This window comes from Bradyrhizobium sp. F1.4.3 (assembly GCF_040548375.1).
Classification (GTDB): Bacteria; Pseudomonadota; Alphaproteobacteria; order Rhizobiales; family Xanthobacteraceae; genus Bradyrhizobium.
Genome location: NZ_JBEPRN010000029.1, coordinates 1 through 40,439 on the forward strand (window position 1 = coordinate 1; position 40,439 = coordinate 40,439).

Annotated in this window: 39 protein-coding genes; 20 read left to right on the top strand and 19 right to left on the bottom strand. The window is 64.6% G+C overall.

Features of this window, described 5'->3' with window-relative positions; genetic code table 11:
- Nucleotides 1-299: 299 nt before the first annotated feature.
- Nucleotides 300-1,199, top strand: a complete 900-nt coding sequence (locus tag ABIB73_RS36205) for an EamA family transporter (protein ID WP_354232104.1) — start codon at nucleotides 300-302, stop codon at nucleotides 1,197-1,199.
- A gap of 13 nt (nucleotides 1,200-1,212) precedes the next feature.
- Here the strand turns inward: ABIB73_RS36205 and ABIB73_RS36210 are convergent, their stop codons facing one another.
- From ABIB73_RS36210 to ABIB73_RS36225, 4 genes are read right to left on the bottom strand one after another with little or no spacing between them, the layout of a single operon-like run.
- Nucleotides 1,213-1,695 carry a DUF1178 family protein gene (locus ABIB73_RS36210; protein WP_354232106.1) on the bottom strand — a complete coding sequence of 161 codons (483 nt, stop codon included), beginning with the start codon at nucleotides 1,693-1,695 and terminating at the stop codon, nucleotides 1,213-1,215.
- Nucleotides 1,692-2,570: a carbon-nitrogen hydrolase family protein gene (locus tag ABIB73_RS36215; RefSeq protein ID WP_354232108.1), complete on the bottom strand. Its 879-nt coding sequence runs from the start codon at nucleotides 2,568-2,570 to the stop codon at nucleotides 1,692-1,694. Before ABIB73_RS36215 ends, ABIB73_RS36210 begins: the two co-directional genes overlap by 4 nt.
- Entirely contained in the window at nucleotides 2,567-2,842 is a 276-nt protein-coding gene (grxC, locus tag ABIB73_RS36220) for a glutaredoxin 3 (protein WP_354232110.1), read from the bottom strand. Before grxC ends, ABIB73_RS36215 begins: the two co-directional genes overlap by 4 nt.
- Before the next feature lie 47 nt (nucleotides 2,843-2,889).
- A complete protein-coding gene (locus ABIB73_RS36225) occupies nucleotides 2,890-3,687 on the bottom strand; it encodes a ComF family protein (protein ID WP_354232112.1) in 798 nt (265 codons plus the stop codon).
- A gap of 230 nt (nucleotides 3,688-3,917) precedes the next feature.
- Here ABIB73_RS36225 and ABIB73_RS36230 point away from each other — a divergent pair, with 230 nt between their 5' ends.
- Nucleotides 3,918-4,766 carry a methyltransferase domain-containing protein gene (locus ABIB73_RS36230; protein ID WP_354232114.1) on the top strand — a complete coding sequence of 283 codons (849 nt, stop codon included), beginning with the start codon at nucleotides 3,918-3,920 and terminating at the stop codon, nucleotides 4,764-4,766.
- A 148-nt stretch (nucleotides 4,767-4,914) separates the two neighbouring features.
- On the opposite strand, the gene ABIB73_RS36235 is transcribed toward ABIB73_RS36230, so the two are convergent.
- The 3 genes from ABIB73_RS36235 to ABIB73_RS36245 all read right to left on the bottom strand — a co-directional run bounded on the left by ABIB73_RS36235 (nucleotide 4,915) and on the right by ABIB73_RS36245 (nucleotide 7,622).
- Nucleotides 4,915-5,325, bottom strand: coding sequence for a (deoxy)nucleoside triphosphate pyrophosphohydrolase (locus ABIB73_RS36235; protein ID WP_354232116.1), 411 nt, complete (start codon nucleotides 5,323-5,325; stop codon nucleotides 4,915-4,917).
- Between the two features lie 10 nt (nucleotides 5,326-5,335).
- Nucleotides 5,336-6,577, bottom strand: coding sequence for a bifunctional glutamate N-acetyltransferase/amino-acid acetyltransferase ArgJ (gene argJ / locus ABIB73_RS36240; protein WP_354232118.1), 1,242 nt, complete (start codon nucleotides 6,575-6,577; stop codon nucleotides 5,336-5,338).
- A gap of 100 nt (nucleotides 6,578-6,677) precedes the next feature.
- Complete coding sequence (locus tag ABIB73_RS36245; RefSeq protein WP_354232120.1) at nucleotides 6,678-7,622, bottom strand: peptidylprolyl isomerase; 945 nt, start codon at nucleotides 7,620-7,622, stop codon at nucleotides 6,678-6,680.
- Nucleotides 7,623-7,974: 352 nt separating this feature from the next.
- On the opposite strand from ABIB73_RS36245, the gene secA reads away from it, so the two are divergent.
- Nucleotides 7,975-10,815 (top strand): preprotein translocase subunit SecA, encoded by a 2,841-nt coding sequence (gene secA, locus ABIB73_RS36250; protein WP_354232122.1) that lies wholly within the window; start codon nucleotides 7,975-7,977, stop codon nucleotides 10,813-10,815.
- A 261-nt stretch (nucleotides 10,816-11,076) separates the two neighbouring features.
- Here secA and ABIB73_RS36255 read toward each other — a convergent pair whose 3' ends face one another.
- Nucleotides 11,077-11,511, bottom strand: a complete 435-nt coding sequence (locus ABIB73_RS36255) for a MarR family winged helix-turn-helix transcriptional regulator (protein WP_014439232.1) — start codon at nucleotides 11,509-11,511, stop codon at nucleotides 11,077-11,079.
- Nucleotides 11,512-11,690: 179 nt separating this feature from the next.
- Here ABIB73_RS36255 and ABIB73_RS36260 point away from each other — a divergent pair, with 179 nt between their 5' ends.
- The 7 genes from ABIB73_RS36260 (at nucleotide 11,691) to ABIB73_RS36290 (ending at nucleotide 19,327) form a co-directional block, all read left to right on the top strand.
- Nucleotides 11,691-12,875 (top strand): substrate-binding domain-containing protein, encoded by a 1,185-nt coding sequence (locus tag ABIB73_RS36260; RefSeq protein WP_354232123.1) that lies wholly within the window; start codon nucleotides 11,691-11,693, stop codon nucleotides 12,873-12,875.
- A gap of 169 nt (nucleotides 12,876-13,044) precedes the next feature.
- Nucleotides 13,045-14,559: an amidase gene (locus ABIB73_RS36265; RefSeq protein WP_354232124.1), complete on the top strand. Its 1,515-nt coding sequence runs from the start codon at nucleotides 13,045-13,047 to the stop codon at nucleotides 14,557-14,559.
- 138 nt (nucleotides 14,560-14,697) lie between these two features.
- Entirely contained in the window at nucleotides 14,698-15,555 is an 858-nt protein-coding gene (locus ABIB73_RS36270; protein ID WP_354232125.1) for a branched-chain amino acid ABC transporter permease, read from the top strand.
- A 4-nt stretch (nucleotides 15,556-15,559) separates the two neighbouring features.
- Nucleotides 15,560-16,780 (top strand): substrate-binding protein, encoded by a 1,221-nt coding sequence (locus ABIB73_RS36275; RefSeq protein ID WP_354232126.1) that lies wholly within the window; start codon nucleotides 15,560-15,562, stop codon nucleotides 16,778-16,780.
- Between the two features lie 19 nt (nucleotides 16,781-16,799).
- Nucleotides 16,800-17,918 carry a branched-chain amino acid ABC transporter permease gene (locus ABIB73_RS36280; RefSeq protein WP_354232127.1) on the top strand — a complete coding sequence of 373 codons (1,119 nt, stop codon included), beginning with the start codon at nucleotides 16,800-16,802 and terminating at the stop codon, nucleotides 17,916-17,918.
- Nucleotides 17,905-18,639 carry an ABC transporter ATP-binding protein gene (locus tag ABIB73_RS36285; protein WP_354232129.1) on the top strand — a complete coding sequence of 245 codons (735 nt, stop codon included), beginning with the start codon at nucleotides 17,905-17,907 and terminating at the stop codon, nucleotides 18,637-18,639. The genes ABIB73_RS36280 and ABIB73_RS36285 overlap by 14 nt, the downstream gene beginning before the upstream one ends.
- Nucleotides 18,632-19,327, top strand: coding sequence for a branched-chain amino acid ABC transporter ATP-binding protein (locus ABIB73_RS36290; RefSeq protein WP_354232131.1), 696 nt, complete (start codon nucleotides 18,632-18,634; stop codon nucleotides 19,325-19,327). Before ABIB73_RS36285 ends, ABIB73_RS36290 begins: the two co-directional genes overlap by 8 nt.
- A gap of 184 nt (nucleotides 19,328-19,511) precedes the next feature.
- On the opposite strand, the gene ABIB73_RS36295 is transcribed toward ABIB73_RS36290, so the two are convergent.
- The 7 genes from ABIB73_RS36295 to ABIB73_RS36325 all read right to left on the bottom strand — a co-directional run bounded on the left by ABIB73_RS36295 (nucleotide 19,512) and on the right by ABIB73_RS36325 (nucleotide 25,567).
- Complete coding sequence (locus ABIB73_RS36295; RefSeq protein ID WP_354232133.1) at nucleotides 19,512-19,925, bottom strand: PIN domain-containing protein; 414 nt, start codon at nucleotides 19,923-19,925, stop codon at nucleotides 19,512-19,514.
- Nucleotides 19,922-20,158, bottom strand: a complete 237-nt coding sequence (locus ABIB73_RS36300) for an AbrB/MazE/SpoVT family DNA-binding domain-containing protein (RefSeq protein ID WP_354232135.1) — start codon at nucleotides 20,156-20,158, stop codon at nucleotides 19,922-19,924. Before ABIB73_RS36300 ends, ABIB73_RS36295 begins: the two co-directional genes overlap by 4 nt.
- 129 nt (nucleotides 20,159-20,287) lie before the next feature.
- On the bottom strand, nucleotides 20,288-21,136 hold the full coding sequence (locus ABIB73_RS36305; protein ID WP_354232137.1) for a protein NO VEIN domain-containing protein: 849 nt from the start codon (nucleotides 21,134-21,136) through the stop codon (nucleotides 20,288-20,290).
- Between the two features lie 105 nt (nucleotides 21,137-21,241).
- Nucleotides 21,242-22,741, bottom strand: a complete 1,500-nt coding sequence (locus ABIB73_RS36310) for a L,D-transpeptidase family protein (RefSeq protein ID WP_354232138.1) — start codon at nucleotides 22,739-22,741, stop codon at nucleotides 21,242-21,244.
- 477 nt (nucleotides 22,742-23,218) lie between these two features.
- Entirely contained in the window at nucleotides 23,219-24,181 is a 963-nt protein-coding gene (locus tag ABIB73_RS36315) for an acetyl-CoA carboxylase carboxyltransferase subunit alpha (RefSeq protein WP_354232140.1), read from the bottom strand.
- Nucleotides 24,182-24,404: 223 nt separating this feature from the next.
- Complete coding sequence (gene xerD, locus ABIB73_RS36320) at nucleotides 24,405-25,403, bottom strand: site-specific tyrosine recombinase XerD (RefSeq protein WP_354232142.1); 999 nt, start codon at nucleotides 25,401-25,403, stop codon at nucleotides 24,405-24,407.
- Nucleotides 25,404-25,420: 17 nt separating this feature from the next.
- Nucleotides 25,421-25,567 (bottom strand): histidine kinase, encoded by a 147-nt coding sequence (locus ABIB73_RS36325; protein WP_158668969.1) that lies wholly within the window; start codon nucleotides 25,565-25,567, stop codon nucleotides 25,421-25,423.
- A gap of 167 nt (nucleotides 25,568-25,734) precedes the next feature.
- Between ABIB73_RS36325 and ABIB73_RS36330 the strand changes: the two genes are divergently transcribed.
- The 3 genes from ABIB73_RS36330 to ABIB73_RS36340 all read left to right on the top strand — a co-directional run bounded on the left by ABIB73_RS36330 (nucleotide 25,735) and on the right by ABIB73_RS36340 (nucleotide 28,903).
- The gene (locus tag ABIB73_RS36330) at nucleotides 25,735-26,361 is read left to right on the top strand and encodes a shikimate kinase (RefSeq protein WP_354232144.1); all 627 of its coding nucleotides are present in this window, start codon (nucleotides 25,735-25,737) and stop codon (nucleotides 26,359-26,361) included.
- Entirely contained in the window at nucleotides 26,358-27,506 is a 1,149-nt protein-coding gene (gene aroB, locus ABIB73_RS36335; RefSeq protein ID WP_354232146.1) for a 3-dehydroquinate synthase, read from the top strand. The genes ABIB73_RS36330 and aroB overlap by 4 nt, the downstream gene beginning before the upstream one ends.
- Before the next feature lie 92 nt (nucleotides 27,507-27,598).
- Nucleotides 27,599-28,903, top strand: a complete 1,305-nt coding sequence (locus tag ABIB73_RS36340; protein WP_354232148.1) for an HlyC/CorC family transporter — start codon at nucleotides 27,599-27,601, stop codon at nucleotides 28,901-28,903.
- 178 nt (nucleotides 28,904-29,081) lie between these two features.
- On the opposite strand, the gene ABIB73_RS36345 is transcribed toward ABIB73_RS36340, so the two are convergent.
- Nucleotides 29,082-29,351 carry a BolA family protein gene (locus ABIB73_RS36345; protein WP_354232170.1) on the bottom strand — a complete coding sequence of 90 codons (270 nt, stop codon included), beginning with the start codon at nucleotides 29,349-29,351 and terminating at the stop codon, nucleotides 29,082-29,084.
- Between the two features lie 157 nt (nucleotides 29,352-29,508).
- Between ABIB73_RS36345 and ABIB73_RS36350 the strand changes: the two genes are divergently transcribed.
- Nucleotides 29,509-30,144: a J domain-containing protein gene (locus ABIB73_RS36350; RefSeq protein WP_354232150.1), complete on the top strand. Its 636-nt coding sequence runs from the start codon at nucleotides 29,509-29,511 to the stop codon at nucleotides 30,142-30,144.
- Between the two features lie 96 nt (nucleotides 30,145-30,240).
- On the opposite strand, the gene ABIB73_RS36355 is transcribed toward ABIB73_RS36350, so the two are convergent.
- The gene (locus ABIB73_RS36355) at nucleotides 30,241-31,335 is read right to left on the bottom strand and encodes a citrate synthase/methylcitrate synthase (RefSeq protein ID WP_354232152.1); all 1,095 of its coding nucleotides are present in this window, start codon (nucleotides 31,333-31,335) and stop codon (nucleotides 30,241-30,243) included.
- 76 nt (nucleotides 31,336-31,411) lie between these two features.
- Between ABIB73_RS36355 and ABIB73_RS36360 the strand changes: the two genes are divergently transcribed.
- The gene (locus tag ABIB73_RS36360) at nucleotides 31,412-32,641 is read left to right on the top strand and encodes a citrate/2-methylcitrate synthase (protein WP_354232154.1); all 1,230 of its coding nucleotides are present in this window, start codon (nucleotides 31,412-31,414) and stop codon (nucleotides 32,639-32,641) included.
- Nucleotides 32,642-32,831: 190 nt separating this feature from the next.
- Here ABIB73_RS36360 and ABIB73_RS36365 read toward each other — a convergent pair whose 3' ends face one another.
- Nucleotides 32,832-33,491 carry a DedA family protein gene (locus tag ABIB73_RS36365; protein ID WP_354232156.1) on the bottom strand — a complete coding sequence of 220 codons (660 nt, stop codon included), beginning with the start codon at nucleotides 33,489-33,491 and terminating at the stop codon, nucleotides 32,832-32,834.
- A gap of 298 nt (nucleotides 33,492-33,789) precedes the next feature.
- Between ABIB73_RS36365 and cobS the strand changes: the two genes are divergently transcribed.
- From cobS to ABIB73_RS36390, 5 genes are all read left to right on the top strand, one after another.
- Nucleotides 33,790-34,788 (top strand): cobaltochelatase subunit CobS, encoded by a 999-nt coding sequence (gene cobS, locus ABIB73_RS36370; protein ID WP_354232158.1) that lies wholly within the window; start codon nucleotides 33,790-33,792, stop codon nucleotides 34,786-34,788.
- 139 nt (nucleotides 34,789-34,927) lie between these two features.
- The gene (gene cobT / locus ABIB73_RS36375; protein WP_354232160.1) at nucleotides 34,928-36,829 is read left to right on the top strand and encodes a cobaltochelatase subunit CobT; all 1,902 of its coding nucleotides are present in this window, start codon (nucleotides 34,928-34,930) and stop codon (nucleotides 36,827-36,829) included.
- The gene (locus tag ABIB73_RS36380) at nucleotides 36,826-37,911 is read left to right on the top strand and encodes an esterase-like activity of phytase family protein (RefSeq protein WP_354232162.1); all 1,086 of its coding nucleotides are present in this window, start codon (nucleotides 36,826-36,828) and stop codon (nucleotides 37,909-37,911) included. Before cobT ends, ABIB73_RS36380 begins: the two co-directional genes overlap by 4 nt.
- A 170-nt stretch (nucleotides 37,912-38,081) precedes the next feature.
- Nucleotides 38,082-39,194 carry an NADH:flavin oxidoreductase/NADH oxidase gene (locus ABIB73_RS36385; RefSeq protein ID WP_354232164.1) on the top strand — a complete coding sequence of 371 codons (1,113 nt, stop codon included), beginning with the start codon at nucleotides 38,082-38,084 and terminating at the stop codon, nucleotides 39,192-39,194.
- Between the two features lie 116 nt (nucleotides 39,195-39,310).
- Nucleotides 39,311-39,718, top strand: coding sequence for a hypothetical protein (locus ABIB73_RS36390; RefSeq protein ID WP_354232166.1), 408 nt, complete (start codon nucleotides 39,311-39,313; stop codon nucleotides 39,716-39,718).
- Nucleotides 39,719-39,770: 52 nt separating this feature from the next.
- Here the strand turns inward: ABIB73_RS36390 and ABIB73_RS36395 are convergent, their stop codons facing one another.
- Nucleotides 39,771-40,016: a PilZ domain-containing protein gene (locus ABIB73_RS36395; protein WP_354232168.1), complete on the bottom strand. Its 246-nt coding sequence runs from the start codon at nucleotides 40,014-40,016 to the stop codon at nucleotides 39,771-39,773.
- Nucleotides 40,017-40,439 lie beyond the last annotated feature (423 nt).

Genomic DNA, 40,439 nt, shown 5'->3' on the forward strand with positions numbered 1-40,439 from the left:
CCAAGTGCAGCCACCAGGGAGGTGTGCTCCCTCGCCCGCTTGCGGGAGACGGTCGGGGTGAGGGTGTCTCCGCGTTGGGATTCCCCAGAGGCGAGGGGGGGGCCCCGCCCGCCCCCCCCCCCCCCCCCCCCCCCCCCCCCCCGGGCCCCCCCCCCCCCCCCCCCCCCCCCCCCCCCCCCCCCCACGACACTGAAACTCTGGCGAGAGCATCGCTCCTATGACATCGCCCGGATTGACCTGTTGCCGTGCGCTCGGCAGTTTGCAGTAACAGACCCCGTAGCGCAGTCACCCACACTCCCATGCTCACCATCACCAGTCTCTGGATTCCCTTCACCGTTGTTGCCGCGCTCGGCCAAGTCGCGCGCAATGCGATGCAGCGATCGCTGACGAAGCCGCTGGGGACGTGGGGTGCGACCAATATCCGCTTCCTGTTCGGCTTCCCGTTCTCGCTGCTGTTTCTGGCCGTGGTGCTGATCGCCTCCGGCGATCATCTGGGCATGCCGCCGTCGGTGTTCTGGCCCTGGCTGCTGCTCGGTGCGCTCAGCCAGATCATTGCCACCGGGTTGATGCTGCTCGCGATGAACGACCGCTCCTTCGTGGTGACGACGGCTTACCTGAAGACCGAGGCGATCCAGACCGCGGTCTTCGGCTTCGTCTTTCTTGGCGATCACCTGACCTGGCTGAAGGTGCTGGCGATCGTGATCGCGACCGTCGGCGTCGTCATCACCGCGCTGCGGCCCGGCGGCGAGAAGAGCTTTGCGGAGCTGAGGCCGACTATCACCGGCCTGGTCGCGGCGGCGGCGTTCGCGCTGTCCGCGGTCGGCTTTCGCGGCGCCATCATCAACGTACCGGGCGTGTCCTTCGTGACGGCAGCGTCGTTCACGCTGGTGCTAGGCCTGTTCGTGCAGACACTGATTCTGACGATCTATCTGCTCTGGCGCGCACCAAAGGTGCTTCAGGCGATTTTAGGGCTGTGGAAGCCGTCGCTGCTTGCGGGCTTCATGGGCGCCTTCGCCTCGCAGTTCTGGTTCCTGGCGTTCGCGCTGACGGCGGCCGCCAATGTCCGCACGCTCGCCTTGATCGAGGTGCTGTTCGCGCAAGCGGTGGCGTATTACTCGTTCAAGCAGCCGGTCGCACCGCGCGAGCTTTTTGGCATCGCGCTGATCGTGGTCGGCGTGGCGGTGCTGGTGGGAGTCTGACGCGCGTTGCGCGTCAGTTCCGGTCTTCCGGCAGCGTCGGCAACGGCGACACCTCGATGCCCTCGTCGATCAGCGACTTGGCCTCGTCGGGCGAAGCCTCGCCATAGATCGGGCGGTGCTCCTTGTCGCCGTAATGCATTGCGCGGGCTTCGTTGGCAAAACGCTCACCGACATTGTCGGCGTTCTTCACGATATGGTCGCGCAGCTCCTTCAGCTTGGTGCGCAGCTCTTTCTCCTGCGCCATCATCAGCGAGGTCGGTCCGGACGGCGCAGCCTCGGGCGCAGTGGTCGTGGGGGGCTCCGGTGGCGGCGTTGCCCGTCCTCGGCCCTTCTTGCCGACGATGCGCGGCGCCATGATCGCCTTGTCGACCTTGGCCGAACCGCAGATCGGACAGGTCACGAGCTTGCGCTTCACCTGCGAATCGTAAGCCGATGAGCTCTGGAACCAGCTTTCGAAGGCGTGGTCGCGGTCGCAGCGGAGCGCGTAACGGATCATGCCGATCCCCGCACCAGATGCAGATGGTCCGGCCCCGCCTTGGGGTCGGCGACGCCGAAGCGGCGGCCGTGCTGGAGCGACGGGATCGCGCGCCGCGCCGTCTCGACCTTGGCCGGGTCGATCTTGGCCATGATGATGCCGGGCTCGACGTCGCCTTCGGCGAGGATCTCGCCCCAGGGATCGATGATCAGCGAATGGCCATAGGTCTCACGCTTGTTCTCGTGCAGGCCGGCCTGTGCGGCGGCGAAGATGAAGCAGCCGGTCTCGATTGCGCGCGAACGCAGCAGCACATGCCAATGCGCCTCGCCGGTCTTGCGCGTGAAGGCCGAGGGCACCGTGATGAAGTAGGCGCCGCTTTCGGCAAGCGCGCGGTAGAGCGCGGGGAAGCGCACGTCGTAGCAGATCGTCAGCCCGACGCGGCCCCAGGGCAGGTCGGAGATCACGGCGGTCTCGCCCGGCTGGTAATTGGCGGATTCGCGATAGCTCTCGCCGTCCGGCAGTTCGATGTCGAACATGTGGATCTTGTCGTAGCTCGCGAGCACGTTGCCCTCGGGCCCGATCAGGAAGGAGCGGTTGACCGCTTTTTCCTCTGAGAAGCGCAGCGCCAGCGAGCCGACATGGATGTGGATCTTCAGCTCGGCTGCGAGCGCGCGGTAGGCCTTCAGCGAGGAGTCGTTCTCTTCGCTCTGGAGATGCTCGAACAGCGCCTTGCGGTTCAGCTGCATCATGTTGCTGACTTCGGGCGTTTGCACATAGTCGGCGCCGTTTGACGCCGCCTGCCGGATCAGCCTGGTGGCCTGCGCGAGGCTCGGCTCGGGCATCAGGCCGGTGCGCATCTGCACCATGGCGGCGGTGAAGGTCCGATTCTCGCTCATGATACCGCCTTCACGCTTTCGAGCATGGTGTCGAGCCGGCCCTCGCGATCAAGCGCGTAGAGCTCATCGCAGCCGCCGATATGGGTGCTGCCGATCCAGATCTGCGGGAAGGTCGAGCCCTCGCCGGCGCGGTCGTTCATCTCCTCGCGCCAAGACGGGTTCTTGGCGACGTCGAATTCCGTGAAGGTCGCCTTCTTGCGGGTCAAAAGCGACCGGGCGGCGGAACAATAGCCGCAGCCCGGCCTGGTGTAGATCTCGACAGCAGCGGTCATGTTGTCTGGCGCTTCCATGTCATGAATTCATTGAATTATATGGGACTTCACCGGCTCTCGACAACCCGGGCAAAGACCAGCACGTCGACCTGGGCCGCTTTGGCCCGGAGCAAGGCCCGCGCGCAGGCGTCCAGCGTCGCGCCTGACGTCAGGACGTCATCGATCAGGACGACGCGGCGGCCCTGAACCTCGGCCTGACGGTCAGGGGATACCTGGAACGCGCCCTGCACATTGGTGGCGCGCTGGGCCCGCGACAGGCCGATCTGCTGCTCGGTGGCGCGCACCCGGCGCAGTACCTCGCCCCGCACCCTCACCCCGCTCTGCCGCTCGATGATTCGCGCCAGCGCCCCGGACTGGTTGTAGCGGCGACGCCAGGCCCGGCGCCAATGCAGGGGAACGGGCACCAGCATGTCGGCGCCGGTCAACAACTCGCCGCCCGCGCGCGCCATCCAGCGGCCCATCGCGGGGGCGAGATCGGTGCGGTCCTGGTACTTCAGCGCATGCACCAGCGTGCGCGCGACGTCGTCATAGCGCACCGCCGCGCGGGCCCGCTGGTAGGCCGGCGGGCTCGCGATCGCCTCCATCGACAGCATGTCGGGGCCGGGGTCGTAGACGAAGGGAATGCCGAGCCGCGGGCAATAAGGCGGGGCGATGAACGACAGCTTTGCCCAGCAGGCCGCGCACACGCCCTCGCCATCCACCGGCTCGCGGCAGGACACGCACAAGGTCGGCAGCGCAATGTCGAGCGCGAGCCTTGCCGCGCGCGACAAGACGTGGCGGCCGGCCGTCCAGGCGGCCCGCAGGGGTGCGGCGATGGGACGGGAGGGGGCGGTGTCGGATGCCATGGGGGGAAGGCTAGCGCTGCACCATAGATTGCTCAAGTCGTCGTCTCGTGCCCCGGACGCAGCGCAGCGCTCCTTCAGCGGTGCGGCTGCTGAGCCGGGCCCATCCCTCCGCGACCTGCCGTGCATCCCCTGGGTCCCCGGCTCAGCGCAGCAGCGCAAGAGCGCTGCAGCGCGTCCGGGACACGTGAGAGGAGATTGCCAGAACGACTTGGATCGGCGTAACCAGCGGCATGGCTCAAGACCCGCAAACCCCGCCCGCTCTGTTCGATCGTGCATTGCTGCACGCGCGGCAGCAGCGCGCGCAGGCGCAAGGTGCCGTGAGCTTCTTGCTCGATCGCGCGGCCGAAGACATGTCCGACCGGCTGGCCGCGGTGATGCGGGAGTTTCACGCTCCGGCCGATCTCTGGACGCCAGGTGAGGGTCTTGCGGCATTGCGCGCTCGGCTGCCGTCACTTCAGCGGATTGCGCTTGGCGCAACCGGCGAGGAGAAGCTGCCCTTCGCACCCGAAAGCCTCGACCTCGTCGTCTCGGCGCTGGCGCTGCAATTCGTCAATGACCTGCCGGGAGTGTTTGCGCAAATCCGTCGCGCGCTGAAGCCGGACGGGCTGCTGCTGGCGGCGATGATCGGCGGCGACAGCCTGACGGAGCTGCGCCAGGCCTTTGCTGCCGCGGAGGCCGAATGCGAGGGCGGCGTTTCACCGCGCGTGGCACCGTTCGCCGACTTGCGCGACATCGGCGCGCTGTTGCAGCGGGCGGGCTTTGCGCTGCCGGTCACCGACGTCGACCGCGTCGTGGTGCGCTACGCCAATGCGTTCGCGCTGATGCAGGATCTCCGCCGCATGGGCGCGACCAATGTGCTGATCGAGCGGCGTCGCACATTGAGCCGGTGCGCGACGCTGCTGCGCATGGCCGAAATCTATGCCGAGCGTTTTGCCGATTCCGACGGCCGCATCCGCGCGACCTTCGATATCATCTGGCTCTCCGGCTGGGCGCCGCATGCGAGCCAGCAGCAGCCGCTGAAGCCCGGCTCGGCCAAGGCGAGCCTGGCGGAGGCGGTGCGGAAGGCGGGGAAAGATTGACGTGTCCCGGACACGCTGCAGCGTTCTTACGCTGCTGCGCAGAGCCGGGATCCAGCTCGTGGCTTCTGGGCCCCGGCTCTGCAGCGCACCGCAAGAGCGCGTCGAAGACGCGCGTAAACGCGCTTATGGCGTCCGGGGCACGCGCAGCTCACATCAACAAATCGATCAAATGCGGGATCAGCGGAATGTCCGCGGGCGGCATCGGGTAGTCGCGCAACTTGTTGGCGCGGACCCAGGCGAGGGTCTGGCCTTCGCGCGGCGTGACCATACCTTCCCAGCGCCGGCAGATGTAGAGCGGCATCAACAGATGGAATGTCTCGTAGCCGTAGCTCGCAAAGGTCAGCGGCGCCAGGCACGGCTCGGCGACGGTGATGCCGAGCTCTTCGTGAAGTTCGCGGATCAGGCTCTGCTCCGGCCGCTCGCCGGGCTCGAGCTTGCCGCCGGGAAATTCCCAGAGGCCGGCCAGCGTCTTGCCTTCGGGGCGCTGCGCGATCAGGACGCGCTTGTCGGCGTCGACAAGCGCGCAGGCCACCACCAGTGTCAGTTTGAGATCGGCCATCGGCTCTCAGCTACGACCTGTAATCCCCGTTGATCGCGATATATTCCTTGGTGAGGTCGCATGTCAGCACGCGGTCGCGGCCCTTGCCGATGCCGAGCGAGACCTTGATCGCGATCTCCGGGGCCTTCATCGCTTCCGAGACCTGCGCCTCGTCATAGGACGGATCGCGCGCGCCGCTCTTGGCGACGCGGATGCCGTTGAAGGCGATCGAGAGCTTGTCGCGGTTGGCCGGCTCGCCGGCCTTGCCGACCGCCATCACCACGCGGCCCCAATTGGCGTCTTCGCCGGCAATCGCGGTTTTCACCAGCGGCGAGTTCGCAATCGACATCGCGATTTTTCGCGCCGAAGCCTTTGAAACGGCGCCCTCGACCGTGATCTCGACCAGCTTGCGCGCGCCTTCGCCATCGCGCGCCACCTGCTCGGCGAGATTGGCGAGCACCTGATGGAACGCCTTGGTGAAAGCCTTCAGCCGCGGATCGCTGGCGCGGCTGATCTTCGGCGCACCGTGTTCGGCCGCGGCCCCCGTCGCGAACGCCAGCAGCGTGTCGGAGGTCGAGGTGTCGCCATCGATCGTCACGGCGTTGAAGGTATCCTCGACGCCGCTCTTGAGCAGGGCTTGCAGCGCTGCGGGCGCGATCGGCGCGTCGGTGAAGATGAATGACAGCATCGTCGCCATGTCGGGCGCGATCATGCCGGCGCCTTTGGCCATGCCGTTGATGGTGACCTTGGCCTTGCCGAGCTTGACGGTGGCGGTCGCGACCTTCGGAAAGGTGTCGGTGGTCATGATCGCCTTGGCCGCGGTGAGATAATCGCCGGGCTCGGCGCTCTCGGCGAGACGACCCAGCACGCCGTCGAACTTGGTCGCGTCCAGCGGCTCGCCGATCACGCCGGTCGAGGCCAGGAAAATCTCACCCTCGCTGCATCCGACCGCCTTGGCCGCGATCTTGGCGGTCAGCGCGGTGGAGCCGCGGCCGGTCTTGCCGGTGAAGGCATTGGCGTTGCCGGAATTGACCACGAGCGCGCGCGCCTTGCCGCCCTTCAGTTTTGCACGGCACCATTCGACCGGCGCGGACGGACATTTCGACTTGGTGAAGACGCCCGCGACCGCGGTGCCCTTGTCCATCACCGCAAGCAGCACGTCGGTGCGGTTCTTGTAACGGATGCCAGCCTCGGCGGTCGCAAGACGGACGCCCGCGATGGCGGGCATGTCGGGAACAGTTTTCGGGGCGAGCGGCGAGACGGAGGAGGACATCGTGGGGCGCCTTGGTGGATCTGAATATGCAGATGGCCGGGCGAAGCCCGGCCATTGCGACGTTAGATACTATTGGCGTCCGTGAAGTGACAGCGAATTCTTACTTCTTCGCAGGCGGTGCCATCTTGCTGTCGGCGGGCTTCGCATCGGACTTGGCCGCGTCGGCCGGCTTGGCATCCGGCTTGGCGTCCTTCGCAGCATCAGCCGCCGGCTGGTCCATGCGCTCGACCTTGGCCTCGGCGCGCAGCTTGGCGACATAATCGGCCTGCGCCTTGCGGGTCACGTACTGCTCGATCTGGGCCTTGACCTGATCGAAGTCCGGCGCCTTGCGGTTGCGCTTTTCCTCAACCTTGATGATGTGCCAGCCGAACTGCGACTTCACGGGGTCGGAGATCTTGCCCGGCTCCAGCGCGAAGGCCACCGCCGAGAATTCCGGCACCATCTGTTCCTTGGTGAAGAAGCCGAGGTCGCCACCGTCAGCCGAGCCCGGATCCTTGGACTTCTTCTTGGCGAGCTCGGCGAAATCGGCGCCCTTGTCCAGCTCGGCCTTCACCGCCTTGGCCTCGTCCTCGGTCTCGACCAGGATGTGGCGGGCGCGCACTTCCTGCTCGCCGGTGATCTGCTTGGAGGCCTCCTCATAGACCTTCTTCATGGCGTCGTCGTTGGTCGCGGCCTTGCCTTCCTGGGCGAGCAGGCTGTCCATCAGCAGGCGGTTGCGGGCGAACGCCATCCGCTTCTTGAATTCCTCGCCGTCAGCGACCTTCTTGTCCTCGGCCGCCTTGGCCACGATCTTCATGTCGATCAGGAAGGACAGGACGTTCTCATCCTTGGTCGCCGGATCCATCTGGGCGAGGCTCGGCCCGAGTTCCTCTTCCGCCATGGCGACGTCGCTCTTCTTGATGTCAGCGCCATTGACCTTCGCCAGCACTGGATCGTCGGCAGCCCGGCCGGGACCCGCGATCAGCGCCAACGCAAGGCAGCCCGCAAGGGCGGTGGCGAGGCCGAAGCGCAGGCCGGTTTTCGTTACCGGGAACGAGGTGGTCATGGAAAATCCTTATGTTGAAGCAGGGGCTGCTCGAGCGGGGCGGACACTCGCCCAATCAGGGGGGCTTGGCAACGCGAAAAGTCTGTCAAAATGATGAATTAGCCGCAATCCGGCCGCCGTTGACAAGGCCCTGACCGGGCCATATCTCTGCCCGGTCGCGTCCATGGCGATGGCGTTTATTTTACTGCGTTTTTGGCCGTTGAACCCTGACTTGCTCAATTCCCACCCATATGGCGGATGACCCCCCGCAGTCCGGGCTCTGGCGCCATCAGGCGTCACGGTGAGTTGATAGGCAAGCGGGCGACAACCTTTCGGCTGCAACGCGGTTAAATCGCGAACACAGGAACTAGTCATGATCGGCGCGCTCGCCCGCAAGTTTTTCGGCTCCTCCAACGACCGGCGGGTGAAGGGATATCAGGCCCGCGTCAACGCGATCAACGCGCTGGAGCCCGAGCTCATCAATCTCTCCGACGAGGAGCTCAAGGCCCGCACTGCGGACTTCAGGAAGCAGCTCGCCGAAGGCAAGACGCTGGACGATTTGCTGGTGCCGGCTTTCGCCACCGTGCGCGAGGCCGCCAAGCGCACGCTCGGTCAGCGCCATTTCGACGTCCAGCTGATCGGCGGCATGGTGCTGCATGAGGGCGATATCGCGGAGATGAAGACCGGCGAAGGCAAGACGCTTGTGGCAACGCTTGCGGTCTACCTCAATGCGCTCGCCGGCAAGGGCATCCACGTCGTCACCGTCAACGACTACCTCGCCCGCCGCGACTCCAGCTGGATGGGCCAGATCTACAGCTTCCTCGGCATGACCACCGGCGTGATCGTCCACGGGCTGGACGATTCCGAGCGCAAGGCGGCCTATGCCTGCGACATCACTTACGGCACCAACAACGAATACGGCTTCGACTACTTGCGCGACAACATGAAGTACCGGCTCGAGGACATGGTCCAGCGGCCGCACTTCTACGCGATCGTCGACGAAGTCGACTCGATCCTGATCGACGAGGCGCGGACGCCGCTGATCATTTCCGGTCCGCTCGACGACCGCTCGGACTTCTACAACACCATCGACGGCTTCCTGCCCAAGCTCGACAAGACCGACTATGAGGTCGACGAGAAGCAGCGCACCGTGACGCTGACCGAAGCCGGCATGGAGAAGATCGAGACGTTGCTGCGCGACGCCGGCCAGCTCAAGGGCGAGTCGCTCTACGACGTCGAGAACGTCTCCGTCGTGCACCACATCAACCAGGCGCTGCGCGCGCATACGCTGTTCACCCGCGACAAGGACTACATCGTCCGCGACGACGAGGTCATCATCATCGACGAGTTCACCGGACGCATGATGCAGGGCCGGCGCTATTCCGAAGGCCTGCACCAGGCGCTGGAAGCCAAGGAGCATGTGCAGGTTCAGCCGGAAAACCAGACGCTGGCCTCGATCACGTTCCAGAACTATTTCCGGATGTATGAAAAGCTCGCCGGCATGACCGGCACGGCGTTGACCGAAGCCGACGAACTCTTTGACATCTACAAGCTCGAAGTCGTGGAGATCCCGACCAACGTGCCGGTCGGCCGCCTGGACGAGGACGACGAGGTCTACCGCACCCAGAAGGAAAAATACTCAGCCATCCTCGCCGAGATCGAACGCGCCAATTCGCGGCTGCAGCCCGTGCTGGTCGGCACCGCGTCGATCGAGAAGTCGGAAGTGCTCGCCGAATTCCTCAAAGCGCACGGCTACAAGCAGATCGACTTCGGCAAGGACAACGCGCTGGACAAGCTCTATGCCGCGGCGCGTGCCGGCAAGCAGGCCAAGCTGTTCGCGGTGCTGAACGCGCGCTTCCACGAGCAGGAAGCCTATATCGTCGCCGAAGCCGGCGTTCCCGGCGCGATCACGATCGCGACCAACATGGCCGGCCGCGGTACCGACATCAAGCTCGGCGGTTCGCTCGAGATGCGCATCCCGAAGGAGACCGCGGGCATCGAGGACGAGGCCGAGAAGGCCAGGAAGATCGAGCAGATCAAGGCCGACGTCGAGCGTTTCCGCGACATCGTGCTGAACGCGGAGGAGACCGTCGAGATCGAGCCGGCGAAGGGCAACAAGCCCGCCAAGACCGTGAAGAAGCCGGGCGGCCTCTACATCATGGGCTCCGAGCGTCACGAATCCCGCCGCATCGACAACCAGCTTCGCGGCCGTTCCGGCCGTCAGGGCGACCCCGGCCGCTCAAAATTCTTCCTGTCGCTGGAAGACGATCTGATGCGCATCTTCGGCTCGGATCGTCTCGACAGCATGCTCCAGCGTCTCGGCCTGCAAGAGGGCGAGGCCATCATCCACCCCTGGATCAACAAGGCGCTGGAAAAGGCGCAGCAGAAGGTCGAGGCCCGCAACTTCGACATCCGCAAGAATTTGCTCAAATTCGACAACGTCCAGAACGACCAGCGCAAGGTGATCTTCGACCAGCGCGTCGAGTTGATGAAGGACGACAGTGTCGCCGAGACCATCTCCGACATGCGCCACGCCTTCATCGACGACCTCGTCGCCAAGCACGTGCCCGAGCATGCCTATGCCGAGCAGTGGGATGTTGCCGGCCTGAAGGAAGAGCTGAAGCGCGTGCTCGATCTCGACCTGCCGGTCGAGGACTGGGCCAAGGAGGAGGGCATCGCCGACGAGGAGCTGCTCTCGCGCATCGAGACCCGCGCCGACGAGCACATGGCGGCCAAGGTCGCGCAATGGGGCCCCGACGTGATGCGTTACGTCGAGAAGACCATCCTGCTCCAGACGCTCGACCATCTCTGGCGCGAGCATCTGATCATGCTCGACCATCTGCGCCAGGTCATTGGCCTCCGCGGTTATGGCCAGCGCGATCCGTTGCAGGAGTACAAGACCGAGGCGTTCAACCTCTTCCAGGAGATGAGCGCCCATCTGCGCGAGGCCGTAACCGCGCAGCTGATGCGGGTCGAGATCATTCCGCCGGAGCAGGAAGCGCCTATCCTGCCGCCGATGGAGGCGCACAAGTTCGACCCGAACACCGGCGAGGACGAGATGGCACTCGCCAGCGTCACGCTGGCGCCGCAGGCCACCGACGCCGCCCTTCGCGACCCGAAGAACCCCGCCAGCTGGGGCAAGATCGGCCGCAACGAGGACTGCCCATGCGGTAGCGGCAAGAAGTACAAGCACTGCCACGGACGGTACGGCTAGCGGCTAACTGTCATGCCCCGCGAAAGCGGGGCATCCGGTACGCCGCGGCGCTAGTTAAGCGCGACACCGCTCTGCAACACATTCCGTCGTCATCCCGGCGAAGGCCGGGATCCATACCGCGGAATCTGTCGAGAACATGCGGTCGTTGTACCACGCGAGGAAGCACAACTAGCAGTCTTCGCCTAATCCAACCTGTGGTTATGGGTCCCGGCCTTCGCCGGGACGACGTGCTTTAAGAGATCGCGCCTAGAATGCGCCGCCTCAATTCGAGCTGTCGATCAAGCTCTCCAGCAACCGCTTCAGTTCGCTCGTCGACTTGTCACCGTAGCTTTCGAGGATGTGCTCCTCCTGGTCGACCGCGAGCGAGTTGAGCTTCCTGCACAGCACCTTGCCGCGGTCGGAGATGAACATCAAAACCTTGCGACGGTCGTTCGGATCCTGCACGCGATAGACCAGCGTGTCGGAGACCATGCGGTCGATCATCTTGGTCAGCGTCGGATGGTTGAGCAGCACGGCGTCGGCAAGCTCGCCCATCGAATGGCCGTTGCCATCGGAGAGAACCTTGAGGATGCGCCATTGCTCGACGGGGACGCCTTCCTTGCTCAAGCGCAGCTCCAGCTGCCGGTTGATCTCCCGGTTGGCTTGCGCGAGCAAATAAGCGAGGTGTTCGGTGATCGGGGAGTTCGGTTTTGCCACGGCTAAGACTTCGTCTTGACCCAAATGAGTGAATGTCTTGCAATCAATGCTGCATCTATATGCACTTCAATTCTTGAATATTCAATATTTTCAAAATAGGATGATTGCACAACAAAAGGGCGGGTGCCGCGGCCGCCTGTAGAATGAGCTTTCAAGTCTGGTCCCAGACAGGAGTTGGCGTGCGCGCGACGGTAAACTTCCCGGCTCACGGCGGTCCGGCGTTGCCGCCGTCTTTGCTGTTCAGGAATCTGTCGTCGTCGGCGGCCGATGGCGAGCTGTCGCCGAGCGATCATGTCTTCCTCAAGCGGCGCGGCGCCAACAAGCTTCGCATCGGAGGCTTCATCTGCTGCACCGGCTCGCCCGGGGTCTGGGGTCCGTGTGCGACCAACAGTGCGCAGCTCGCGGTCGCCGAGATCAACAGGCGCGGCGGTATCCTCGGACGTGAGATCGAGTTGTCGATCTACGATGCGGGCGGGCCGCTCGATGAGGTCTTGAACCGGGCCGAGCAGGCGATCGCTTTCGATGAGGTCGATCTGATCGTCGGGCTGCATACCAGCGCGGTGCGAATAGCGCTGCGCAAGGTCACCACACGCCATCGCATTCCCTACATCTACACGCCCGTCTACGAGGGCGGCGAGCAGACGCCGGGCGTGATGGCGATCGGCGAGACGCCACGCTGGCAGAGCCGGCCGTCGATCCACTGGCTTGCCGACGTCAAGAAGGCGGCGCGCTGGTACCTGATCGGCAGCGACTATGTCTGGCCCTGGCAGTCGCACCGCGCGGTGAAGCGCTACATCAAGGAAACTGGCGGACACGTCGTCGGCGAGGAGTTCGTTCCCCTCGGCGAAGACAATCACGAGCCGCATCTGGAGCGCATCCGCGCCGCGAGGCCAGATGTCGTGCTGATCTCGCTGATCGGCACCGACAGCATCACCTTCAATCGCGCGTTTGGCGAATGCGGCCTTGCCGCGACGACGCTGCGGCTGGCCGGTGCAATGGACGAGACCGTGCTGCTCGGCATCGGCGCCGACAACAGCGAGAACATGTTCTGCGCCTCCGGTTATTTCCCCGGCATCGGCTCGCGGGCCAATGATGACTTTCAAAGCCGTTATCGCCTGATGTTCGGGCCGAATGCCGCGCCGATCGGCTCGCTCGGCCAATCCAGCTACGAGGGGCTGCGTTTCCTCGAAGCCGTCGCGAACAAGGCCGGCACGTTGGCGACGGGGCCCATGCTCGCAGCGGGACGCAACATCGTTTATGGCGGCGCGCGCGGTCAGGTCACCGTTCGGAACGGTAACACCCGGATGCAGATGTATCTCGCCGAGGCCGACGGGCTCGATTTCAGGCTGATCAAGCCAGTCTGACCCCCGGGCGCGGCAATCCGAAGACGCTCCAAACTCAAAATAATACTTGAAAAGGAAAATATTTCCGTCTGTAGTATCAACGCGACGCCGATTGGTCCGCGCCGTGCAGGCGTGACCCAAGAGGCTGTCCGCTCAAAGCCAGGGATCAAGAAGCCTCAAGGAGAGCGCCGTGACAGTTTCCCTTCCCACGCCAGCCCAATTGCGCAGCGTCGCCGAGCAATGCGGCCTCGCGCTGACCGATGAAGACGTCACCTCATTCCGCGGCCTGATGCAGGGCTCGATCGAGGCCTACAATCTCGTTGGCGCCATGCCGGATGAAGTCCCGGAGGTCAAATATCCGCGCACGCCGGGCTACCGGCCGTCTCCGGAAGAGAACCCGCGCAACGCCTGGTACCGCAAGTCGACCGTGAAGGGCGCCGCGAGCGGCAAGCTCAAGGGCAAGACGGTTGCCTTGAAAGACAACATCATGCTCGCCGGCGTTCCCATGATGAACGGCTCGGCGACGCTGGAAGGCTATGTCCCCGACTTTGACGCCACCGTTGTCACGCGTATCCTGGACGCCGGCGGGGAAATCCTCGGCAAGACCCACTGTGAATCCTTCTGCATGTCCGGCGGCAGTCACACTGGTGCGGTCGGCGCGGTGCATAATCCCCACAAGATGGGTTATTCGGCCGGGGGCTCGTCCTCGGGCAGCGGTGTTGTCGTCGCCCTTGGCGAAGCCGACATGGCGATGGGCGGCGACCAGGGCGGCTCGATCCGCATGCCGTCGTCGTTCTGCGGCACCTATGGCATGAAGCCGACCTGGGGCCTCGTGCCCTACACCGGCATCATGCCGATCGAGATCTTCGTCGATCACACCGGCCCGATGACGGCGACAGTTGCCGACAACGCGCTGCTGCTCGAAGTGCTGGCCGGCGACGACGGCTACGACCCGCGCATCAAGGCTCCGAAGGTTGAAGAGTACACCAAGGCGCTCGGCCAGGGTGTCAAGGGCATGAAGATCGGCATCCTCAAGGAAGGCTTTGAGCAGGCGGCCGCCGAGTCCGCCGTGAACGAAAGCGTGCGCGAGGCGGCAAAACGCCTCAAGGATCTCGGCGCTACCGTCGAGACCGTTTCGATCCCGATGCACCTCGTCGGCCCCGCAATCTGGACGCCGATCGGCACCGAAGGCATGACCCAGACCATGATGTATGGCGACGGCTATGGGCTCAGCCGCTCCGACCTCTATTCGACCTCGCTGATGGACTTCCATCGCGGCTGGCGGCGGCAGGCGGATTCACTGTCCGAGACCACAAAACTGTTCCTGCTGCTCGGCACCTACATCAACAACAATTTTGGTCCGCGCTACTATGGCAAGGCGCTCAACATCTCCCGCCGCCTCACTGCGGCCTACGACAAGGCGTTCAAAGACTACGACCTGCTGCTGCTGCCGACCACGCCGATGAAGGCGACCAAGTTGCCGGAGCCCACCGCCAGCCGCGAGGACTATGTCGCGCGGGCGCTGGAGATGATCTCCAACACCGCGCCGTTCGACATCACCCATCATCCCGCGATGTCGCTGCCCTGCGGCATGGTCGATGGGCTGCCCGTCGGCCTGATGCTGGTCGGCCGCATGTTCGAAGAATCGACCATCTACCGCGCCGCGCATGCTTTCGAGCAGATCGGCGATTGGAAGAAGATGTGAGAGGAACGCTGATGCAGGCGGACGGAACACCAGAGCGTTTTCGAGCGAAGTGGATACCGGCTCGCGTCAAGAAAACGCGTCAAAACAAGAATCCAGAGCCCCGTTCCGATTCCATCGGAACGGGAGAGGCTCTGGCGCATGGCTAACGCGTTCGTCGCGGCGTTCGAGATTCTGAGCTTCGGCGCGATCATCGTCCTGATCGTGCTGGGGCTCGGGATCATCGCCAGCATGATGGGTATCTTCAACTTCGCACAGGGCGAGTTCGTCCTGCTCGGGGCCTACATCACCTATCTTGCCTACGCCAAGGGCCTGCCGATCTGGACCGGCATGGTCGCGGCGCCCTTCGTGGTCGGCGCGCTCGGTTTCGTGCTGGAGGCGCTGATCATCCGCCGCTTCTACGCCGCGCCGATCGTGGCGATGCTCGGCACCTACGCGCTCGGCCTGATCATCCGCGAGACTGTCCGCGGCCTGATCGGCGGGTTCTATCTCACCGTGCCCGAGCCGATCGGCGGCTCGATCGATATCGGCGCCATGCACATCTCGGCCTGGCGCTTCACCATCATCGTCATCACGCTGCTGGTGATGGGCGGTTGCTATCTGCTGCTGGCGCGGACCACCTTCGGCCTGCGCGTCCGTGCCACGCTGGAGAACCCGGCGCTGGCGCGGGCCTCCGGCATCTCCACGCCGCTGATCTACGGCGCAACTTTTGCCTTCGGTGCGGCGCTCGCCGGCCTTGCCGGCGCGCTGATTGTGCCGGTGTTCAGCCTGTTTGCCGATCTCGGCCTGCGCTTCCTGATCCAGGGCTTTGTTGCGGTCATGGTCGGCGGCGTCGGCTCCTTCATCGGGCCGGTCGCGGGTGCCGGCGTCATCGGCACGCTCAGCGCGGCGCTGCCATGGGTCATGGCGCCCGTCGTCGCCGACGTCCTCGTTTTCGTCCTTGCCATTGTCTTCATCAAATTCCGGCCACAGGGCCTCATCGCTGGAAAAGGGGTTTAGTCCAATGTTTTCTGATCGTACCAATCTCACCCGCCGCCGCTTTCTCGGCAATTTCGCCTTTGCCACCGGCGCGGTTGCGACCGGCGTCGGCAGCTGGGTGATCCCTGCAGGCTGGGCCAACGCGGCGGAGGGCCCGATCAAGGTCGGCATCGCAACCGATCTCACCGGCCCGATCGCCTACGCCGGCACGGCGGACGCCAACGTCGCCAAGATGCTGGTCAAGCAGATGAACGATGCCGGCGGCCTGCTTGGCCGTCCGCTCGAGCTCTATATCGAGGACACCGCCTCGAACGAATCCGTCGCCGTCGGCAACGTGCGAAAACTGATCCAGCGCGACAAGGTCGACATGGTGCTGGGCGGCATCACCTCGTCGATGCGTAACGCGATCAAGGACCCGATCGTCGCGCGCGGCAAGACGCTCTACATCTATCCCCAGCTCTACGAAGGCAAGGAGTGCACGCCCTATCTGTTCTGCACCGGCCCCACGCCGGCGCAGCAATGCGACGAGTTCATCCCCTGGCTGATCAAGAACGGCGGCAAGAAGTTCGCGCTGCCCAGCGCCAACTATGTCTGGCCGCACACGCTCAACGTCTATGCCCGCAAGGTGATCGAGGCCAACGGTGGCGAGGTCGTGTTCGAAGAATATTATCCGCTCGACCAGGTCGACTTCTCCTCGACCGTCAATCGCATCATCTCCAACAAGGTCGATGTCGTCTTCAACACCGTCATTCCGCCAGGTGTCGGTCCGTTCTTCAAGCAGCTCTATGAAGCGGGCTTCCTCAAGAACGGCGGCCGGCTCGCCTGCGTCTACTATGACGAGAACACACTCAACATCAACCAGGCCAACGAGATCGAAGGCCTTGCGAGCTGCCTCGATTACTTCAAGGTGCTGACCAAGGAGGATGCATTCAACGCGAAGATCCAGGCGGCCTATGAGAAGGACTTTCCGGGTAACTTCCTGTTCGCCGCCGGCAGTGCCGCGACCGGGACCTATCGCGGCCTGAAGCTGTGGGAGGCTGCCGTCAAGGAAGCCGGCAAGGTCGATCGCGAATCCGTTGCCGCCGCGCTCGACCACGCCAAGATCGCGGAAGGCCCGGGTGGACCGGCCGAGATGGTGCCGGGCAAGCGGCACTGCAAGATGAAGATGTACACCGCGGTCGCCAAGGGCGGGAACTACGAGATCGTCGGGCGCAGCGACGGGCTCGTCGATCCCAAGGAATGCTAGGAAGGAATGCTAGACTGGCATGCCGAAGTCGATGGGCGCAGTGAAGCAGGCAGTCCCCGCCGAAATCGGCGGGGAGGCGGACGTCGCAATGATTGAGCGCGGAACGACAGCTCAGGTCGCGTCAGGGCGAAAGGTCCTGCCGATCGTGGAGGGCGTTGTGCTCGTCGCGGCGCTGGTCGCTCCACTGGTACTGCAAGACTACCTCACGGTGTTCGCGACCCGCGTGATCATCCTCGCGCTGTTCGCGCTGTCGTTCGACCTGGTGTGGGGCTATGCCGGCATCATGAGTTTTGGCCAAGCTCTGTTCTTCGGCTCGGCCGGCTATGGCGTGGCGCTGCTCGCGCGCGACCTCGACATCACCAACATTTTCCTGGTGTTGCCTGCGGGCACGATCATCGGCCTCACCTTTGCTCTGCTGCTCGGCGGCTTCCTGCTGCTGGGACGGCATCCCTCCAGCGTGATCTTCGTCTCGCTGGGCACGCTCACCGGCTCCTACGCCGCCGATCGGCTCGCCCGCGGCTGGTATTATCTTGGCGGCCAGAACGGCATCCCCTCCATCGCGCCGATGACGCTCGGCGGCTATGAATTCTCGGAAGGGCCTCCGTTCTATTATCTCGTGCTCGGCATTCTCGTCGTCGTCTACCTGCTCTGCCGATTTCTGGTTCGCTCGCAGTTCGGCTTGGCGCTGGCGGGTCTGCGCGAGAACGAGCAGCGCATCGCCTTCTTCGGCTACAAGGCGCAGCATCTCAAGGCGATCATCTTCGCGATCGGCGGCGCCGTCGCGGGCCTCGCCGGCAGCCTCTATGCCTTCCACGAAGGCTTTGTCTGGCCCAACATGGTTGGCGTCGTCGTCTCGACGCAAGTCGTACTCTATGTGCTGTTCGGTGGCTCCGGCACGCTGATCGGCGCCGTCATCGGGGCTATCATTGTCGAGGGCGTCAGCTTCTGGCTGTCGGACAATTACCGCGACATCTGGCCGATCATCTTGGGAGTGTTGCTGCTGCTCGTCATCCTGTTCCGGCCGCTCGGCCTGATCAGCTTCGTGCTGGGCGAGCGCGAGCGGGTCGGCAGCTTTGGTGCCAAGCCCAAGGAAAACAAGAAGCAGACCAGAAAGGAGAAGCGCAATGCCGCTCCTTGAGGCTGTCGACGTCAAAAAGGTGTTCGGCAAGCTCACCGCGCTCGACGGCGCCGCGCTCACCGTCGGTGAGAACGAATTTCACGGCCTGATCGGCCCGAATGGCTCCGGCAAGAGCACGCTGATGAAGTGCATCGCGGGTGCGGAAGTCCCGACGCAGGGCAAGGTCAGCTTCGTCAACACTGACATCACCGCGTTCACGCCGACCGAACGCGCTCGCGCCGGCATGAGCCTGAAATTCCAGATTACCAGCGTGCTGCCGACGCTGACGCTCTACGACAACATCCTGCTCGCACTGCAGGCGCAGTCCTCGCTGCTCGACCTCGTGTTCTCGCGCACACGTGGTGTGCTGCATGACCAGGTCATGACCATGCTCACGCAGTTCCGCCTCGCCGATCGCGCCTTCGATGCGGCGGCTGCGCTGTCGCATGGCCAGCAGCAATGGCTGGAGATCGCGATGGCGCTCGCAGGCAAACCGAAGCTGTTGCTGCTGGACGAGCCGACTGGCGGAATGAGTCTCGAGGAACGCCGCGTCACCGGCGAGCTGTTGCAGCCGATCAAGAAACATTGCTCGCTCGTCATCGTCGAGCACGATCTCGATTTCATCCGCGACATCTGCGATCGCCTCACCGTGCTCGACCAGGGCAAGGTGCTGGCGTGCGGAACCGTGTCCGAGATCCAGGCCAACAAGGCCGTCCAGGAGATTTATCTGCGCCGTGCCTGAATTTTTGGACATCAAGCATCTCGACGCCGGCTATGGCCGCAGTCAGGTCCTGTTCGACGTCAACCTCGGCATTCCCTGGCGCGGCGGCGTCGCCGTGCTGGGACGCAACGGCGCCGGCAAGACCACGCTGATGAAGACCATCGTCGGCGAGCTGCCGGCGTGGAAGGGCGAGGTCGCCTTCGACGGCCGCGACATCAGCCGCCGCGCGACCCAGGAGCGCGTGCGCGCCGGCATCGGCTACGTCCCGCAGGAGCATTCGGTGTTCGCCCGCCTGTCGGTGCGCGACAATCTCGCGGTCGGCTCGCTCGCGAGCAGGAAGGCCGACGCAGTCGACCACGTCCTGACGATCTTCCCGAAACTCGGCCAGCGCCTCGACCAGCCAGCCGGCACGCTCTCAGGCGGCGAACGCAAGATGCTCGCGATCGGCCGCGCCATGTTGGGTGATCCCAAGCTGCTGCTGCTGGATGAGCCGACCGAAGGCGTCTGGATCGGCGTGATCGAGGAAATCACCGAGCGCCTGATCGAGCTCGCCAAAGAGATCGCCGTCATCATCGTCGAGCAGCACCTCGACCTCGCCTTGCGAGTCGCGGATTATGCTTATGTGCTCGATCGCGGAAGGGTCGCGTTACAGGGGGCGGCGGGGGATGTGCGGAGCAATCCGGAGCTGATGCGGTATCTGGCGCCGTAGGGAGTGCGTCGCCATAGCCTCCCGATTGCGCGGCTCTCTTCCAGCAGAGCGCACCCCATCAGCCCCGTCATCCTGAGGTGCGAGCCCCGCGGTGCAGCGCACCGCGCAGCGAGCCTCGAAGGATGCACGGCCAAGCTATCAGCCGGGCCGTCGCTCTTCGAAGGCCGCTGAAGAAGCGGCCACCTCAGGGTAACGGTGAAGTGCTCTCAAGAAACGGATTGACGATGGTGAGCCCGCCGATGCTGCGGCCGTGCTGCATGTCTTCGCTATAGAGGATATCGCAGCCGGCTTCGATTGCGGCGGCAACGATCAGCGCATCGTAGAAAGCGAATTCATCATTTCGCACGAGCGCAAGGGCCGCGCGGCTGGTTTTCACCGTTAGCGGAAGTGCCGGATCGAGCGTATTGTCGATATCATCGAACAGAAGCTCGATGTCGCGCCAGCTTCGTCCCTGCTTCTTGCGCAAGACGTTCGCCAGTTCGTTCAGAACTTGCACGCTGATGATGCCGCCTTGGTCGATCAGGTTTTGCGAGATTGTTGCTTTGGTGCCGGTCTGCTGTGCGTAAACGAGAATGTTGGTATCCAAAAACGCGCTCATCGCTCATTCGCCTCGTCGCGATCGAACTTGTAGTCAGCAGGCAAGGGCGGCCAGTTGCGCGCGCGCATATTCTCGATCGCCCGTTGACGCCGCTCCTCCTTGGTCTCGACCTCGATCGTCCCTCTGCGGGCGGCGACCACGTCGAGCTCGTCTCCTTCTTTGAGGCCTAGCTCTTCCACAAGCGCTTTGGGCAAGCGTACAGCGAGGCTGTTACCCCATTTGGAAACCTGCATCACAGCCTCCGTGATATCCAACGAGCATATGTATATCATATTATAGATATCATCGCAGTCAAGAGGCTGGGAAGGTTGATATTTCGCCCAGACGGCCTGCGCCGTAACCGCAAAAGGTCGAAGGCAGTGTTATCTTGGTTCGGCAGAGTAGGTAGTCGCCGTCATGAAGAGTGCCTGCTCAAGCGGCGGAGCTATTTCGAACATCTGTGCGCGGTTACGGAAGTGAAAGACGCGCCGGATTCGATATCGATCACGTCTCTCTGCGGCAACGTCAACCTCTCGTCGGGTTAGCCAAAACGCTGTGCGTTCGTGCCCGCACGTCGTTTTGATCTCCAGTAAACGCTCTTCGCCATCAGGTTCAAAGGAGCGGAGGTCGTAGCCGTAGCCGTCTCCGTCCAGGTCGGAAACCCAGCGGACCTTTTCCGCTAGATCATCGCGGCCAGCGCGTCGCAAACGGTCGCGCTCGAATTCCACGACGAATTTCTTACCCGCCTTGCCCAATTGGCGGTTCCGGGCGTCGCGCTCGGCGGGGTCGAACTTTCCGACCAGTCGCCGGACGGCGGGCGTTAGTGTCTTCTCGAAGTCCGCGGCAGATGGCGGAGCAACGAAGACGGCATCGTCATTGAGCGCCAGCGGTTGAGAGGCGGTGCTCGCGGGATAGAGAAAATCCGGCGCCTGTCCAACGTTGTGCTCGACGGCAGCCACCAAGGCGTCCTGATAGTGCGCCAACGGCTTATAGCCGTTGATCCACTGCGTTCCGAGCATATCGAGAACGGCGGAGATGTTTTGAAGCTTGCGCTCGATTGAACCATCGGTCCGATGGACAGTCTCCATAAGCTGACGCCGGCTCTGCGCCTTGCTGTAGGCAACGCCCGCTCTCTCGGAGGCCAACATCCGAAAATAGCTGTCGACGACGGCGGAGATCTCGCTCTCCGTCCAAGGCGTTCCGGTGATCCCTTCAATACGCTCCCGGTCCAAGTCGTAGTCCCTCAGACTTGGAGAGTATCAGGGAAGGGATTGGGCGCAATCTTGGCACGCACAGCAGCAGAACGGCCAATACTTCGAAGACGACTAAATCGTCCCCTACTTCACCGCTCCAAAGCGGCTGTCGAACGAGTTCGACTGCACGACGGGTGCTGCGCCAGCGAACTGCGCGTTGCCGGATTCAGGCGCGCCATCGGACACCGACGGCTTCAACGCCGGCCGCGTTGCGGCAAGCCTTGTGTCCGGCTTCGCGGGCTCGGGCGGCTTCACGGCGATGACCGATTTCGGCGCCTGGGGCTGCGGGGCGGGCTTGGCCGCGGCGACGGCCGGCTTGGGGGGCGCCGCCGGCGCAGCAGCAACTGCCGGCGGCGCCGATGCGGTGGCCGTCGTATCGGCGGTGCTCATGCCCATCTTGCGGGCGAGGCCGGAGAAGAAGCCGCCGGATTTCTCGGCCGGTTGGACCGTGGCGACACGCGTGTTAGCCGCAGGCGCGGCGATCGCAACGACCGGCTCCTCCTGCGAAGCGGCCGCGGTCGCCGCAAAATTCGGCTTCGGCGGATTGACGGTGCCGGGGATCGTGCCGGGCGCCCTCGACATCGCCAGCATCTGGAGCGTCGAGCCTTCGGCTTCCTCCGACAGGCCGGTCGAGCCTTCGGGAATCTTCGCGGCAAAAATCTTGTTCATGCCGCCGTCGATGCCGGTGTTCATGCGCGCCACCGGCGTGCCCTTGGCGACGAGCTTCGCGTATTCCGCCTCGTCCTTCGCCTGCTTCTCGCGCACGGCGCTGGCGATGTCCTCGGGGATCACATAGGCCGGGCATTTTGCCGACGCATCGAACACCGGATCGCGCTTGGCGTCGGGCGCCTTGGCCGCGTCGAACACGTATTTCTTCTCGCAGAAATCGACCTTCGGCTCCTGCCGCGTTACCTCGAAATGATCATAGCCTTCCTTGATCATCTTCCAGAACGCCATGTTCGGATTGTTACGGTGTTTGGCCATGTTCACCGGCGTCATCTTGAACGGATAGGCTTGGAACTGGAACGCCTTCTGGCCGCCGAAGAAGGACTCGCGCCCCAACGAGTAGATCTCGGCGATCTGCTCGTCCGTCATCGCGTAGCAGCCGCGCGAAGAACAATCGCCATGCACCATCAGCTGCGAGCCGGTGCGGCCGAGTGCGCGGTCGAACGCGTTGGGAAAGCCGGTGTTGAACGAGAGGTAGTAGGCCGACTGCGGATTCATCTGGCCGGGATTGATCGAATAGAATCCTTCGGGCGCCTGGCGGTCGCCTTCGCGCACCTTCGGACCCAAATCGCCCGACCAGCGGCAGATCGGATAGGTCTTGAGCAGCGCGAACTGGCCGTTGCGTGCCTGCTTCCAGATCTCGAGCTCGGCCTCCTGCTTGAACAGGCGCACCAGGATCGGCGATTGCAGATCCATGTCCTTCTCGACCATCGCGGCGAGAAGCTTTGGCGGCACCGGCTGGTTGGCCTTGGCGTTGGTCGCGAGCGACACCTGATCGGTGTCGCAGCCGGCCAGCACAACGCTGGCGGCAAGCGCAACCGAAGCCAAAATCGCGCGAGCAAGCGAGCTAGAAATCAAGATGGACCCCACACCGTGCCGGGCATCGTGCGCGAACCCCAATCTCGGAGCTTGACCTGACCGGAGATCCGGACCCGTCGTGACGGGCTTTTGCAGACCAAACTCCAGCGCTTTTGCCCTGAAGCCATTGATTAAAATTCTAACCTCTGGGTCATGAGGTCGCAACCCGAGCTGGGATCACGAGCCCGTTGGCCCATCGGCATGGTCAACAAGGACTAAACTAGGTCGTTACTTGGGCCTTCCGGTCGAATTGCCACTGAGATCGCTGATTTGGGCAAAAAAAGGGTTAATGCGGGATTACCGGGGATGCCGGGGACGGTCTCTGGTGCCCCGGACGCAGCGCAGCGCTTCTTCAGCGGTGTGCGGCAGAGCCGGGGCCCATATGCCCTGGGCGTGCTGCGGAGCCTGCTGGGTCCCGGCTCTGCAGTGCATCGCTAAGGCGCCGCACCGCGTCCGGGACAAGTCAAACCGCTCGAATCAGCCCAGTTTCCGGCCGATATCGAGGAATTTCTGCCGGCGCTGCTTGCGGATCCCGTCGGCATCCAGGTTCCGCAGCTCGGCAAAGGCCTTGGCGATGGCCTCGCCGGTGGTGGCGATCATGGCGGCGGGGTCGCGGTGGGCGCCCCCGACCGGCTCCTTCAGAATGCTGTCGATCACCCCGAAGCGCAGCATGTCCTGCGCGGTGATCTTCATGTTGTTGGCGGCTTCCTGCGCCTTGGTGCCGTCGCGCCAGAGGATCGAGGAGGCGGCTTCCGGCGAGATCACGCTGTAGATCGCGTGCTCCAACATTAAGACCTTGTTGGTGGTGGTGATGGCGATGGCTCCGCCCGACATGCCTTCGCCGGTGATGACCGCGACGTTCGGCAGGCCCAGCGCCATGCAGGCATCGGTCGAGCGCGCGATCGCCTCGGCCTGTCCGCGTTCTTCCGCGCCGATGCCGGGATAGGCGCCGGCGGAATCCACGATCGACAGCACCGGCAGGCCGAACCGCTCGGCCATCTCCATCAGCCGCACCGCCTTGCGGTAGCCCTCAGGGCGCGCCATGCCGAAATTATGCTTGATGCGGCTGTCGGTGGAATCGCCCTTTTCCTGGCCCATCACGCAGATCGCTTCGCCGTGGAAACGGCCGAAGCCCGCGACCAGCGCCTCGTCCTCGCCGAACTTGCGGTCGCCGGCGAGCGGGGTGAATTCGGTGATCAGGCCCTTGATGAAGTCGGAGAAATGCGGCCGCTGCGGATGCCGCGCGACCAGCGTCTTCTGCCACGGCGTCAGGTTCAGATAGAGGTCGGCCAGCGCCTGCGCCGCCTTGTCCTCGATTCGCCCGATCTCATCGGCGATGTCGGTGCCGGAGGCCGCAAGCGTGCGCAACTCGTCAAGCTTGGAGTCGAGCTCGGCGACGGGCTTTTCGAAGTCGAGATAGCTGCGCATCTGGTCTGGCATCAACTCAATATAGGGGGACGGGGCGAGGAGGCGAAGCGAGGTTGGCTTCTCGGCAAGAAGTGTAGCTTCTTCAATGGTTTGACCTGTGCGTCGTTAGCGAGCGCGCCAAATCAGTCGTGAGGCCACGGCTCTTTCTGCGGAGATGTGGCCGAAGTCAAGGCGGATCTCCTTGTCGTCCCGGCGAAGGCCGGGACGACACCTCATCTTTTCTTCTTTTGCCAGACTACTTCTCCGCCAGCGGGTGCAGGTCGCGCACCAGGCTCTTCAGGCGCTCCTCCACCACATGGGTATAGATCTGCGTGGTCGAGATGTCGGTGTGGCCGAGCAGGGTCTGCACGATGCGCAAGTCAGCGCCGTTGTGCAGCAGGTGGCTGGCGAAGGCGTGGCGCAGCACGTGCGGGGAGACCAGCCGGGCCTGGAGGCCCGAGGCGACCGCGAGCTCCTTCAGGTCGCGGGCGAAATGTTGCCGGGTCAGATGTCCGCTCTCGCCAAACGAAGGAAACAGCCATTTCGAGGCGGCGAGACTGCTCTTCTTGTCGGCCTTGTGGTTTTCCTTGGCGGCCTCGGTCGCCGCGAGATAATCCGCCATCGCCTGCCGCGAGGCCTCGTTGAGCGGCACCAGCCGTTCCTTGTCGCCCTTGCCGCGCACCACGATCATGCGGGCGTCGCGCTTGGCCGCCGTGCGCGGCAGCGCCATCAGCTCGGAGACGCGCAGGCCCGTGGCGTAGAGCACCTCCAGCAGGCAGTAGAGCCGCAAAGCGCGCAGCCGCTGCGACGGCGAGGCCTCGGCGGCATCGCTCAATTCCTTGGCGCGCGTCAACATGCGGTCGACATCGGCGATCGACAACACCTTCGGCAGGCCGCGGCCGCGCTTAGGCCCGGACAGGATTGCTGCGGGATCCTCGCTGCGAATGTGCTCGTTCAGGAGGAAGCGGAACAGGTGCCGCAGCGCCGACAGCCGCCGCGCCACGCTGGAGGATTTGAAGCCGCGGGTATCGAGATCGGCGAGATAGTCGCGCAGCGTCTGTGTCTCGGCGTCTGCAAAAGTATGGCCGACGCGAACGAGAAATCCCGAGAAATCGGTGAGGTCGCGGCGGTAGGCATCGAGCGTATTGGGCCCGGCGCCCTGTTCCGCCGCGAGCATGTCGAGGAACAGGCCGGTGAGCCTGGTGTCCGAGGGCTTGCTGGTGGAAGACTTGTTGGTGGCAGATTTGGCGCGCATGCCTCGCAGCCTAGCTGCTATTTCTTGAGAAACTTGTCAGGCGGGATCGTCACCGTCATTTCCCGCGGTTTTGGATCGACGAAGTTCGCCAGCGCGAACACCACGCCATAGACGATGCCGGCGATCACGGCGACGACCGTCAGGAAGCGGAACAGGCTGGGCATCGGGCAAGTCTCGGCGAAGGTCGCGACAGGGGGACGAACAGGCAAATTAACCAATGAAATCATCCAACATGTTCGCCGTTTCGTGGCAAGAGTCCTCTGGCGAGGGCCGTCCGGGGGGTAGTATAGGTGGCCGGATGCCGCATTTGGCGGCAGATCGAGCGAGGCACATGTCCGACGCCGCGTTGCCAGCACCTGCTTCACCTGAGGCCGACATCCTGTCGGCCCTGGGAGGGCGTTCGATTGTGCTGGTCGGCATGATGGGCGTCGGCAAGTCGACGATCGGCCGCCGGATGGCGGCGCGGCTCAAGCTGCCCTTTATCGATGCCGACACCGAGATCGAGGCGGCTGCCGGCATGACCATACCGGAGATTTTCGAGCGCCACGGCGAGCCGCATTTCCGCGACGGCGAGGCGCGGGTGATCGCGCGTCTGCTGGATGGCGGGCCGGTGGTGCTGGCGACCGGCGGCGGCGCCTTCATGCGCGAGGAGACGCGCGCCCGCATCGCGACCAAGGCGGTCTCGATCTGGCTCAAGGCCGACCACGACGTCATCATGCGCCGCGTGCGCCGCCGCGCCGACCGTCCGCTGCTCCAGACCGCCGATCCCGAAGGAACCGTGACGCGCCTGCTCACCGAGCGCGAGCCGGTCTACAGCCATGCCGATCTCACCATCGCCTCGCGCGACGTGCCCCACGACCGCATCGTCGAGGAGACCATCGAGGCGCTGCGCGGCCATCTCTGCGGCCAGGCCGCCGCATCCGAACCGCCAGCCGACGTCGCGAGTGCCGTACGATGACTGCGCCCTTGAAACATTCCGATTCCGTCATCGTTGACGTCGCCCTCGGCGATCGCGCTTATGACATCGTCATCGGCCGCGATGTGCTGGCCTCGCTCGGCGCGCGCGTCGCCGCTTTGCGCCCCGGCGCGCGCACGGCGATCGTTACCGACCGCACCGTCGCAAAATACTGGCTCGAGCCGGTGGAAGCCTCGCTTGCTGCCGCCGGCATCCCGACGTCGCGCGTCGTGGTTGAAGAAGGCGAGATCTCGAAAACCTATGCCGGGCTCGAGAAAGTCAGCGAAGCCCTGATCGCCGCAAGGATCGAGCGCAATGATCTCGTCATCGCGCTCGGCGGCGGCGTGGTCGGCGATCTCGCCGGCTTTGCGGCCGCGATCCTGCGCCGTGGCGTCGATTTCGTGCAGGTGCCGACCTCGCTCCTGGCGCAGGTCGATTCCTCCGTCGGCGGCAAGACCGGCATCAACTCGCCGCAAGGCAAGAACCTGCTTGGCGCCTTCCACCAGCCGGTGCTGGTCATCGCCGACACCGCCGTGCTCGACACGCTGTCGCCGCGGCAGTTCCGCGCCGGCTATGCCGAGGTCGCCAAATACGGTGTGCTCGGCGACGAGGCCTTCTTCACCTGGCTGGAGACAAATCACGCCGACATTTTCAAGGGCGGTTCGGCCCGCGAGCATGCGATCGCGACCTCCTGTCGCGCCAAGGCCGGCGTCGTCTCGCGCGACGAGCGCGAGACCGGCGAGCGCGCGCTGCTCAATCTCGGACACACCTTTGGCCACGCGCTGGAAGCCGTGACCGGCTTCTCGGATCGGCTCTTCCATGGCGAGGGCGTCGCGATCGGCATGACGCTGGCGGCGCAGTTCTCGGCCAGGCTCGGCATGATCGGCGAGGCGGATGCCACGCGCGTCGAGCGGCACCTCGTCGAGGCCGGCTTGCCGACGCGCTTGCAGGATATCGCGGGTTTCGCGCAAGAAGGGCTGGCGGACGCAGATAGCCTGATGGCGCTGATGGCGCAGGACAAGAAGGTCAAGCGCGGCAAGCTCACCTTCATTCTGCTGGAGGCGGTGGGCCGCGCGGTCATCGCGAAGGACGTCGAGCCCGCTCCGGTGCGCGACTTCCTCAAAGAGAAGCTTGCGCAAAAGGCCTGATGCGCGGCTGAGCGGCGCCAAAGCGTTTTCGAGCGAAGTGGGTATCGGTTCGCGTAAGGAAAACGCGTCAAAACAAGAGACTAGAGTGGTGCATGGACTGGCTCGGATTCTCCATCGTCGTGTTCTGCCTCCTTGTCTCGGGATTCTTCGCCGCGAGTGAAACCGCGCTGACCGGCGCCTCGCGCGCCAGCATGCTGCGGCTCTCCAAGCAGGGCAATCGCGATGCCGACGTGGTCTCGCGGCTGCTCGACATGCGGGAGCGCCTGATCGGCGCGCTGCTGCTCGGCAACAACATCGCCAATATCAGCGCGTCCGCGCTGGCGACCAGCATCTTCACGTCCTGGTTCGGCGATGTCGGCGTGCTCTATGCGACCGGCGTCATGACCGTGCTGGTCGTGATCTTCGCGGAAGTGCTGCCGAAGACCATCGCGATCAATGCGCCCGACCGCATGGCGCTCGCCGTGGCGCGCCCGATGCGGCTCACGATGTACGTGCTCGGCCCGCTGCTCCATGTGGTCGAGGTGATCGTGCGCGTGCTGATGCGCCTGTTCGGCCTTGCCGGCGAGCACCAGGCGATCCTGTCGCCGACCGAGCGCCTGCGCGGCGCGGTCGACCTGTTGCATCACGAGGGCAAGGTCGAGAAGCAGGACCGCGACATGCTCGGCGGCCTGCTCGATCTGCGCGAGCTCCAGGTCTCCGACGTCATGATCCACCGAACCGAGATGATGATGATCAACGCCGACCTGCCGCCGGAGGAACTGGTGCGCGAGGTGCTGGCGACCGAATACACCCGCATTCCGCTGTGGCGCGAGAAGCCGGAGAACATCATCGGCGTGCTCCACGCCAAGGATCTGCTGCGCGCGATCCGCGCCGCGGACGGCGACACCTCGCGCATCGACGTCTCCACCATCGCATTGCCGCCCTGGTTCGTGCCGGAAATGCGCCCGGTCTCCGAGCAGTTGAAGGCGTTCCGGCGCCGAAAAACCCATTTTGCGCTCGTCGTCGACGAGTATGGCGAAGTTGAAGGTCTCGTGACGCTGGAAGACATTCTGGAAGAGATTGTCGGCGATATCTCCGACGAGCACGACGTCGTGGTTGCCGGCGTGCGCGCCCAGCCGGACGGCTCGGTCGTGGTCGACGGCTCGGTGCCGATCCGCGATCTCAACCGCGCCATGGACTGGCGCCTGCCCGACCAAGAGGCAACGACGGTTGCGGGCCTCGTCATTCACGAGGCGCAATCGATCCCCGACCGCGGCCAGAGCTTTACCTTCCACGGCTTCCGCTTCCGCGTCCTCCGCCGCGAACGCAACCGCATCACCGCGCTCCGTATTTCACCGGTGCCGCGCGATGCCGAGATGGAAGAGGCCAAGCCGCGGCGGGCCGGGACGTCGTTTTAGCGCTCCAGCTTCGGGCTCGGAAGCTTCCACATCGTCATGGCCGGGCTTGACCCGGCCATCCACGCCCTGCCCCGCGGCACAAAGAACGTGGATGCCCGGGACAAGCCCGGGCATGACGACCTCTTGCGATGACTCACCACATGCGACGGCGATGCCCCTCCAGGAGGGTAAGCGCAGATCACCCTTCCCCCGGCGCCTGCGCGTGGATCGCCAGCGCATGCACGCTGCCGGAGAGTTCCGCGGCCAGCGCCGAATTTATCATGCGGTGGCGCTCGACCCGGCTCTTCCCTTTGAAGGCTGGCGATACAATATAGACACGAAAGTGCGTCTCGCCGCTGGGCCGATGGCCGGCATGGCCCTCATGCAAATGTGACTCGTCGACGACCTGCAGGCTTTCCGGCGTGAAAGCTTCCTGCAACTTGTTGCTGATAGTGTCTCTGGTAGCCATGTTTGCCATTAAGGTACGCGATCGCACTCCGTCAACACCACAGGCCGCCGTTAGCGGCCGTTCTTGAGAACGCCGAAGCGTAGCTTCAGCTACGGGTTTCAAGCTAATTGCAATGTCAAGACTTGAAGGTTTTTGCATTGCGTAGTCAAAGTTGGTCATGCCGATCGATTCATCCAAATTCTTCGACTCCATCCGCGTCAAGCCGAACAAGGGCAAGCCGGAAGCGAAGCCGCGCGACACCGTGGTCAATTGCGAATGGACGGGGTGTCAGAACAAGGGCGCCCACCGCGCGCCCAAGGGCCGTGAGAATTCGCGCGAGTATTGGCACTTCTGTCTGAACCACGTGCGCGAGTACAACCAGAACTACAATTTCTTCTCTGGCATGAATGCCGACGCCGTCGCACGCTACCAGAAGGATGCGCTGACCGGCCATCGTCCGACCTGGAAGATGGGCGCCAATGGCGGCGTCAAGAAGGGCGCGGAAGCCGAGATCGACGGTGCCTTCGATCCGTTCAGCATGTTCGCGGAGCTCAACGGCCGCTCCGGCTGGCGGAAGGGTCCGGAAGCCCAGCCCAAGGTCGAAACGCGCAAAGTGATGAACGCCGAGCGCAAGGCGCTCCAGGTGATGGGCCTCGGCCCCAGTGCCACGCTCGCCGACGTCAAGACCAAGTACAAGGCCCTGGTGAAGCAGCACCATCCCGACGCCAACGGCGGCGACCGCTCCACCGAAGACCGCCTGATCGAGATCATCAAGGCGTATAATTATCTGAAGACGGTGGTGCGGGAGGCCTGAGCCTCTGACCAAATTCTCCGGTGTCGTCCCGGACTAGGCCGAGACGACAGCGGAGCGGGTAGCTCCGCCGTCAATCTCTCCGCCCAAAGCTACGCGTCACGCCTTCGGCATCGCCCCCACATACGACGAGCTCGGCCGTATCAACCGCCCCGTGCGCTGCTGCTCGCGCGCATGCGCGGTCCAGCCGGCGGCGCGCGCGACCGCGAAGATCGGCGTAAAAGCCTGGCGCGGGATGGCCAGGGCATCGAGCAGGATCGCGGTGAAGAACTCGACATTGGTCTCCAGCGGCCGTTCCGGATTCTTCTTGCGCAGGGCGCTGCGGATATAGGCCTCGACCTCGCCTGCAAACGGAAGGTCGGCGCCGTTGGACGCCAGCGCCTCAATGGCGGTCTTCAACACATCGGCGCGCGGGTCGCGCACGCGGTAGACGCGATGGCCAAAGCCCATCAGCCGCTCGCCGCGCGCCAGTGCCGCATCGACCCATGGCTGGATCCGCTCGCTGGAGCCGATCGCATCCAGCATTTCCAGCACCGGCTCCGGCGCGCCGCCATGCAGGGGGCCAGTCAACGCGCAATAGCCGGCGGTAACCGCGGCAAAGAGATCGGCTTGGGTCGAGGCCACCACGCGCGTGGTGAAGGTCGAGGCGTTCATGCCGTGATCGCAGACCGTGACGAAATAGGTATCGAGCGCTGCGACCTCGCGCGGCTCCGGCGACGAGCCGCGAAGCATCCGCAGCGTATCGGCAGCGTGGCTCGCATTCGGATCCGGCGCGATCGGCTCAAGCCCTTTCGCGCGTCGGACCAGCGCGCCTGCAATCACTGGAAACGCGCCGACGATGGTTGCTTCGTGCGCGAGCCCATTCTCCGCGCGAAGACCCGCGACGGCCGCGCGAAACCCGTCGACGATGCCCATGCCGCGCGTCGCCGGCAGCAGGTCGGAGAGCCGGGCAAAGGCACGTTCGCGCGCCCCGCCCAGGCTCGCCCGCACATTGGCTTCGCTCAGCGTGGTTCCGGCCGCGCCGTTCCAGAGCCGGGCGGTGACGCCCTCGAAGCTCGACTTGGCGGCTAGCCGGCCGACATGCTCGCCGGCGATGATCAGTTCGCCGCGCTCGCCGTCGACATGGCTCAGCACGGTTTCGGCCGCGGGAACGCCGTCCAGCCCGATCTGGCTTTTGGTGAGGTGGATGTTCATGGCCCAATTCTCCTGTTCTACGGCTGGAAAATCGGGCCTCTCGACAGATTGATCAATCTTGATTATATAAATCAATATGAAAAATTCTCCGGAGCTCTACCTCTCGGCCCGGGAAGCCGCCGCCGAGCTCGCGATTTCGCCGGCGACCCTCTACGCCTATGTCAGCCGCGGCATGATCCGCTCCGAGCCGACGCCGGACTCGCGAAAAAACCGCTACCGCGCCGAGGACGTCCGCGCCCTGAAGGAGCGCCGCGTGCCGTCGCCGGAGCCGCGGGGGCTGCGCAGTTTCGACGCCGACCTGCCGGTGATGGACACGGAGATCTCGACCATCACCGAGGACGGTGCGATCTACCGCGGCGTCAATTGCGTCGATCTCGCCGAGAACGACACGCTGGAGCACACCGCGACGCTGCTGTGGGACGTCTCCGGCGTCGATCCGTTTGCACCGGACAATCAGCCGCAGATATCCGAGGAGATGCGCACGATCGCAGAGGCCGCGCGCCGGTCGGCGCCGATCGACCGCGCGATTGCGGTGCTCGCACTCGCATCAAGCGCTGATCCCCGCGCCTTCACCCGCGCGCACGAAGGACGCGCGCTGGTCGGCGCGCGCATCGTCCGGCTTCTGGTTGCAGTCATGCTCAATGCCGAGCCGTCGTCCGCGCCGCTGCATCAACAGATCGCGAACGTCTGGGCGCCTGATAACAAGCATGCGGGCGATCTGATCCGCCGCGCGCTGGTGCTGCTCGCCGATCATGAGCTGAACGCCTCGACCTTCACCGCGCGCTGCGCGGCGTCGACCGGCCTCAATCTCTATGACTCCGTCATCGCCGGCCTCGCCGCGCTGAAGGGACCGAAGCACGGCGGCGCCGGCGTGCTGGCCTCGCAGTTGGTGAAGACGCTGGTCGATCGCGATGTCGAGCCGCTGGTCCGCGAACGCGTCGCGCTCGGCGAGCGCTTTGCCGGCTTCGGCCACGGCGTCTACAAGCGCGGCGATCCGCGTGCGCAGTCGCTGTTGAAGGCCCTGGCGCGGGCCGGCGCGCCGCGCAAATTTACCAAAGAGGTGCCGGAGCGGATCGCGGAGGCGACCGGCGAGTTCGTCAACATCGACTATGTACTCGCGGTGCTCGTGCATGCGCTACGCTGTCCGCCCGGCAGCGAGCTCGCGCTGTTCGCGATGGCGCGCAGCGTCGGCTGGATCGCGCATGCCAGCGAGCAATTGCAGTTCGGCAAGCTGATTAGGCCGCGGGCGCGGTATGTGGGGCCGGCGCCGGGGCGGAGGATGGTCGCGGCGGCTTCGAAGACTTAAGAACGCGGTCCTCTCCGCCGTCGTCCTGGCGAAAGCCAGGACCCATACCGCGGAATCTATCGATGGCGGACGCTAGGAGTACCGAACGAAGAATCTTCGCCAAATCACTCCTGGGGTAATCGCGACGAGTGCAAGCACTCGCGCGGAGGTCCAGGCTTTCGCCAGGACGACACCTGTGGTGGCAGCGACATTACCCCCGCGGCTTCGCCGTGGCGACGCCGCTGCCGTGGCGGCGGCGGATGGTCCAGATCGCCAATCCCACAATGATTGCCACGCCGACCACGCTGAGGATCCAGATATGCTTGCCGACATGGTCGTGGTGCGGCAGCCCGGCATATTCGTGCAGGGCCGACACCGCCAGCACACCTGGCAGCACATGCGCCGGCGCCCAGACCAGGATCGCCGGGACGTTGATCGCGTAGAAGCGCGCGGGCGGCATGCCCAGCGCGCCGGCCGTAACCGGCACGAAGGCCCGGATCGGCGGCACGAAGCGGCCGAAGAACACCGCCCAGGTGCCGAAGCGGTGAAAGAAGTTTTCGCTCTCCTCGACCACGCGCGGATAATTGGTCAGCGGCCAGGTGTTGAGGATCTCGCGTTGCCGCCGGTGCCCGAGCCAATAGGCCGAGCCGTCGCCCAGGACGGCGCCGATTGCGGCCGCCAGCAGCACCCATTGCAGCCTGAGGTCGCCGCCGGGAACCAGGGCACTCAGCGCCAGGATAATGGTCGAGCCCGGGACCACCGATCCCACCACCGGAACGGCTTCGAGAAGCGCTGCCAGGAACAGGGTCAGGTAAGCCAGCCACGCATGGGCCGAAACGAACGAGATGAGGGGATCAAGGAATGACGTCACGTCGTCTTTCGTGTTGGCGGCGGGCGCTGGGGTTCACGCCCTACATAAGTAAGCAGGGACGCCAAAAGTGCCATTGGCATGGGCAGGGCGGCACAGCGGCTGTGAAATTCGAGCGTGATTCGCAGGGCAGCCTTCCAAAAATCGCGTTCCTTACCTATCTAAATGAAAAGACAAAGGAACTTTGATTGGGGCGCGGGCTTCTGCCGGCACGTTGTCTCTGATAGGTTCGCAGCCGCACCCAGCCGCAGCCACCGTGCAAATAACTGGTTTCGGGATCGCCCGGGACCTCGGAGGATTGATGACGACCGCCGCGATGTCCAAAGTTGAGGAAGTTTCCGGTTTGCCCGACATGAAGGTGTCGGTGCGCCAGGTCTTTGGGATCGACACCGATCTCGAAGTGCCGGCCTATTCCGAAGTCGATCCTCACGTGCCCGAAGTTGACGCCGACTACCGCTTCGACCGTGCCACCACACTCGCCATTCTCGCGGGCTTCGCCAGGAACCGCCGCGTCATGGTGACCGGCTATCACGGCACCGGTAAATCAACCCATATCGAGCAGGTTGCAGCACGCCTGAACTGGCCCTGCGTCCGCGTCAATCTCGACAGCCACATCAGCCGTATCGACCTCGTCGGCAAGGACTCGATCGTGGTCCGCGATGGCAAGCAGGTCACTGAATTCCGCGACGGCATTTTGCCCTGGGCGCTCCAGAACAACATCGCGCTGGTGTTCGACGAATACGATGCCGGCCGGCCGGACGTGATGTTCGTGATCCAGCGCGTGCTGGAAGTCTCCGGCCGCCTGACGCTGCTCGACCAGAACAAGGTGATCAAGCCGCACCCGGCGTTCCGTATGTTTTCGACCGCCAACACTGTCGGCCTCGGCGACACTTCGGGCCTCTATCACGGCACCCAGCAGATCAACCAGGGCCAGATGGACCGCTGGTCGATCGTGACCACGCTGAACTATCTTGCCCATGACGAGGAAGTGGAGATCGTGCTGGCCAAGGCCAAGCACTATCGCACCACGGAGGGCCGCGACATCGTCAACAAGATGGTGCGCCTGGCCGATCTCACCCGTAACGCCTTCGCCAATGGCGATCTGTCGACGGTGATGAGCCCGCGCACGGTGATCACCTGGGCGGAAAACGCCGACATCTTCGCGGATATCGGCTTCGCCTTCCGCGTCACCTTCCTCAACAAGTGCGACGAGCTCGAGCGTCCGCTGGTCGCCGAGTTCTATCAGCGCTGTTTCAATGCGGAGCTGCCGGAATCGGCGGTGAACGTGGCGCTGTCCTGATCTTGTGATGTCGTCCCGGCGAAAGCCGGGACCCATACCGCGAGGTCTCTCAAATGAAGCGACGCCGATAATTTTCCCTGACCGACTACGGCCGGTGGTTATGGGTCCCGGCCTTCGCCGGGACGACGGATAGGGTGAAATGACCACCTCCAACTCCAAATTCCGCAACACCAAGGAAGCGCCGACCGAGCCGTTCAAGCGCTCGGTGGCCTCCTGTCTGAAGGCGATCGCGAAATCGCCCGAGCTCGACGTCAGCTTCGCCGCTGAACGCCCGGGCCTTGCGCCCGGCAAGGCGCGGCTGCCGGAGCCGGCGCGGAAAATGACAAGACGTGACGCTGCGATCGTGCGCGGCCACGCCGACTCCATCGCGCTGAAGATCGCCTGTCACGACGCAAAGCTGCATCGCAAGCTGATGCCCGGCAATCCGCAGGCGCGCGGCGTTTTCGAGGCCGTGGAGCAGGCCCGCGTCGAGGCGATCGGTGCGCGTCGCATGGCCGGCGTTGCCAAGAACCTCACCGCGATGCTCGACGATCATTTCCATCGCGGCAAGTTCGACGAGATCACCGACCGCGCCGACGCGCCGCTGGCCGACGCGCTGGCGATGCTGGTGCGCGAACGCCTGACCGGCATGGCGCCGCCGGCGGCCGCGAAAAAGATGGTCGATCTCTGGCGGCCGATTCTCGAAGACAAGATCGGCAGGAGGCTCGACCGGCTCGACGGTCTGGTCGAGGACCAGACCCGGTTCGGCGATGCCGTGCATGATCTGCTCTCGGCGCTCGAGCTCGGCGACGAGCGCAACGCCGACAGCGAAGACAATGACGACCAGGACGAGAACCGCGACGGCGACAACGACCAGTCAGGAGCCGAGGGCTCGCCCGATTCCGACGCTGCGCAGGAGATGAGCGCCGACCAGGCGCAGGCAAGCTCGGAGGAGATGAGCGAGAGCGCGATGGAAAGCGCGCAGGCCTCGACCTCCGACACGTTCGACGACGGCGAGCTCGGCGACGACGAGACGCCGGGCGAGGCGACGCGTCCGAACTCGCACGGCAAGAACGAGCCGCGCGGGCCCGAATACCATGCGTTCGCGCCGAAGTTCGACGAGATCATCGCCGCCGAAGACCTCTGCGACCATGACGAGCTGGAGCGCCTGCGCGCCTATCTCGACAAGCAGCTCGCGCATCTGCAGGGCATCGTCGCGCGCCTCGCCAACCGCCTTCAGAGGCGCTTGATGGCGCAGCAGAACCGCGCCTGGGAGTTCGATCTCGAAGAGGGCATTCTGGATCCCGCCCGCCTGTCGCGCGTGGTGACCGATCCCTATCACCCGCTGTCCTTCATGCACGAGAAGGAGGCGACGTTCCGCGATACCGTGGTGACGCTGCTGCTCGACAATTCCGGCTCGATGCGGGGACGCCCGATCACGGTGGCAGCGACCTGCGCCGACATCCTCGCCCGCACGCTGGAGCGTTGCGGCGTCAAGGTTGAGATTCTGGGCTTCACCACGCGCGCCTGGAAGGGCGGGCAGTCGCGTGAGGCCTGGCTTGCCGCCGGCAAGCCGGCCAATCCCGGCCGCCTCAACGATCTCCGCCACATCATCTACAAATCCGCCGACGCCCCCTGGCGCCGTGCGCGAAAGAACCTCGGTCTGATGATGCGCGAGGGGCTCTTGAAAGAGAACATCGATGGCGAGGCGCTCGACTGGGCGCACAAGCGCCTGCTCGGCCGGCCCGAGCAGCGCAAGATCCTGATGATGATCTCGGACGGCGCGCCGGTCGACGATTCCACGCTGTCGGTCAATCCCGGCAACTATCTCGAGCGGCATCTGCGCCACATCATCGAGGAGATCGAGACCCGCTCGCCGGTCGAGCTGATCGCGATCGGCATCGGCCATGACGTCACGCGCTACTATCGCCGTGCGGTGACGATCGTGGATGCGGAAGAACTCGGCGGCGCCATCACCGAAAAGCTCGCCGAGCTCTTCAGCGAGACCAACACCGCGCCGACCCAACCGGCCAATCGCCCGCGACGCAAACTGCATTCGTGAGCACGCTATCGTCCCGCCGCAGCTTTATCGGCCACGCGGCGGCGGGATTTTCCACTCTCTTAACTTTTCGACTCGCGCAGGCGCAGCCCGCGACCGAGCCGCCGCCGCGCACCTCGCAGATCGAGCACGCCGTCACCGAGCCGGTCAGCATTGAAGTCAACGCGCGGCCGATTCCCAATTTCGAGCCGCGCGACCGTTCGCGCACGCGCTTCGGCTCATTGCAATATCGCAGCGGCCTGGTGCTGACCTCGCCGCATCGCGGCTTTGGCGGCCTGTCCGGCCTCCGCTTCCTCGACACCAAAGGCGAGCGTTTCCTGGCGCTCTCCGACCAGGGCACCTGGTTCACCGGCAGCATCCGCTATTCCGGCCACAACATGGTCGGGCTCGACGACGTCGAGGCGGCGCCGCTGCTCAATGCCGAGGGGCGGCCGATCACGGAGAAGCGTCTCTGGTACGACACCGAGTCGCTCGCGCGCGATGGCAATGTCGTCTATGTCGGGCTCGAGCGCGTCAACCAGATCATGCGGTTCGATTTCGCTAAGGGCGGCACGCGCGCCCGCGGCGAGGTGGTGCCGACGCCGCCGGCGGTGCGCAAGCTGCCCTACAACAAGGGGCTCGAGGCGCTGGTGTTCGTGCCCAAGGATATGTCAAAGGGCCAGCCGCTTGCGGGCACCTTGATCGCCATGTCGGAGGGCGGCTTCGATGCCGACGGCAATCTGATCGGATTTTTGATCGGGGGACCTTCGCCCGGCCAGTTCAGCATCCGTCGCACCGACAAGCAGTTCATCAGCGATGCGGTGCTACTGCCCTCGGGCGAGCTGCTCATCCTCGAACGCAAATTCTCCTGGTTCACCGGCATCAACATCCGCATCCGCTCAATCCCGCTGAAGACCATCGCGCCCGGCGCGGTGGTCGACGGGCCCGTGCTGTTCAACGCCGATCTCGGCCACGAAGTCGACAACATGGAAGGCATCGACGCCCACGTCACGGCCGAGGGCGAGACCGTGCTGACCATGATCTCCGACGATAATTTCTCGCTGCTGCAGCGGACATTGTTGTTGCAGTTCACGCTGGTGGAGTGACTCTCCGCCGTCGCGCCCCGGGACGACAGCTGAGGATGTTGCTGGACCTTGCGACCATGGGAGCGCAATGCATGGCGCCACGGACGGCCATGCCTGCCGCGCAGCTGGAAATCCGCTCACCCAGCACTACACTCTCCTTTATCGCCCTCCTATTCCCCGGATCCCCCCGCATGAGCGCCCTGTTTTCCCCGATCAAGCTGCGCGGCCTGACGTTGAAGAACCGTGTCGTGGTGTCGCCGATGTGCCAGTATTCGGCCGACGACGGCGTCGCCACCGATTGGCATTTCGCCCACATCAACAATCTGGCGCTGTCGGGCGCGTCGATGTTCTGCGTCGAGGCGACCCATGTCGAGGCGATCGGCCGCATCACGCCGGGCTGTCTCGGGCTCTACAGCGATGCCTGCGAGGCGGCGCTGAAGCAGATCCTCATCTCGGTGCGCAAGCATTCCAGCACCGCGATCGCGATGCAGCTCGCGCATGCCGGCCGCAAAGCCTCGAGCGCGCGGCCCTGGGACGGCGGCCAGCTCATTCCGCAATCGCAAGGCGGCTGGCAGACGGTGGCGCCGTCGGCGCTGCCGCACAAGGAGGGCGAAGCCGCCCCTAGCGCGCTCGATGCGAGCGGCCTGAAGCGCATCCGCGAGGCCTTCGTCGACTCGGCGAAGCGCGCGGAGCGCATCGGCATCGGCGCGATCGAGCTGCACGGCGCGCACGGCTATCTCATGCATCAGTTCTTGTCGCCGATCTCCAACAAGCGCACCGACGAATATGGCGGTAGCTTGCAGAACCGCATGCGCTTCCCGCTCGAAATCTATGACGCGGTGCGCGCAGTTTTCCCGCACGACAAGCCGGTCGGCATGCGGGTGTCGTCGACCGACTGGGTCGAGGGCGGCTGGGACCTGACGCAGACCATCGAATTTGCCAAGGCGCTGAAGGCGCGCGGCGTCGACTGGATCGATGCCTCCTCCGGCGGCGTCTCGCCGTTGCAGAAGATCGCGCTCGGCCCCGGCTATCAGGTGCAGTTTGCAGAGGCCATCAAGCGCGAGACCGGATTGCCGACGATCGCCGTCGGCCTGATCACGGAGCCGAAGCAGGCCGAGGACATCGTGGCGAGCGGCAAGGCCGACATGGTCGCGCTCGCCCGCGGCATGCTCTACGACCCCCGCTGGGGCTGGCACGCTGCTGCCGACGTCGGCGGCGCGGTCGAAGCCCCGCCGCAATACTGGCGCTCGCAGCCCTCGACGCAGAAGGAGCTGTTCGGGAAGACCACGTTTGGGGCGCGGTGAGGCGCGGCCATTGCCCCCTCACCACCGCCCCACCTCACGCATCCGTAACCCTCCTTGCCTTCCACCCCCCGCAAAACTGGCCTAACCTCTCCGCACCGAACGCCACGAGGCCCGTCATGCGTTTTCGTGTCCGGAAGGCTGCCCATGTGCTGGAGCGTGTTGGCCTGGCGATGGCCGGAGCGGCGTGCGGGCTGTTCGTCGGCGCCTATGTGGGTTCCGCGATCCCGTCGCTCACCACGCAGGGCTTTCTGCTGCTGACGATGCTGCTCGGTGTCGTCGGGTTCTATCTCGGCATCGACACGCCGCAGCTTCCGTTCGACGAGGCGCACAGCCAGATCGACGCCGCGGAATTGTTGAGCTCCGCCGGTACGCTCTGCGCCACGCTCGCCGCGCTCGCCTCCGTCGCCGTCATCGTGCTGCGGCTCGAGCCGCACAGCGCGCTGACCTGGCTCGTCCTGCTCGGCTGGATCGCCGGCGTTGCCATGCAGATCGTGGCGGGTACGAAGGCCAGGATGCGGACGTAGGGGTGATGCGCTTACCCTCCAGCGGAGGGTAGGAAGCAGCCCGTATCTCCCTCTAAAACACCACGCCGACCTTCGTCCCCCGCTTCCAGGCGATGCGGCAGCGTTTCTTGGTGTTGACGTGCAGCAGCTCGAACCGATCGGGAATCTTCACCTGGCCGCCGAGGTCGATGCAGGCGCCGCCCGGCGAATAGTCGACCAGCGTGCAGACGATCACCGGCGCGCGCGCGTCGGTGATGATCTTGGCCTGGCGGGATACGAGGCCGGCCGGTTTGACGCGGGCATGTCGGCGCGGATGCATTGGCACTCTCCTCCAATTCCGCAGGGCGCGGTGGGCTCGGGACGATGATGGATGAGGAGATGATGCGATACAGCTAAAGCGGGGGTGAGAATTTTAATGAAAAGTAGCAGCGCGTGAGGAAAGTGGCGGTAGCCGGTTAAGCCTGCGGCTCTTGCGCTGCGGCCTCAAACTCCAGCGTCGTCCCGGCCTAGTGCGCGTTGCGCACGGGGGCCGGGACCCATACCGCGTGATCCATCGATTGCGGGCGGTAGGAGTACCGGACGTCGAGTTTTCGCCAAATTACTCCCTGGGATTATGGGTCCCGGCCCCCCCCGTGCGCAATTGCGCACTAGGTGTGGAGCCTCAAGAGGTTGTCCTCGGTTAGACCGAGTCTGCTGATAGGCGTTTGAGATTTTATACCACCGTGGGGCCGGTGCCAGTTGT

Coding starts and splice junctions, on each gene's coding strand:
- ABIB73_RS36285 (WP_354232129.1), top strand. CDS start 17,905: ATGCCGCTCCTTGAGGCTGTCGACGTCAAAAAGGTGTTCGGCAAGCTC.
- ABIB73_RS36225 (WP_354232112.1), bottom strand. CDS start 3,687: ATGGCATCCGACACCGCCCCCTCCCGTCCCATCGCCGCACCCCTGCGG.
- ABIB73_RS36210 (WP_354232106.1), bottom strand. CDS start 1,695: ATGATCCGTTACGCGCTCCGCTGCGACCGCGACCACGCCTTCGAAAGC.
- ABIB73_RS36280 (WP_354232127.1), top strand. CDS start 16,800: ATGCCGAAGTCGATGGGCGCAGTGAAGCAGGCAGTCCCCGCCGAAATC.
- ABIB73_RS36360 (WP_354232154.1), top strand. CDS start 31,412: ATGAAAAATTCTCCGGAGCTCTACCTCTCGGCCCGGGAAGCCGCCGCC.
- ABIB73_RS36345 (WP_354232170.1), bottom strand. CDS start 29,351: ATGGCTACCAGAGACACTATCAGCAACAAGTTGCAGGAAGCTTTCACG.
- cobT (WP_354232160.1), top strand. CDS start 34,928: ATGACCACCTCCAACTCCAAATTCCGCAACACCAAGGAAGCGCCGACC.
- ABIB73_RS36350 (WP_354232150.1), top strand. CDS start 29,509: ATGCCGATCGATTCATCCAAATTCTTCGACTCCATCCGCGTCAAGCCG.
- ABIB73_RS36275 (WP_354232126.1), top strand. CDS start 15,560: ATGTTTTCTGATCGTACCAATCTCACCCGCCGCCGCTTTCTCGGCAAT.
- ABIB73_RS36245 (WP_354232120.1), bottom strand. CDS start 7,622: ATGACCACCTCGTTCCCGGTAACGAAAACCGGCCTGCGCTTCGGCCTC.
- aroB (WP_354232146.1), top strand. CDS start 26,358: ATGACTGCGCCCTTGAAACATTCCGATTCCGTCATCGTTGACGTCGCC.
- ABIB73_RS36390 (WP_354232166.1), top strand. CDS start 39,311: ATGCGTTTTCGTGTCCGGAAGGCTGCCCATGTGCTGGAGCGTGTTGGC.
- ABIB73_RS36330 (WP_354232144.1), top strand. CDS start 25,735: ATGTCCGACGCCGCGTTGCCAGCACCTGCTTCACCTGAGGCCGACATC.
- ABIB73_RS36355 (WP_354232152.1), bottom strand. CDS start 31,335: ATGAACATCCACCTCACCAAAAGCCAGATCGGGCTGGACGGCGTTCCC.
- ABIB73_RS36205 (WP_354232104.1), top strand. CDS start 300: ATGCTCACCATCACCAGTCTCTGGATTCCCTTCACCGTTGTTGCCGCG.
- ABIB73_RS36295 (WP_354232133.1), bottom strand. CDS start 19,925: ATGAGCGCGTTTTTGGATACCAACATTCTCGTTTACGCACAGCAGACC.
- ABIB73_RS36395 (WP_354232168.1), bottom strand. CDS start 40,016: ATGCATCCGCGCCGACATGCCCGCGTCAAACCGGCCGGCCTCGTATCC.
- ABIB73_RS36215 (WP_354232108.1), bottom strand. CDS start 2,570: ATGAGCGAGAATCGGACCTTCACCGCCGCCATGGTGCAGATGCGCACC.
- ABIB73_RS36270 (WP_354232125.1), top strand. CDS start 14,698: ATGGCTAACGCGTTCGTCGCGGCGTTCGAGATTCTGAGCTTCGGCGCG.
- secA (WP_354232122.1), top strand. CDS start 7,975: ATGATCGGCGCGCTCGCCCGCAAGTTTTTCGGCTCCTCCAACGACCGG.
- cobS (WP_354232158.1), top strand. CDS start 33,790: ATGACGACCGCCGCGATGTCCAAAGTTGAGGAAGTTTCCGGTTTGCCC.
- ABIB73_RS36340 (WP_354232148.1), top strand. CDS start 27,599: ATGGACTGGCTCGGATTCTCCATCGTCGTGTTCTGCCTCCTTGTCTCG.
- ABIB73_RS36230 (WP_354232114.1), top strand. CDS start 3,918: ATGGCTCAAGACCCGCAAACCCCGCCCGCTCTGTTCGATCGTGCATTG.
- ABIB73_RS36325 (WP_158668969.1), bottom strand. CDS start 25,567: ATGCCCAGCCTGTTCCGCTTCCTGACGGTCGTCGCCGTGATCGCCGGC.
- ABIB73_RS36235 (WP_354232116.1), bottom strand. CDS start 5,325: ATGGCCGATCTCAAACTGACACTGGTGGTGGCCTGCGCGCTTGTCGAC.
- ABIB73_RS36315 (WP_354232140.1), bottom strand. CDS start 24,181: ATGCCAGACCAGATGCGCAGCTATCTCGACTTCGAAAAGCCCGTCGCC.
- argJ (WP_354232118.1), bottom strand. CDS start 6,577: ATGTCCTCCTCCGTCTCGCCGCTCGCCCCGAAAACTGTTCCCGACATG.
- ABIB73_RS36385 (WP_354232164.1), top strand. CDS start 38,082: ATGAGCGCCCTGTTTTCCCCGATCAAGCTGCGCGGCCTGACGTTGAAG.
- grxC (WP_354232110.1), bottom strand. CDS start 2,842: ATGACCGCTGCTGTCGAGATCTACACCAGGCCGGGCTGCGGCTATTGT.
- ABIB73_RS36300 (WP_354232135.1), bottom strand. CDS start 20,158: ATGCAGGTTTCCAAATGGGGTAACAGCCTCGCTGTACGCTTGCCCAAA.
- xerD (WP_354232142.1), bottom strand. CDS start 25,403: ATGCGCGCCAAATCTGCCACCAACAAGTCTTCCACCAGCAAGCCCTCG.